This is a genomic window from Pseudodonghicola xiamenensis DSM 18339, from assembly GCF_000429365.1.
Classification (GTDB): Bacteria; Pseudomonadota; Alphaproteobacteria; order Rhodobacterales; family Rhodobacteraceae; genus Pseudodonghicola; species Pseudodonghicola xiamenensis.
Map to the genome: position 1 here is coordinate 1 of NZ_AUBS01000026.1, position 53595 is coordinate 53595.

Annotated in this window: 62 protein-coding genes and 1 tRNA gene (1 of these 63 only partly in view); 35 read left to right on the forward strand and 28 right to left on the reverse strand. The window is 63.6% G+C overall.

What is annotated here, in order from left to right; genetic code table 11:
• The 7 genes from G455_RS0116345 to G455_RS0116375 all read left to right on the forward strand — a co-directional run.
• The coding region (locus G455_RS0116345) for an IS5/IS1182 family transposase (protein ID WP_028094679.1) at positions 1-318 on the forward strand (318 nt) is incomplete at its 5' end.
• 562 nt (positions 319-880) lie between these two features.
• Positions 881-2413 carry an acyl-CoA carboxylase subunit beta gene (locus G455_RS0116350; RefSeq protein WP_028094680.1) on the forward strand — a complete coding sequence of 511 codons (1533 nt, stop codon included), beginning with the start codon at positions 881-883 and terminating at the stop codon, positions 2411-2413.
• 373 nt (positions 2414-2786) lie between these two features.
• Positions 2787-3149, forward strand: a complete 363-nt coding sequence (locus G455_RS0116355) for a DUF6497 family protein (protein ID WP_229861821.1) — start codon at positions 2787-2789, stop codon at positions 3147-3149.
• A gap of 217 nt (positions 3150-3366) precedes the next feature.
• Positions 3367-3507, forward strand: coding sequence for a hypothetical protein (locus G455_RS26715; protein ID WP_169726942.1), 141 nt, complete (start codon positions 3367-3369; stop codon positions 3505-3507).
• Positions 3508-3576: 69 nt separating this feature from the next.
• Positions 3577-3921: a hypothetical protein gene (locus G455_RS0116365; protein WP_028094682.1), complete on the forward strand. Its 345-nt coding sequence runs from the start codon at positions 3577-3579 to the stop codon at positions 3919-3921.
• A gap of 337 nt (positions 3922-4258) precedes the next feature.
• Entirely contained in the window at positions 4259-4459 is a 201-nt protein-coding gene (locus tag G455_RS0116370; protein WP_028094683.1) for a hypothetical protein, read from the forward strand.
• Between the two features lie 134 nt (positions 4460-4593).
• Positions 4594-6639 (forward strand): acetyl-CoA carboxylase biotin carboxylase subunit, encoded by a 2046-nt coding sequence (locus G455_RS0116375; protein ID WP_028094684.1) that lies wholly within the window; start codon positions 4594-4596, stop codon positions 6637-6639.
• 99 nt (positions 6640-6738) lie between these two features.
• Here G455_RS0116375 and G455_RS0116380 read toward each other — a convergent pair whose 3' ends face one another.
• A complete protein-coding gene (locus tag G455_RS0116380; protein ID WP_028094685.1) occupies positions 6739-7194 on the reverse strand; it encodes a DUF4174 domain-containing protein in 456 nt (151 codons plus the stop codon).
• Positions 7195-7371: 177 nt separating this feature from the next.
• Here G455_RS0116380 and G455_RS0116385 point away from each other — a divergent pair, with 177 nt between their 5' ends.
• From G455_RS0116385 to G455_RS0116395, 3 genes are read left to right on the forward strand one after another with little or no spacing between them, the layout of a single operon-like run.
• A complete protein-coding gene (locus G455_RS0116385; protein ID WP_028094686.1) occupies positions 7372-8310 on the forward strand; it encodes a hypothetical protein in 939 nt (312 codons plus the stop codon).
• Positions 8273-10402 (forward strand): methylmalonyl-CoA mutase, encoded by a 2130-nt coding sequence (gene scpA / locus G455_RS0116390; protein WP_028094687.1) that lies wholly within the window; start codon positions 8273-8275, stop codon positions 10400-10402. Before G455_RS0116385 ends, scpA begins: the two co-directional genes overlap by 38 nt.
• Entirely contained in the window at positions 10399-10887 is a 489-nt protein-coding gene (locus G455_RS0116395; RefSeq protein WP_028094688.1) for an MAPEG family protein, read from the forward strand. Before scpA ends, G455_RS0116395 begins: the two co-directional genes overlap by 4 nt.
• Before the next feature lie 176 nt (positions 10888-11063).
• On the opposite strand, the gene G455_RS0116400 is transcribed toward G455_RS0116395, so the two are convergent.
• Positions 11064-11546, reverse strand: coding sequence for a VOC family protein (locus tag G455_RS0116400; protein WP_028094689.1), 483 nt, complete (start codon positions 11544-11546; stop codon positions 11064-11066).
• 167 nt (positions 11547-11713) lie between these two features.
• Here G455_RS0116400 and G455_RS0116405 point away from each other — a divergent pair, with 167 nt between their 5' ends.
• The 5 genes from G455_RS0116405 to G455_RS0116425 are packed head-to-tail and all read left to right on the forward strand — an operon-like array spanning position 11714 to position 14994.
• Complete coding sequence (locus tag G455_RS0116405) at positions 11714-12325, forward strand: VOC family protein (RefSeq protein ID WP_028094690.1); 612 nt, start codon at positions 11714-11716, stop codon at positions 12323-12325.
• Positions 12322-12813, forward strand: coding sequence for a GNAT family N-acetyltransferase (locus G455_RS0116410; protein WP_028094691.1), 492 nt, complete (start codon positions 12322-12324; stop codon positions 12811-12813). Before G455_RS0116405 ends, G455_RS0116410 begins: the two co-directional genes overlap by 4 nt.
• 42 nt (positions 12814-12855) lie before the next feature.
• A complete protein-coding gene (locus G455_RS0116415; protein WP_028094692.1) occupies positions 12856-13551 on the forward strand; it encodes a molecular chaperone DjiA in 696 nt (231 codons plus the stop codon).
• Complete coding sequence (locus G455_RS0116420; RefSeq protein ID WP_028094693.1) at positions 13532-14545, forward strand: endonuclease/exonuclease/phosphatase family protein; 1014 nt, start codon at positions 13532-13534, stop codon at positions 14543-14545. The genes G455_RS0116415 and G455_RS0116420 overlap by 20 nt, the downstream gene beginning before the upstream one ends.
• A gap of 47 nt (positions 14546-14592) precedes the next feature.
• Entirely contained in the window at positions 14593-14994 is a 402-nt protein-coding gene (locus G455_RS0116425) for a hypothetical protein (protein WP_308434083.1), read from the forward strand.
• Between the two features lie 15 nt (positions 14995-15009).
• Here G455_RS0116425 and G455_RS0116430 read toward each other — a convergent pair whose 3' ends face one another.
• Genes G455_RS0116430 through G455_RS0116440 form a run of 3 tightly spaced genes read right to left on the reverse strand, consistent with a single transcriptional unit; the run spans position 15010 to position 18398 of the window.
• Positions 15010-16554: a Ppx/GppA family phosphatase gene (locus tag G455_RS0116430; RefSeq protein WP_028094695.1), complete on the reverse strand. Its 1545-nt coding sequence runs from the start codon at positions 16552-16554 to the stop codon at positions 15010-15012.
• Positions 16555-16603: 49 nt separating this feature from the next.
• Positions 16604-17323, reverse strand: a complete 720-nt coding sequence (locus G455_RS24415) for a P-loop NTPase family protein (protein WP_035366916.1) — start codon at positions 17321-17323, stop codon at positions 16604-16606.
• 1 nt (position 17324) lies between these two features.
• Positions 17325-18398, reverse strand: a complete 1074-nt coding sequence (locus G455_RS0116440) for an AI-2E family transporter (protein WP_028094696.1) — start codon at positions 18396-18398, stop codon at positions 17325-17327.
• Positions 18399-18545: 147 nt separating this feature from the next.
• Here G455_RS0116440 and proS point away from each other — a divergent pair, with 147 nt between their 5' ends.
• Positions 18546-19940, forward strand: a complete 1395-nt coding sequence (gene proS, locus G455_RS0116445) for a proline--tRNA ligase (RefSeq protein ID WP_028094697.1) — start codon at positions 18546-18548, stop codon at positions 19938-19940.
• A gap of 95 nt (positions 19941-20035) precedes the next feature.
• Here proS and G455_RS24420 read toward each other — a convergent pair whose 3' ends face one another.
• On the reverse strand, positions 20036-20383 hold the full coding sequence (locus tag G455_RS24420) for a hypothetical protein (RefSeq protein WP_154664410.1): 348 nt from the start codon (positions 20381-20383) through the stop codon (positions 20036-20038).
• Positions 20384-20660: 277 nt separating this feature from the next.
• Here G455_RS24420 and G455_RS0116455 point away from each other — a divergent pair, with 277 nt between their 5' ends.
• The 4 genes from G455_RS0116455 to G455_RS0116470 all read left to right on the forward strand — a co-directional run bounded on the left by G455_RS0116455 (position 20661) and on the right by G455_RS0116470 (position 23594).
• Entirely contained in the window at positions 20661-21947 is a 1287-nt protein-coding gene (locus G455_RS0116455; RefSeq protein WP_028094698.1) for a lipoprotein-releasing ABC transporter permease subunit, read from the forward strand.
• A complete protein-coding gene (locus G455_RS0116460) occupies positions 21940-22623 on the forward strand; it encodes an ABC transporter ATP-binding protein (RefSeq protein WP_028094699.1) in 684 nt (227 codons plus the stop codon). Before G455_RS0116455 ends, G455_RS0116460 begins: the two co-directional genes overlap by 8 nt.
• Before the next feature lie 99 nt (positions 22624-22722).
• A complete protein-coding gene (locus tag G455_RS0116465) occupies positions 22723-23175 on the forward strand; it encodes a c-type cytochrome (RefSeq protein WP_051312578.1) in 453 nt (150 codons plus the stop codon).
• Positions 23176-23186: 11 nt separating this feature from the next.
• Positions 23187-23594, forward strand: coding sequence for a c-type cytochrome (locus tag G455_RS0116470; protein ID WP_028094701.1), 408 nt, complete (start codon positions 23187-23189; stop codon positions 23592-23594).
• A 392-nt stretch (positions 23595-23986) separates the two neighbouring features.
• Here G455_RS0116470 and G455_RS0116475 read toward each other — a convergent pair whose 3' ends face one another.
• Genes G455_RS0116475 through G455_RS0116485 form a run of 3 tightly spaced genes read right to left on the reverse strand, consistent with a single transcriptional unit; the run spans position 23987 to position 25755 of the window.
• A complete protein-coding gene (locus G455_RS0116475) occupies positions 23987-24679 on the reverse strand; it encodes a hypothetical protein (protein WP_028094702.1) in 693 nt (230 codons plus the stop codon).
• Between the two features lie 4 nt (positions 24680-24683).
• Complete coding sequence (locus G455_RS0116480; RefSeq protein ID WP_028094703.1) at positions 24684-25346, reverse strand: DNA-3-methyladenine glycosylase I; 663 nt, start codon at positions 25344-25346, stop codon at positions 24684-24686.
• 4 nt (positions 25347-25350) lie between these two features.
• Positions 25351-25755, reverse strand: a complete 405-nt coding sequence (locus tag G455_RS0116485) for a PaaI family thioesterase (protein ID WP_028094704.1) — start codon at positions 25753-25755, stop codon at positions 25351-25353.
• 137 nt (positions 25756-25892) lie between these two features.
• Here G455_RS0116485 and G455_RS0116490 point away from each other — a divergent pair, with 137 nt between their 5' ends.
• Together G455_RS0116490 and G455_RS24425 are read left to right on the forward strand one after the other, a co-directional pair.
• Positions 25893-26417: a DUF2478 domain-containing protein gene (locus G455_RS0116490; RefSeq protein ID WP_028094705.1), complete on the forward strand. Its 525-nt coding sequence runs from the start codon at positions 25893-25895 to the stop codon at positions 26415-26417.
• A gap of 84 nt (positions 26418-26501) precedes the next feature.
• Entirely contained in the window at positions 26502-27365 is an 864-nt protein-coding gene (locus G455_RS24425) for an alpha/beta hydrolase (protein ID WP_161629404.1), read from the forward strand.
• A gap of 43 nt (positions 27366-27408) precedes the next feature.
• On the opposite strand, the gene G455_RS24430 is transcribed toward G455_RS24425, so the two are convergent.
• Together G455_RS24430 and G455_RS26450 are read right to left on the reverse strand one after the other, a co-directional pair.
• Positions 27409-29721 (reverse strand): response regulator, encoded by a 2313-nt coding sequence (locus tag G455_RS24430; protein ID WP_051312580.1) that lies wholly within the window; start codon positions 29719-29721, stop codon positions 27409-27411.
• 207 nt (positions 29722-29928) lie between these two features.
• Positions 29929-30012: transfer RNA gene (locus tag G455_RS26450), tRNA-Tyr, on the reverse strand.
• A 113-nt stretch (positions 30013-30125) separates the two neighbouring features.
• On the opposite strand from G455_RS26450, the gene rlmB reads away from it, so the two are divergent.
• The 3 genes from rlmB to G455_RS24435 all read left to right on the forward strand — a co-directional run bounded on the left by rlmB (position 30126) and on the right by G455_RS24435 (position 32197).
• A complete protein-coding gene (rlmB, locus tag G455_RS0116505) occupies positions 30126-30899 on the forward strand; it encodes a 23S rRNA (guanosine(2251)-2'-O)-methyltransferase RlmB (RefSeq protein WP_028094706.1) in 774 nt (257 codons plus the stop codon).
• A 245-nt stretch (positions 30900-31144) separates the two neighbouring features.
• Positions 31145-31594 carry a YHS domain-containing (seleno)protein gene (locus tag G455_RS0116510; protein ID WP_028094707.1) on the forward strand — a complete coding sequence of 150 codons (450 nt, stop codon included), beginning with the start codon at positions 31145-31147 and terminating at the stop codon, positions 31592-31594.
• Positions 31595-31774: 180 nt separating this feature from the next.
• A complete protein-coding gene (locus G455_RS24435; protein ID WP_035366917.1) occupies positions 31775-32197 on the forward strand; it encodes a CoA-binding protein in 423 nt (140 codons plus the stop codon).
• Between the two features lie 19 nt (positions 32198-32216).
• On the opposite strand, the gene G455_RS25705 is transcribed toward G455_RS24435, so the two are convergent.
• Positions 32217-32813, reverse strand: a complete 597-nt coding sequence (locus G455_RS25705) for a TetR/AcrR family transcriptional regulator (RefSeq protein WP_051312581.1) — start codon at positions 32811-32813, stop codon at positions 32217-32219.
• Positions 32814-33062: 249 nt separating this feature from the next.
• On the opposite strand from G455_RS25705, the gene G455_RS0116525 reads away from it, so the two are divergent.
• A complete protein-coding gene (locus tag G455_RS0116525) occupies positions 33063-34046 on the forward strand; it encodes a TauD/TfdA family dioxygenase (RefSeq protein ID WP_028094708.1) in 984 nt (327 codons plus the stop codon).
• A 111-nt stretch (positions 34047-34157) separates the two neighbouring features.
• Here G455_RS0116525 and aqpZ read toward each other — a convergent pair whose 3' ends face one another.
• The 8 genes from aqpZ to hisB all read right to left on the reverse strand — a co-directional run bounded on the left by aqpZ (position 34158) and on the right by hisB (position 40265).
• Positions 34158-34844, reverse strand: a complete 687-nt coding sequence (gene aqpZ, locus G455_RS0116530; RefSeq protein ID WP_028094709.1) for an aquaporin Z — start codon at positions 34842-34844, stop codon at positions 34158-34160.
• Positions 34845-35129: 285 nt separating this feature from the next.
• Positions 35130-35444 carry a phosphoribosyl-ATP diphosphatase gene (locus G455_RS0116535; protein ID WP_028094710.1) on the reverse strand — a complete coding sequence of 105 codons (315 nt, stop codon included), beginning with the start codon at positions 35442-35444 and terminating at the stop codon, positions 35130-35132.
• Entirely contained in the window at positions 35444-36247 is an 804-nt protein-coding gene (gene hisF, locus G455_RS0116540) for an imidazole glycerol phosphate synthase subunit HisF (protein WP_028094711.1), read from the reverse strand. The genes G455_RS0116535 and hisF overlap by 1 nt, the downstream gene beginning before the upstream one ends.
• A gap of 174 nt (positions 36248-36421) precedes the next feature.
• Positions 36422-36859 carry a DUF2867 domain-containing protein gene (locus tag G455_RS0116545; RefSeq protein WP_028094712.1) on the reverse strand — a complete coding sequence of 146 codons (438 nt, stop codon included), beginning with the start codon at positions 36857-36859 and terminating at the stop codon, positions 36422-36424.
• 86 nt (positions 36860-36945) lie between these two features.
• Positions 36946-37233, reverse strand: coding sequence for a hypothetical protein (locus G455_RS24445; protein ID WP_051312582.1), 288 nt, complete (start codon positions 37231-37233; stop codon positions 36946-36948).
• Positions 37234-37290: 57 nt separating this feature from the next.
• Positions 37291-38016 carry a 1-(5-phosphoribosyl)-5-[(5-phosphoribosylamino)methylideneamino]imidazole-4-carboxamide isomerase gene (hisA, locus tag G455_RS0116555; RefSeq protein WP_028094713.1) on the reverse strand — a complete coding sequence of 242 codons (726 nt, stop codon included), beginning with the start codon at positions 38014-38016 and terminating at the stop codon, positions 37291-37293.
• 859 nt (positions 38017-38875) lie between these two features.
• Positions 38876-39514, reverse strand: a complete 639-nt coding sequence (hisH, locus tag G455_RS0116560; RefSeq protein ID WP_028094714.1) for an imidazole glycerol phosphate synthase subunit HisH — start codon at positions 39512-39514, stop codon at positions 38876-38878.
• 163 nt (positions 39515-39677) lie between these two features.
• Positions 39678-40265 (reverse strand): imidazoleglycerol-phosphate dehydratase HisB, encoded by a 588-nt coding sequence (hisB, locus tag G455_RS0116565; RefSeq protein ID WP_028094715.1) that lies wholly within the window; start codon positions 40263-40265, stop codon positions 39678-39680.
• Between the two features lie 114 nt (positions 40266-40379).
• Here hisB and G455_RS0116570 point away from each other — a divergent pair, with 114 nt between their 5' ends.
• Together G455_RS0116570 and G455_RS0116575 are read left to right on the forward strand one after the other, a co-directional pair.
• The gene (locus G455_RS0116570) at positions 40380-41624 is read left to right on the forward strand and encodes a hypothetical protein (protein ID WP_028094716.1); all 1245 of its coding nucleotides are present in this window, start codon (positions 40380-40382) and stop codon (positions 41622-41624) included.
• A 33-nt stretch (positions 41625-41657) separates the two neighbouring features.
• Complete coding sequence (locus G455_RS0116575) at positions 41658-41897, forward strand: Lrp/AsnC family transcriptional regulator (protein ID WP_028094717.1); 240 nt, start codon at positions 41658-41660, stop codon at positions 41895-41897.
• A 170-nt stretch (positions 41898-42067) separates the two neighbouring features.
• On the opposite strand, the gene G455_RS0116580 is transcribed toward G455_RS0116575, so the two are convergent.
• Both G455_RS0116580 and G455_RS0116585 read right to left on the reverse strand, forming a co-directional pair.
• Positions 42068-42478, reverse strand: a complete 411-nt coding sequence (locus G455_RS0116580; RefSeq protein ID WP_028094718.1) for a hypothetical protein — start codon at positions 42476-42478, stop codon at positions 42068-42070.
• A 102-nt stretch (positions 42479-42580) separates the two neighbouring features.
• A complete protein-coding gene (locus G455_RS0116585) occupies positions 42581-43783 on the reverse strand; it encodes a pyridoxal phosphate-dependent aminotransferase (protein WP_028094719.1) in 1203 nt (400 codons plus the stop codon).
• 200 nt (positions 43784-43983) lie between these two features.
• Between G455_RS0116585 and G455_RS0116590 the strand changes: the two genes are divergently transcribed.
• The 3 genes from G455_RS0116590 (at position 43984) to G455_RS0116600 (ending at position 45240) form a co-directional block, all read left to right on the forward strand.
• Positions 43984-44385 carry a helix-turn-helix domain-containing protein gene (locus G455_RS0116590; protein WP_028094720.1) on the forward strand — a complete coding sequence of 134 codons (402 nt, stop codon included), beginning with the start codon at positions 43984-43986 and terminating at the stop codon, positions 44383-44385.
• Entirely contained in the window at positions 44382-44639 is a 258-nt protein-coding gene (locus G455_RS0116595) for an FAD assembly factor SdhE (protein WP_028094721.1), read from the forward strand. Before G455_RS0116590 ends, G455_RS0116595 begins: the two co-directional genes overlap by 4 nt.
• Positions 44640-44742: 103 nt before the next feature.
• Positions 44743-45240, forward strand: coding sequence for a MarR family winged helix-turn-helix transcriptional regulator (locus tag G455_RS0116600; protein WP_154664411.1), 498 nt, complete (start codon positions 44743-44745; stop codon positions 45238-45240).
• A 55-nt stretch (positions 45241-45295) separates the two neighbouring features.
• On the opposite strand, the gene G455_RS0116605 is transcribed toward G455_RS0116600, so the two are convergent.
• From G455_RS0116605 to G455_RS26635, 4 genes are all read right to left on the reverse strand, one after another.
• Complete coding sequence (locus G455_RS0116605) at positions 45296-46075, reverse strand: DUF1194 domain-containing protein (protein WP_084437110.1); 780 nt, start codon at positions 46073-46075, stop codon at positions 45296-45298.
• Positions 46014-46442, reverse strand: a complete 429-nt coding sequence (locus G455_RS0116610; RefSeq protein ID WP_028094724.1) for a VOC family protein — start codon at positions 46440-46442, stop codon at positions 46014-46016. The genes G455_RS0116605 and G455_RS0116610 overlap by 62 nt, the downstream gene beginning before the upstream one ends.
• Positions 46443-46520: 78 nt before the next feature.
• The gene (locus tag G455_RS0116615; RefSeq protein WP_028094725.1) at positions 46521-47915 is read right to left on the reverse strand and encodes a surface lipoprotein assembly modifier; all 1395 of its coding nucleotides are present in this window, start codon (positions 47913-47915) and stop codon (positions 46521-46523) included.
• A gap of 8 nt (positions 47916-47923) precedes the next feature.
• Complete coding sequence (locus G455_RS26635; protein ID WP_161629405.1) at positions 47924-48076, reverse strand: hypothetical protein; 153 nt, start codon at positions 48074-48076, stop codon at positions 47924-47926.
• Between the two features lie 169 nt (positions 48077-48245).
• Here G455_RS26635 and thyX point away from each other — a divergent pair, with 169 nt between their 5' ends.
• A complete protein-coding gene (gene thyX, locus G455_RS0116625) occupies positions 48246-49151 on the forward strand; it encodes an FAD-dependent thymidylate synthase (RefSeq protein ID WP_028094726.1) in 906 nt (301 codons plus the stop codon).
• A 21-nt stretch (positions 49152-49172) separates the two neighbouring features.
• On the forward strand, positions 49173-50225 hold the full coding sequence (locus G455_RS0116630; protein WP_028094727.1) for a type I restriction endonuclease: 1053 nt from the start codon (positions 49173-49175) through the stop codon (positions 50223-50225).
• 268 nt (positions 50226-50493) lie between these two features.
• On the opposite strand, the gene G455_RS0116635 is transcribed toward G455_RS0116630, so the two are convergent.
• Together G455_RS0116635 and G455_RS0116645 are read right to left on the reverse strand one after the other, a co-directional pair.
• Complete coding sequence (locus G455_RS0116635; protein ID WP_028094728.1) at positions 50494-50682, reverse strand: hypothetical protein; 189 nt, start codon at positions 50680-50682, stop codon at positions 50494-50496.
• Between the two features lie 412 nt (positions 50683-51094).
• Complete coding sequence (locus G455_RS0116645) at positions 51095-51781, reverse strand: GntR family transcriptional regulator (protein ID WP_028094729.1); 687 nt, start codon at positions 51779-51781, stop codon at positions 51095-51097.
• A 252-nt stretch (positions 51782-52033) separates the two neighbouring features.
• On the opposite strand from G455_RS0116645, the gene G455_RS0116650 reads away from it, so the two are divergent.
• Both G455_RS0116650 and G455_RS0116655 read left to right on the forward strand, forming a co-directional pair.
• A complete protein-coding gene (locus G455_RS0116650; RefSeq protein ID WP_028094730.1) occupies positions 52034-53008 on the forward strand; it encodes an ABC transporter ATP-binding protein in 975 nt (324 codons plus the stop codon).
• A gap of 66 nt (positions 53009-53074) precedes the next feature.
• A protein-coding gene (locus tag G455_RS0116655; RefSeq protein ID WP_028094731.1) for an ABC transporter substrate-binding protein crosses the window boundary here: on the forward strand, positions 53075-53595 show its start. It continues 751 nt past the right edge of the window; the window shows 521 of its 1272 coding nt (coding positions 1-521); its start codon is at positions 53075-53077; the stop codon falls past the right edge of the window.

A 53595-nucleotide genomic window follows, 5' to 3' on the forward strand; every position in this document is an offset into this window, starting at 1 on the left:
CCAGCTGCGCAGTGGCTACTTGCTGACCGAGGCTATGATGCCGATTGGTTCCGCGAAGCCTTGCAGGACAAGGGGATCAGGGCCTGTATTCCTGGCCGCAAGGCGCGCAGGAGCCCCATCAAATACGACAAGCGTCGCTACAAACGCCGCAACCGCCCCTCTCGTGACATTGCTCCGCAATGCACTGCCGGGCAGCGATACGAGATCATGTTCGGCAGGCTCAAGGACTGGCGACGCGTGGCGACCCGCTACGACAGATGCCCGAAGGTCTTCCTCTCCGCCGTCGCTCTCGCCGCAACTGTGATGTTCTGGTTATGAGTCCTGAGCCTAGGGTTCAGTCGGTCGGGGCTGACGTTTGGCATCGTGCGCCTTCGCTGGGCGAACTGGTGCGGATGCCGCGCTTCGTTTCGGGAGCGCTGGTGAAGAGGGCGCGGAAGCCGAGCATGGAAATTTCTTCGCCGGTCAGTGACGGCCTGCGCCGTGAGTCTCATGAAGACACGGGCGTCTCAGGTCCGGGGCCGGGTCGATGGGCGAAGTATTGGGGCGGTCGCCTGTCTTCAGCGGCGAGAGAAGTGGAGGCAATGGGCGGAAGGCTGTGATCATCAGCGCTGGACTAAAGTTTAACATATTGATATTATTTATTAATTTTGTTTAAAGGAAACTCCCGGTGGGGCCAGGATCGCCGTCTCGGGCTGCAATTGACGCCTCTGACAAGAAAGCTGATGCTTTTACGCTGAGAAAAGCAGAAGGATCGCGAAAATTTGCTGATTTTCATGTTAGCTTTTCGAAATTTTCAAAAATTTGCAAATTTGCGCAATTTCGCTTTGGAGTCAGGTCGGGCGGATATATGGTTCGACGAAATCTTATAGGGGATCGCATCATGAAGGACATTCTTTCCGAGCTGGAAGAGCGTCGCGAAGCCGCCCGCCTGGGCGGTGGACAAAGGCGGATCGACGCGCAGCACGGCCGCGGCAAGCTGACCGCGCGCGAGCGGATCGACCTGCTGCTGGACGAGGGCAGCTTTGAAGAATTCGACATGTTCGTGTCGCATCGTTGCACCGATTTCGACATGCAAGAGCAACGGCCCTACGGCGACGGGGTGGTGACCGGTTGGGGGACCATCAATGGCCGCATGGTCTATGTCTTCAGTCAGGACTTCACCGTCTTTGGCGGCTCGCTCAGCGAAACCCACGCCCAGAAGATTTGCAAGATCATGGATATGGCGGTGCAGAATGGCGCCCCGGTGATCGGCATCAACGATTCCGGCGGTGCCCGGATCCAGGAAGGCGTCGCCTCGCTGGCCGGTTATGCCGATGTGTTCCAGCGCAATATCATGGCCTCGGGTGTGGTGCCGCAGATCTCTGTCATCATGGGCCCCTGCGCCGGCGGCGCGGTCTATAGCCCGGCGATGACCGACTTCATCTTCATGGTGAAAGACACCTCCTATATGTTCGTGACCGGCCCCGATGTGGTGAAGACCGTGACGAACGAGGTGGTCACCGCCGAGGAGCTGGGTGGTGCCTCGACCCACACCAAGAAATCCTCGGTCGCTGACGGCGCCTTCGAGAACGACGTGGAAGCGTTGACGGAAATCCGCCGTCTGGTCGATTTCCTGCCGCTGAACAACCGCGAAAAGCCCCCGGTTCGCCCGTTCTTCGATGAACCGGGCCGGGTGGAGCTGAGCCTCGACACGCTGGTGCCGGAAAATCCGAACACCCCCTACGACATGAAGGAACTGATCCTGAAGGTCGCGGACGAGGCTGATTTCTATGAAATCCAGGCCGATTACGCCAAGAACATCATCACCGGCTTCATCCGCCTGGAAGGCCAGACCGTGGGTGTGGTGGCGAACCAGCCGATGGTGCTGGCCGGCTGTCTGGATATCGATTCCAGCCGCAAGGCGGCGCGGTTCGTGCGTTTCTGCGACTGTTTCGAAATCCCGATCCTGACCTTCGTCGACGTGCCGGGCTTCCTGCCGGGGACCAGTCAGGAATACGGCGGCGTCATCAAGCACGGCGCCAAGCTGCTGTTCGCCTATGGCGAAGCCACCGTGCCGAAGGTTACCGTGATCACCCGCAAGGCCTATGGCGGCGCCTATGACGTTATGGCGTCCAAGCACCTGCGCGGCGATTTCAATTATGCCTGGCCCACCGCCGAGATCGCGGTGATGGGCGCCAAGGGCGCGACCGAGATCCTCTATCGTTCGGAACTGGGCGATGCCGAGAAGATCGCGGCGCGGACCAAGGATTACGAAGACCGCTTCGCTAACCCCTTCGTGGCGGCCGAGCGCGGCTTTATCGACGAGGTGATCCAGCCCCGTTCGACCCGTCGCCGGGTGTCTCGCGCCTTTGCGTCGCTGCGCAATAAGAAGCTCAGCAACCCTTGGAAAAAGCACGATAATATCCCGCTCTAAACGGGTGTATTATCAGGCTTGAACTGCCCTCGCCGGAGGCCGCGACTGTCAGCGTCCGGCGAGGGGTTGAATTTCCGGGACGATCAGAGATGGCCCTGTCGGGGATGCCCTTCCTGCTTTTGATGCACCGTGCCTGTCAGGGCGCTGGAAGGATTTGTCTTCAGGGTCTGGTAAATAGACATTTTATGTCGTGTCGGACGATTTCGCCGTTTGACAATCAGGGGGAAGCTACGTCATGATCCCGCTCAGCGGATACCGGACAGCGCGACGGGGGTTCCGCGTTGCGCACGCAGCCCCGGCAGGAGGAGCTTGCCAGCAATGGCGAGGCCGGGGCTGCGGATTCACGCTGGTCACTCTGACAGGATCTGTTTTGATGTTTGCGGTAGCGTCGCTTGCTGCTGCTGCCCCGGCGGCGGTGCAGGTGGCGGTTCCGTCTGGGCGCCAGATTGCCCTGCAAGAGGTCTTGCTGGATGACACGCCCGGTGCCCTTTGGGCGCGGTTCCGGTTCTTGGCGCCGGATCTGGCCGCGGCGCCGGCGCGGGCGGGCGAGGATCTGGATGTGCTCTGCCGGGAGGTCGCACTGCCCTATCTGAGCAGCCATGATCTGAGCCCGGCACGGGTGGTGGTTTCCCTGGCAGATCGCGCGGTGCCCTTTGGCGAAAGCGATCCTGAGGCGACACAGGTGTTCGAGGCTTACCGGCTCGAAAAGACCGGTTGTGTCTGGGAAGGGTTTTGACAATGTTTCAGGATGTTGCGTTTCAAAGCTTAAGTTCTCTCACCGGCGCGGTTCCGCCGATCTTCCTGGCTGGTGCTGCTGGGCGCGGATGTTCTCTGCCGTGGCTTTGCGGTAGGATGCCGGCAGGTCACGGGACAGTGACCTTCGTCACGTGCCAGAGGCAGCCCGGGCAGCTCTGTCCGGCGGAGGACGTGGCGATCGCAAACAGGAGAACCAGATGTCGAAAAGCATCCAATTCATCGCCCTGGTCGGCTTCGTCGCCAGCGTTGCGGCTTGCAACAAGGCCCCGGAAGAAGATTACGTCCTGGCCCAGCCCGCACCGGTCACGGTCGAGCCGACTTTCAACAGCAAATACTGATACTTGCGCGGGGCCGGCCCTCGGGCCGGTCCCGACCCCGGCCGCGCGTCTCATGCAGGAGGAGCGGCCATGCTGAAGCATCGCGGCTTTCCGGGCCGTCAGCCCGGTACGGATTTCCAATTCACCATTCGTCGTGCCAACCCCAAGGGGGTGACGCCACTGACCCGTCGCGAACGATTCGCGGATCGCAAGCCGGCCGACCGCCGTGCCGATGCCGCGTTCATGCAGGCGCTGTGGGAGCAGTTCGGCGAAGAGCCTTTCGAACGCGGCAACCTGGACGCGGGCCGGCTGAGCTGGCTGTTCGGTCGTGAGGTCGTCGCCGCCGAGGAGCCGTTCGATCCGGCCAGTTATGAGGCGCTTTTGCGGATCGACGCAGAAGTGGCCGGGCAGAGCTTTCCGGAGATCTTCGGATGAGTCTCGGCGGGTTTTCGCAAGCTCAGGGGGCAAACCGGCAGGAACCGGCCCAAAAGGGGCGGGGGGATGCCACGCTCTTGGCGTTGTCCGAAGCTTGCGGCAGCCTGCCGGAGACGGTGTGCCATGGTGCGCCGTTCCATCTGTTCCGAACCCTACCTTTGCACGGGCAGACCCGGGCGTTTTCCCCGGCTCTGTCCGTTTTTTCTCATGCTTTGCCAGGCGCCGTCTCTCGGCGGGTGTTTGCCGAGATCACGGTCTCGCGATCCTCGGTGATTGTTTGGCCCGGCGCTCTGGCGGATAGTCTCGGCCACGAAAACCACAAGACAGGTAGAGCAGCATGCGAAAACTCAAGTTTCTGGTCGTGCCCGGCGCGCTTTTCGCGTTGGCGGGATGTCTCGACAACGATGGCGAACGCGCGCTTGCGGGCGCGGCCGTCGGTGCCGTGGCGGCGGATGCCACGAACAACAACGTTCTCACCGGTGCTGCAATCGGCGCGGCCGGCGGGGCGTTGTGCAACGACGTCGGGCTTTGCAACTGATCTGAATACCGCGCGGGCTGTGAAGCCTGTCGCACAACTATCCGAGGCCATCGGGGCGGGTCGCCGCTCCGGTGGCCTTTGTTTTGTTTCGGGCCGGCCGCATGGCTGTCGGCCCTGCACTGGAAGGGACTGGAATGTTCAATAAAATCCTGATCGCAAACCGGGGCGAGATCGCCTGCCGGGTCATCAAGACCGCCCGCAAGATGGGGATCAAGACGGTCGCCGTCTATTCCGACGCCGACAAGCATGCGCTGCATGTGAAGATGGCGGACGAGGCGGTGCACATCGGTCCGCCGCCGGCGAACCAGTCCTATATCGTGATCGACAAGATCATGGCGGCGATCAGGGAAACTGGCGCCCAGGCGGTGCACCCGGGCTATGGCTTCCTGTCGGAAAACCCGAAATTCGCCCAGGCGCTGGAGGCCGAGGGCGTGGCTTTCGTCGGCCCCCCGGTCAAGGCGATCGAGGCGATGGGCGACAAGATCACCTCGAAGAAGATCGCGCAGGAGGCCGGGGTTTCGACCGTTCCCGGTTACATGGGGCTGATCGAAGACGCTGACGAGGCCGTCAAGATCTCGGGCGAGATCGGCTATCCGGTGATGATCAAGGCCTCTGCGGGCGGCGGCGGCAAGGGCATGCGGATCGCCTGGAACGATCAGGAGGCCCGCGAAGGTTTCGAAAGCTCGAAGAACGAGGCGGCGAACTCCTTCGGCGACGATCGGATCTTCATCGAGAAATTCGTGACGCAACCGCGCCACATCGAAATCCAGGTGCTGTGCGATGCCCATGGCAACGGCATCTATCTGGGGGAACGCGAATGTTCGATCCAGCGCCGTAACCAGAAGGTCGTCGAAGAGGCGCCGAGTCCGTTCCTGGACGAAGCCACCCGCAAGGCGATGGGCGAACAGGCCGTCGCCCTGGCCAAGGCGGTGGGCTATGCCAGCGCCGGCACAGTGGAATTCATCGTCGACGGGTCGAAGAACTTCTACTTCCTGGAAATGAACACCCGCCTGCAGGTTGAGCACCCGGTGACCGAGCTGATCACCGGCATCGACCTGGTCGAACAGATGCTCCGGGTTGCCAACGGCGAACCGCTTTCCATCACTCAGGACGACGTCAAGCTGACCGGCTGGGCGATCGAGAACCGGCTTTATGCCGAGGATCCTTATCGCAACTTCCTGCCTTCGATCGGTCGGCTGTCGCGCTATCGTCCGCCGCTGGAACTGGCTGCGGGTCCGCTGCTGAAGAACGGCAAGTGGCAGGGAGATGCCCCGGAGGGCATGACCGCCGTGCGCAACGATACCGGCGTCTTCGAAGGCGGCGAGATCTCGATGTACTATGACCCGATGATCGCCAAGCTCTGCACCTGGGCACCGACCCGGGCCGAAGCGATCGAGGCGATGCGCGACGCGCTCGACGCCTTCGAGGTGGAAGGGATCGGCCATAACCTGCCGTTCCTGTCGGCGGTGATGGATCACCCGAAATTCGTGGCCGGCGACATGACCACCGCCTTCATTGCCGAGGAATATCCCGAAGGCTTCGAAGGTGTGGCTCTGTCTGAACTGGCGCTGCGCCGGATCGCGGCCAGCGCGGCGGCGATGCACCGGGTGGATGAAATCCGCCGTACCCGTGTGTCGGGGCGGATGGACAACCACGAGCGCCACGTCGGCGAAGACTGGGTCGTCAGCCTGCAGGGTGAGGATTTCCCGGTGACGATCTCTGCCGATCATGAAGGGTCCACCGTGCGCTTCGCCGATGGCTCGTCTCACCGGGTGTCCAGCGATTGGACGCCGGGCGATCAACTGGCCGAGATCACCGTCGACGGCAGCAAGCTGGTGCTGAAGGTCGGGCAGATCACCCAGGGCTTCCGCATCCGCAGCCGTGGCGCCGATCTGAAGGTGCATGTGCGCACGCCCCGTCAGGCCGAGCTGGTCAAGCTGATGCCGGAAAAAGTGGCGCCCGATACCTCGAAACTGTTGCTCTGCCCGATGCCCGGCCTGATCGTGAAGGTCAATGTCGAGGTCGGCGAAGAGGTGGAGGAAGGGCAGGCGCTCTGCACGGTCGAGGCGATGAAGATGGAAAACATCCTGCGCGCCGAACGCAAGGGCGTGGTCGCCAAGATCAACGCCGTCCCGGGCGACAGCCTGGCGGTCGACGAAGTGATCATGGAGTTCGAATAACTCCATGTCGGTCCGGGCGATATATCAATGTCTCCTGCCTCCGGTGCAGTCTTGCATCGGAGGCAAGCAGGCGTGTCGCCCGGGTCTGCGATTTGCGCGCTACTCAGAAGGGGCGGCGCGCCGTTCCTCGACCTCGCGCTGGCGCAGCGGTGTCTTGTCGATCGACCGGGTGATTTCCCGCACGCTTTGCGGCGATGGACGGCGCAGGGCCACGGTGCCGTCCTTGTCGATCAGCACGATCTGGAAGCCGCGCGGGCGCAGCTTTTGCCGCACCGGGCTGCGGGCACCGGGATCGGTATCGGTCAGCACCAGGACATCGCGCTCTGTCAGCCGCGCGGCCTCGGCGCGCAGCATGGCGATCTGGTCGATGTATCGCGGATCATTCGGAGTGTCTGCAAAGACCACCACCGGACGGTTCAGCCACAGGAAACCGGAAAGCGTCATGTCTGTGGCGGGCTGGATCAGCGGCGGCGCGGCATCGGTCGCTCCGGTGTCCTGCGCCATGGCAGAAAGCGGAATTAGTGCTGAAAGAACAAAGGCAAGAATGCGGGTCATGCGGTCTCCTGTCGGGGAGAATATAGACCTGTCTTTGGCGATTGCGACCGGCGAATGCCGGGCGGGCCATAAAAAGTTTTACGTTAATCGCTTCGTCAGGGGTTGGATGTGACAGTGATCCCATTCCCCGCAAGACGGTCGGCTGGGGCGGCCGCCAATCGAAGGACGGACAAGGCGATGGACGTTATTCTGCACATCGGGGCGCATCTCTGCGCGACGACCAGCTTTCAGGATTACATGTGGTGCAATTCCACCCGGCTGAAACGGGACGGAATTCAGGTCTGGGGGCCACGCCGCACCCGCAACGGGCTGTTCTGGGGGGTGTTGCCGGCGTTTTCGGGACGGAGCAGGGCAGAGGCGGTTCAGCGCGGGATCGGTCGGATCCGCATGAACCTGCAGCAATGCGAGGAGGCCGGTGTCGACCGGCTGATCGTCAGCGATGCGGCGATCATGGGGTCGCTGCGGGCCAATCTGCGCATGGGGGAGCTGTATTGCGGGCTGGGGGAACGGCTGGCGCGGTTGTCTCAGGCCTTTGAGGGCTATTCTCTGACGCTCGCGCTGAATGTCCGGGCGCTGGATGCCTATTGGTCGTCGGCGCTGTCGCAGGCGGTGACTCGGGGCGCGGGCCTGCCGACCGAAGGGGCGCTGGCGCGGCTGGCCGATAACCGGCGCGGTTGGCGTGATGTGATCGAGGAGATCTCCTGTGCCATCCCGGGGGCCGATCTGGTCGTGCTGCCCTATGAGGTTTTCGGTGGCCGCCCCGAGGCGCAGCTCGAGGTGCTGACCGGGCTGCCGGCGCCGCGCACCCATGCGCGGGGGTGGCTGAACGCGACACCTCGGCTGGCCGAGTTGCGCGCCTGGCTGCCGGCAGACGAGGCGCAGGCGTTGCCGAAGGGGAATGATATCTGGCACCCCTTCAGCCAGGCGCAGGCCGGGCGGCTCAGGGAAGTTTACGCCGACGACATGATGTGGATGGTCGGCGGGGCCGGCGGGATGGCCCGTCTGGCCGAGGATAGGGATAGAATGCGGGCGACGGGGGAAAACTCGGCGTCCCAGGGGCTGACAAGAGGAAGACGTGATGACGAAGAAATTGGACGACTGGCGGGCGCTGGCTGAGAAAGAGCTGCGCGGTCGCTCGTTGGAAGATCTGGACTGGACCACGCTGGAAGGCATCAAGGTCAAGCCGCTTTACACCGAGGAGGATACCGACAGCCTGCCGCATATGGGGACGCTGCCGGGTTTTGCCCCCTTCACGCGCGGGGTGAAGGCCACCATGTACGCTGGCCGGCCCTGGACCATCCGGCAATATGCGGGCTTTTCCACGGCGGAGGAATCCAACGCCTTTTATCGCCGCAACCTGGCTGCCGGTCAGCAGGGCGTCTCGGTCGCCTTCGACCTGGCCACCCACCGCGGTTACGACAGCGACCACCCGCGCGTCGTGGGTGACGTCGGCAAGGCCGGCGTGGCCATCGACTCGGTCGAGGACATGAAGATCCTGTTCGACGGTATTCCGCTGGACAAGGTCTCGGTGTCGATGACGATGAACGGCGCGGTGATCCCAATCCTGGCAAGTTTCATCGTCACCGGTGAGGAGCAGGGCCATGACAAGGCGCTGCTGGCGGGCACCATTCAGAATGACATTCTGAAGGAGTTCATGGTCCGTAATACCTATATCTATCCGCCCGAACCCTCGATGCGGATCATCTCGGACATCATCGAGTACACCTCGAACGAGATGCCCAAGTTCAACTCGATCTCGATCTCCGGCTACCACATGCAGGAGGCCGGCGCGAACCTGGTGCAGGAGCTGGCCTATACCCTGGCCGACGGGCGCGAATACGTTCGTGCGGCGATGAATGCCGGCATGGATGTCGATAAATTCGCCGGTCGTCTGTCGTTCTTCTTCGCCATCGGCATGAACTTCTTCATGGAAGCCGCCAAGCTGCGCGCCGCGCGGACGCTGTGGCATCGGGTGATGACCGAATTCGGCGCCAAGGCGGAACGCTCCAAGATGCTGCGGACGCACTGCCAGACCTCCGGCGTGTCGCTGCAGGAGCAGGACCCCTATAACAACGTCGTCCGCACCGCATACGAGGCGATGTCTGCCGTGCTTGGCGGCACCCAGTCGCTGCACACCAACGCGCTGGACGAGGCGATCGCGCTGCCGACTGACTTTTCGGCCCGGATCGCGCGGAATACCCAGCTCATCCTGCAGGAAGAGACCGGGGTTACCCATGTGGTCGATCCGCTGGCCGGCTCCTACTATGTCGAGAGCCTGACCGGTGACCTGATCGAAAAGGCCTGGGCGCTGATGCAGGAAGTCGAGGAGATGGGCGGCATGACCAAGGCCGTCGCCTCCGGCATGCCGAAGCTCCGGATCGAGGAATCGGCGGCCAAGCGGCAGGCGATGATCGACCGCGGCGAAGAGGTGATCGTCGGCGTCAACAAGTACCGCAAGGACAAGGAAGAGCCGATCGAAATCCTCGACGTCGACAACGTCAAGGTCCGCGAAAGCCAGATCGCCCGGCTGGAGAGCATCCGCGCCACCCGCGATCAGGCCGCCTGTGATGCGGCGCTGGCTGAACTGGCCCGGCGCGCCGAAGAGGGGGGCAATCTGCTGGAGGCGGCTGTGGAAGCCGCGCGCGCGCGCGCATCTGTTGGGGAAATCAGCATGGCTATGGAAAAGGTGTTCGGCCGTCACCGCGCCGAGGTCAAGACGCTGGCCGGTGTCTATGGTGCCGCCTATGAGGGCGACGAAGGCTTTGCCGCGATCCAGAAGGATGTCGAGCAATTCGCCGAGGACGAAGGCCGTCGCCCGCGGATGCTGGTGGTCAAGATGGGACAGGACGGTCACGACCGCGGCGCCAAGGTAATCGCCACCGCCTTTGCCGATATCGGCTTTGACGTCGATGTGGGCCCGCTGTTCCAGACCCCGGACGAGGCGGCACAGGACGCCATCGACAACGATGTGCATGTCGTTGGCATTTCGTCCCAGGCCGCGGGGCACAAGACGCTGGCGCCGCAACTGGTCGAAGCGCTGAAAGCGAAGGGCGCCGAGGATATCATCGTGATCTGCGGCGGGGTGATCCCGCAGCAGGATTACCAGTACCTCTACGACCACGGCGTCAAGGCGATCTTTGGCCCGGGGACCAACATCCCGCATGCGGCGCAGGACATCCTGAAGCTGATCCGCGAGGCGCGGGGGTGACAGCCAAACGCCGGAGCATTCTGATCGGCATGATCGCCGGGGCCCTCTGGGCGCCGGCGGTGGTGTTCGCTCCGGCGCTGATGGGGCTGCCTTATCTGCCGGCTCCGGTGACGCTGCCCGGTGCCTTTCTGGCGCCGGGACTGGTGCTGGCGCTGGTGATCGGGCGGATCGCCGCCCGGCGGTTTTTCGACGATGCCTTGATCGACGGGGCGGAGGCGGCCCTGGGCTCCGCCGCCGAGATTGACCAGAGGGTGCTGCGCAACACGGCCGAGCAGCTTGTTCTGGCGCTGGCGATCTGGCCTTTCGCCGCGCTAACGCTGGGCGGTGCGGTGGCAATCGCGCTGGGGCTGTCCTTTGCGGCGATGCGGCTTCTGTTCTGGATCGGCTATCGCTGGTCGCCGCCGCTGCGCGCCTTCGGCTTTGCCGCGACCTTCTATCCGACCGTTCTGGCCGGCGTCTGGGCATTGCTGTTCTGGGCAGTTTGAGGCCGATTTAGTTCAGGTCCGTAAGGGGCTGTTTGCCTTTCGGCTGACAGAGCGGGCCGCGCCGTATTCGAGCGGCCTGCCGCCTCAATTCCACGCTGTTTTCTTCGGCGCGAGAGGTCGCCTCAGGCGAGTCTGGCCGGCGAGAAGGTTTCCCCGGCCAGACTGCAGGGCGCAGGTTACGCGCCCGAACGCTGCTGCCAGGCGGAATAGCTCTGTACGCCGAAACCCGCATCGGGTTTCTCGTCGAGCATATGCAGCATCTCGATGGAATGGCCGTCGGGGTCCTTGAAGTAGATCGATAGCGCCGGCATCCAGCCCAGCACCACCGGCTCCGAAACCTCCTGCTCGCCGTTGAAACCAAGTGGGGTGATGCCGCGCGCCGGCAGGCTCTGGCAACTGTCCAGAACCGTCTGTTTGGTGGCGCGAAAGGCAAAATGCAGCTGCATTCCCATGGGCGCGCTACCGACGCCCCAAAGCCCCAGCATTCCAACCTCCTTCGGTCCCGCCCACAAGAATGCCACATCGCGCTCGGGGAGCCGCCGGGCCAGCTTCAGCCCCAGTTTATCTTGATAAAATTCAAGTGCGCGGTCCAGATTTCGCACCGTGAGATGTGTTTCGTAAATACCCAGAATCCCTTCGGCGATCTGTGTTTGTGTCATGTTCCCTCCAAATCTCTCGCAGGATCACCTGATCCCGATTCGCAGCATGGATTCTCAAGTGCACTTGAGGTCAACCGCCGGGATGTTACAAAGCCGCACGAGGGTTTAGCTGACCCGCCACGGGTCGGTCTCGCGGCGAAATTCAAAGATCCGGAATAGGAGCCTCCATGGAGCTTGATCACCTTGCCGTTGCCGGCACCACTCTGGAAGAGGCCGCTGTGGCGGTGGAAGAGGCACTGGGAATAGCCATGTTGCCAGGTGGGCAGCATGATGTTTTCATGACGCATAACAAGCTGTTGGGTTTGGCCGACGGGCTCTATCTCGAAGCGATTGCCGCTGATCCCACACGCCAGGCACCGTCCCGACCGCGCTGGTTCGATCTGGATAACTTCTCGGGTCGCGCCCGTCCCACCAACTGGATTTGCGCCACGGACGATCTGGACGCGCTGCTGGGGGCGCTGCCGGTCGAGGTGGGGGAACCGGTGTCTCTGACGCGGGGAGATCTGCGTTGGCGCAAGGCGGTGCCGGCGGATGGCAAGCTGCCGTTCGACAACCTCTTTCCCTCGCTGATCGAATGGAATTGCGATGTGCATCCCGCATCGGCTCTGCCGGAGTCCGGCTGTGCGCTGAAGCGGATGATCGTCACCCACCCAGAGGCCATGGCGATGCGCGATATCTTGGCACCGCATCTGTCCGATGCCCGCGTTATCTTTGAATCGGGCACCCCGGCGCTCCGCGCTGAGATCGAAACGCCCCACGGCCTGCGGGTGCTGGCATGATTATCCGTCCGGCGACCGCGGCGGATGCCGAAGCCCTTTGCGCGATCAGCAACCCGATCATCCGCGATACGGTGATCACCTTCAGCTCGACCGAAAAGACGCCCGAAAGCGTGGTGGAAGAGATCGCCGCCCGCGCTCCGGCCTATGTTGTGGCCGAACTCGAGGGCAGGGTGCTGGGTTTTGCCAGCTATACCCAGTTCCGCAGTGGCTCCGGCTATGTGCACAGCATGGAACACAGCATCCAGCTCGCTCCGGAGGCGCGCGGTCATGGGGCCGGGCGCGCGCTGATCGCCGCGCTTGAGGAAATCGGTCGGCAGAACGGTGTGCATGTTCTGGTCGCAGGTGTCAGCGCCGACAATCCGATGGGGCTGGGGTTTCACGCTGCCTTGGGGTTCATCGAGGTCGGTCGGATGTCCGAGGTAGGATATAAATTCGGCCGATGGCTCGATCTGGTGCTGATGCAGAAAATTATCCCCCCTGCGTCGTAAGCGCCCCTGACAGCGCCTGTCAGGCGGGCTAGTCTCGTTCCCATGTCCCTCTGGTCCCGCATATCCGATGCGCTTACGGCGCTCCGTCATGGTGAAAGTCTGGCGCAGGTCTTCGACCGTCTGCGCACGCCGCCGCAGCGCAGCGTCGGCTTTGCCATCGCGGTGATTGCGCTGGGGGCGAAGATGGCCAAGGCCGACGGTCACGTGACCCGTGACGAGGTGACCGCCTTTCGCGAGGTGTTCCAGATCGCCCAGAAAGACGAGGCCGGGGCGGCCAAGGTCTTCAATCTGGCACGAACCGATGTGGCGGGCTATCAGGACTATGCCCGTCGCATCGCCAAGATGTTCGAGAACGATCCCGAAACGCTGTGTTACCTGATGGAGGGGCTGTTTCACATCGCCATGGCGGATGGGTTCTATCACCCCGGAGAGAACGAATTCCTGTCCGATGTCGCCGGGATTTTCGGTCTGACGCCGGCACAGTTCCAGGCGATTCGCGCGCGTTACGTCCCTGATGCCGAGCCTGATCCCTATATGCTTCTGGGGGTCGCGGCCGATACGCCGTTGACCGAGGTGCGCCGCGCTTATCGCAAACTGGTGCGCGAGACGCATCCCGACAGGATGATGGCCCGGGGTGTTCCGCCCGAGGCGATCCGGCTGGCCGAGAAACGCATGGCCGAGATCAACCGAGCCTGGGCCGAGATCAGCGGAGAGCACGATGCGGCTCGCCACCTATAATGTCGAATGGTTCGCCAATCTGTTCGACCAGTCTGATCATCTGATCATGGATGACGGCCCCTCCGGCCGCCAAGGGGTGAGCCGAGCCGACCAGATCGAGGCGTTGGGCAAGGTCTTCACCGCGCTCGATGCCGATGCGATCATGGTGATCGAGGCGCCCAACACGGGCCGGCGTCAGGATGGCATGCGCGCACTGGAGCGGTTCGCCAAGGCCTTCGATTTGCGCCAGCGCCGGGCACTGATCGGCTTTGCCAATGAGACCCATCAGGAAATCGCGCTGCTCTACGATCCCGATGTGCTCAGCGTGCGTCACGATCCACAGGGCGAGGAGACCGGCAAAAAGGGCAGCGACGGGGCGCCGCGTTTCGACGGGGTGTTCCGGATCGACCTCGATAATGATGGCACCGAGGATCTGGTTACCTTCTCGAAGCCGCCGCTCGAAATCGCGGCGCGGACCGCGGGGGGCACAGACTTGCGGCTCATCGGGGTGCATCTGAAATCCAAGGCGCCGCATGGGGAACATACGCCCGAAGGGGTGATGCGGGCCTCGATCGCGAACCGGCGCAAGCAGTTGGCGCAGGCGATCTGGGTGCGCCGCCGGGTTGATACCTGTCGCGCCGCGGGCCAGCCGGTGATCCTGCTGGGCGATCTGAATGATGGTCCCGGCCTGGATGAATTCGAGGATCTGTTCGGGCGGTCCTCGGTCGAGATCGTGATGGGCGATGACCTGATCGACCCCAACGCTCAGACCGCGCTGCAGGGGCATGCCCGGGCCTTTCCGACGACGACGCGGTTCTTCCTGCCGGAAAAGGGGCGCTATCTGCATGCTTTGCTGGATTATATCATGGTGTCGCAGGATCTGATGTCGCGCCGACCGGCATGGCGCATCTGGCATCCCTTCGAGGACAAGACCTGTTACCAGATGCCTGAGCTGCGCGAGGCGCTGCTGATCGCCTCGGATCATTTTCCGGTGACGCTGGAGATCGAGATTTGACCCCTACCGTTTATGCCGGTTCCGCCTATATTGGGGGGATGAAACGGATGATCCCCCTTATTCTGGCCGCGAGCCTTGCCGCCTCTGCGAGTTTTGCCGAGGAACCGGCGGAAGAAAGCGGAAAATCCCTGATGAATCGCGGGTTTGAGTTGTTCATGGACGGGCTGCGTCAGGAAATGGCGCCGGCGATGGATGATCTCAAGGACATGGCCGGTCAGGTTGGACCCTCGATGCGGTCGTTCCTGCAGGAGATGGGCCCGGCGCTGGCCGAGATGATGGACAAGGTTAAGGATTGGACCCGGTATTATCCGCCAGAGATGCTGCCGAACGGCGATATCATCATGCGGCGGCGCCCTGAGGCGCCGGGGCAGGAGCCTGCACCCGATACGCCCGCGCCCGATGGTGCCCCCGAAGCGGCGCCGGCGCCGGATGGCAGCACCGATATCTGAGCCGCTGGGTGCCGGTCAGTTCCGGACGATGACCGCGCCTTCTGCGCCAAGCGATTGCGCCAGCGACATCAGCCGCGCCTGCGCCACCTCGCCATAAAGCGGCAGGTTCTCGCGCGGCAGCAAAAGTTCCAGCCGGCCTTTCTTGGGTTGCCAGTTCAGCGTGCCCATGTCGGCATCGGGCTTCATCAGGAACATGGCGCCGAAGCGCATCGCCTTGCCGAGGATCTCGGCCTGTTTCTGCAGCTTTTCGTCGAGCAGCCCGTACATGTCGCCAAAACGGGTATCGTCGCGCTTGTTGCGATAACGGTGTTGCAGCGCCAGCCCAAGGAACACCCTTTCGGAATGCTTCATGCCGCCCATATTGGCCCGGGTGGCCAGGTCGAAGCAGACGTCGGCACGATAGTCGGGGTGGGCGCGCCAGCTGACATCGTGCAGCAGGCAGGCCGCCTTGATCAGCCTGAGCTGCGGTTGCTGCGCCTGCGGAAACAGCGGCAGCACGAAGCGGAACAGCGTCTTGCCGAAGCCGGGCAGGCGGGCATCCTTGGCTTCGGCGAAGTAGCAGGCCTCGATCAGCGGGTCGCGGTCGCGCAGGCGCTGGGGCATCTGTTCGTACAGCAGCCCCTCGCGGATGCCATAGCTGGAAATCGCGATATCCTTGGGCTTGAAGCTGCGCACCAGCCGGCTGAGCACGTCGATGGCATAGGGCACCAGCGCCATCCGGGTCGAGGAAATGCCGGCCTCGCCTCGCAGTGCGTTCAGATCGGCGCCTTCGATGAAGGCGGCGGTCTCGCGGACAGATGCCGAGGTCATGCGGTATTCGTGCAGCACCTTCAGCGGATAGCCGCGCCGGGTCATGTCGATCCGGGCGATCGCCCGCCAGCTGCCGCCGACCAGGAACAGCCGGTCGCGTTGCGGCCCCATCTGGGTGGCCAGGTCCTCGACCACCGTCTTGATATGGGCCTTGCGACCGCGCCGGCCGCCCTTGACGTCCTGCAGCTTCAACGGCCCGAGCGGGGAGGTAACGCGGCGCCCGACGGTGCCGCCGGAAATCTCGGCCAGCTCCATCGAGGAGCCGCCGATATCGCAGATCAGCCCATAGGCGCCGGGCCAGCCCAGCAGCACGCCCTGCGCCGACAGCCGTGCCTCTTCCTCGCCGTCGATGACCCATATCTTCAGCCCGGTCTCGCGCAGCACCTCGGCGCAGAATTCCGGGCCATCCTCGGCATCGCGCACGGCGGCGGTGGCCACGACAGTCAGCGGCGGCAAATCCATTCCGTCCGCCAGATGGCGGAAGCGGCGCAGCGCGTTCAGGGCGCGGATGCGCCCTTCGGGGTTCAGCCGTCCGGTGTCCGACAGGCCGGCGCCAAGCGCACACATGATCTTTTCGTTATAGAAATAGGCAGGTGACCGGGCGGCGCCGTCGAAGACCACCAGCCGGACCGAGTTCGATCCGACATCGACCACTCCGACCCGCGATAACGCGCGCGAACTGGGATCATTGAACAGGGGGCGACCGAACGGCCCCCATTCGGGGTGTTCGATGTCCGGACTTAGGGTCATGGCGTTGCCTGGTTTCTTGTCGTGAGGATGCGGGATCGGGGCATTGGCGTCAATCGCCTTGCCTTTCGCGATGTGGCTGTTCGGGCTCGTCAAGCTCCAGCGTCGGGGTGCCCAGCAACCGGGCCGCCAGCGCCCGGGTCAGGGTGCGTCCTTCGGCCAGGGCGGCGCGGTCCATGCGCTCGACCATTTCGGCGGCGGCAGCGAAGGTGCGGTCGAGACGTTGAACCAGATAGGGGATCACATCGGGTTTCGGCGCAAGCTGGCGGTCGGCGAACAGCTTGGTCAGTACCGCGGCGAGCAAGGCATCGTCCGGCGGGGTCAAGCCGATGTACTGGGCCGATTGCATCCGGCTTTGCAGATCGGGCAGCGACAGCCCCCAGAGCGCCGGATCGCGCCGCCCGGTCAGCAGCAGCGGCCGGCCTTCGCTCAGCATCAGGTTATAAAGGTGAAAGAGCGCCTTTTGCGCTGGCATGTCCTGGGCGATCTCGGGCACGTCCTCGACAGCGACGGGGCCCTGTGCCAGCTCGGGGACGTTCTCGTCCCTCAGGTCGCGGGCCTGGACGATGCGGGCGCCGGCGCGGGTGGCCCAGACGTGGGTCAGATGGGTCTTTCCGGACCCCTCGGGGCCCGACAGCACCAGCCGACCACCAGGCCAGGGCGTGGGGCTTTCGACCATGACCACGGCCAGCGCGTTGGAGGGCGAGACGAAGAAATCCTCGCGACCCAAGGCCTGCCGGATCGGCAGTTCGAAACTGAGCTGTTCGGCCATCTTATTCGGGGTCCTGATCCTGATGTGTCAGACCGCGGTAGAGCAGGCTGTGACGGTATTGCTGTACCGCGAAGCGCGCCAGAACGCCAAGCGCGGCCGAGACCGGAACCGCCACCAGCATGCCGACAAAGCCGAACAGCGTGCCGAAAACCGACAGCGCCAGCAGCAGCCAGACCGGATGCAGCCCGACCGATCCGCCCACCAGCTTTGGGGTCAGGAAATTGCCCTCGGCCACCTGGCCCAACACGAAGATGCCGGCAACCAACCCGATCGACATCCAGTCCCCCCAGAACTGGAACAGCGCCAGGCCGATCGCCAGGGCGCCGCCGATGATCGCACCGAGATAGGGGATGAAGGTGATCAGCCCGGCGATGGCCCCCACCACCAGCCCGAATTGCAGGCCCACCAGCATCAGCGCGATGGCATAATAGGTGCCCAGGATCAGGCAGACCGTGCCCATGCCGCGCACGAAAGAGGACAGCGTCGCGTCGATCTCTCGGGCAAGGCGGCGGATCACCGGGGCATGGTCGCGCGGCAGCAGGCTGTCGACCTCGGCGATCATACGGTCCCAGTCCAGCAGCAGATAGACCGAGACCACCGGCACGATGACCAGAAGCATCACCATGCTCAGCGCCGATTTGGCTGACCCAAGCAGGGTCTGAACCACTTCCAGCGCACGGGATTTCAACGTTTCGCCCAGCGAGGCCAGCGTCTGGTGCGCCTGCGAACCGCTGTCCAGCAACGTCGGGAAATGCGTGTTGATGAAATCGCGCAGGTTCTGGAAGAGCTGCGGCAGGATCTGCACCAGGTCGATCATCTGCCCGACCAGCATCGGCACCACCAGCACGATCAGCACCACGAAGATCACCACTGCGCCGATGGAGATCACCCCCGTCGCGGCCAGCCGCGACAGTCCCATCCGCTCCAGCCGGTCGGCAATCGGGTCGATGGAATAGGCGATGGCACCGCCCAGCACGAAGGGCAACAATACGTCGCCAAGAAACCATAGCACCAGCGCGAATGCTGCCAGGGCAATGCCCCAGTATCTGAGCTGATCCCGAACCGGCAGGGCCATGCGCACTCCTCGTCTGCGTCTCTATTTCCATCGCCCATCGGGCGGGCCGTTGCAACCCTGCGGATCCACGCTGTCACAGCCTTGCCGATTGCCTGACCGCGCGGATTGGCTTAGACCCGGGAAAAAGCTCTATCCTAAGGAACTCCCATGCGCCTGAGCCGCTATTTCCTGCCCGTTCTGAAAGAAAATCCCGCCGAGGCCCAAATCGTCAGCCACCGCTACATGCTGCGGGCCGGCATGATCAAGCAGCAGGCCGCCGGCATCTATTCCTGGCTGCCGCTGGGCTTCAAGGTGCTGCGCAAGCTGGAAAACATCGTCCATGAGGAACAGCAGCGCGCCGGCCATATCCCGTTGCTGATGCCAACGCTGCAATCGGCCGATCTGTGGCGCGAGTCGGGGCGTTATGACGACTACGGCGAAGAGATGCTGCGCATCAAGGATCGCCACGGGCGCGATATGCTCTATGGGCCGACCAACGAGGAAATGATTACCGACATCTTCCGCGCCAACGTGTCGAGCTACAAGGATCTGCCGCTGACGCTTTATCATATCCAGTGGAAGTTCCGCGACGAGATCCGGCCGCGCTTCGGGGTGATGCGCGGGCGCGAGTTCTTCATGAAGGACGGCTATAACTTCGATCTCACCAAGGAAGACGCGCTGCACGCCTATAACCGCCACCTGGTCAGCTACCTGCGCACCTACGAGCGCATGGGCATGCAGGCGATCCCGATGCGGGCGGATTCCGGCCCGATCGGCGGCGACGATACTCATGAATTCCTGGTGCTGGCCGATACTGGCGAGTCGGAAGTCTTCTATGACAGCGCGGTGACCGATATCCGGCTGGGCGCTCGCGACATCAACTATGACGACAAGGCACAATGCCAGGCGATCATGGAAGAGTTTACCGCGCTCTACGCCCGCACGGATGAGACCCATGACGAGGCGCTGTTCAACCAGATCCCGGAAGAGCGCCGCCGCAGTGCCCGCGGCATCGAGGTCGGCCAGATCTTCTATTTCGGCACCAAGTATTCCGAGCCGATGGGTGCCACGGTGCAGGGACCGGACGGCAAGCAGGTTCCCGTGCATATGGGCAGCCACGGCATTGGGGTGAGCCGCTTGGTCGGTGCCATCATCGAGGCCAGCCATGACGACAAGGGTATCATCTGGCCGGAAGGGGTGACGCCCTTCCATTGCGGTATCGTCAACCTCAAGCAGGGCGACGAGGCGGCGGACGCGGCCTGCGACAAGATTTATGCGGCGCTGACCGCCGTGGGTCTGGACCCGCTTTATGACGACACGCAGGAGCGGGCAGGGGGCAAGTTCGCCACCATGGATCTGATCGGTCTGCCCTGGCGGATCACCGTCGGGCCGCGCGGGCTGAAGAACGGCGTGGTCGAGCTGACCAGCCGCCGCAGCGGCGAAAGCGTCGAGCTGAGCCCGGAAGAGGCGGTCAAGAAAGTGGCCGAGATTTACCGCCCTCATCAGGAGGCTTCGCCGCATTGGCAGCCGATGGCGGAACGGTCGTTCCACACCTGGCTCTGATGCTGGCGGGCGGCGGCGATCACCGGGCCCGGAGCTTGAGTATCTGAGGGAAGAGACGCGGAGGCCGGCCCGGCATGGGCCGGCCTCCGGCCTGATCAGGGGCGCGGGCAGAGCATGCCGCAGGCAGCGCCGGGCTGTGGCCGCACTGTCGGGCGCCCGAGGCGGGGCGCCAGATCGCGTAGCCCGACACCGACGAAGCGCATCGAGCACAGGCAGACGTCATCGCGCATCAGGCACAGCCTGCCATTGCGGAAGGCAAGCCCATAGCCATGGGCCGCCAGCGCCTGTTCCAGCGCGGGCCAGCTTGGGCTGTCGGCGATCAGCGGCTGCAGCCAGCCGCGCAGAAGTGCCGCCGATTCACTGTCGATTGCCGGATGGTCGGGATCCGGCAGTGCCGGAACCGGCAGGCCGCCCTGGGGGGCGGGGTGTAGAGTGGAACGCATTGTCTCCTCCATGCCAATCTCCCCTCCTTGTCTTGATCGGACAAGTCTGGGACGGTTTTGGCTGCAAGGAAAATTTTAATTCAAAGTGAGGCGATTGAGAGGGGGAATTGTGGCGAAATCCGGCGTTAGTCAGGCGGTGTATCATTTTTTGTCCACAGATCGGAAACCAGCGGGAAAGCGCCCGCCGGATCGCCGCCAGGGCAGCGCCTGAGGATCCGGCCTTGACCGTCGCGGGCTGCTCAAGCAGGGTCGCGCCGGCATCAGCAGGATGGAGATCATGGCCGGCCATACCGCCCCTTTCGCCCCTTTCGAATGGATGATCGCCTGGCGCTATCTCAGGGCGCGCCGCGCCGAGGGGGGCGTCAGCGTGATGACCTGGATCAGCCTGATCGGCATCACCCTTGCGGTCTTCGCGCTGATCGCGACGCTTGCGGTCCGCTCGGGCTTCCGGTCGGAATTCGTCGGCACCATCCTGGGCGCCAATGCCCATGTCACCATCTATGGGCCGGGGCGGGTAACCGAACAGGGCGCCTTTGATCGCACCATCGCCGATTATCAGGCGATGGCCGGGCGGCTGGCGAGTGTGCCGGGCGTCACCCGGGCGGCGCCGACGGTGCGCGGGCAAGTTATGATTTCCTATCGCGGGCGCAATTCGGGGGTGGAGGTCTATGGCATCACCCCGGCTGATCTGGCCAGCCTGCCGGCAATCGCGGATGGAGAACACGCGCGGGGCGATCTGGCGGATTTCCCGGCCGGCATCGCCATCGGCTCGGGCGTGGCGCAGGAGCTGGGGGTGATGGTGGGCGACCGGATCAAGCTGATCTCGCCCGATGGGGTGCGGACCCCGATGGGCACCAGCCCGCGCGTCAATGTCTATACCGTCACCTATATCTTCAGCGCCGGACGCTGGGATATCGACCGGACGCGGGCCTATCTGCCACTGGCCGAGGCGCAATCATATTTCAACCGCGAAGGCGTGGCGGACGAGATCGAGGTGATGATCGCCGAGCCCGAGCGTGTCGAGGCGATGATCCCGCCCTTGCGTCAGGCGGCGGGCGAGGCGGTTCAGGTCTGGACCTGGCGCGATGCCTCGGGCGGGTTTCTGCGGGCGCTGCAGGTCGAGGACAACGTGATGTTCGTGATCCTGTCGATCCTGGTGCTGATCGCGACGATGAACATCGTCTCCGGGTTGATCATGCTGGTCAAGAACAAGGGCCGCGACATCGGCATCCTGCGCACCATCGGGCTGAGCGAGGGATCGGTGATGCGGGTGTTCTTCATCTGCGGCGCTTTCACCGGGCTGATCGGCACCGCCATGGGGGTGCTGCTGGGCTGCCTCTTTGCCATCTATATCGACCCGATCTTTTCCTTCGTGAACTATGTGGCCGGCGGCGGCGTCTGGGATCCGGCGATCCGCGGCATCTATTCGCTGCCGGCGGAATTGCATCTTTGGGATGTGATGAAGGCGGTGATCCTGTCGCTGGGTCTGTCCTTCATCGTCACGATCTTTCCCGCCCGTCGGGCGGCGCGGATGAACCCGGTGGAGGCGTTGCGCTATGAATGATCCGGTGCTGCGGCTTGACGGGCTGGCCAAGGGGTATCTGCAGGGAACGCCGGGCGCGGTCGAGGTGCTGCGCGGCGTCGATCTGGCGCTGACCGCGGGCGAGACGGTGGCGCTGGTGGCGCCCTCGGGGGCGGGGAAGTCGACCCTTCTGCATATCGCCGGGCTTCTCGACACCCCGGACGTGGGCCGGGTGGAGATCGCGGGGCAGGATATGGCCGGTCGGTCGGACCGGGCGCGCACGGCGGTACGGCGCCGCGATGTCGGCTTTATCTATCAGTTCCATCACCTGCTGCCGGAATTCTCTGCAGCCGAGAATGTGATTCTGCCCCAGTTGGCCAATGGCGCCGGGCGCCGGGCGGCGGCGGCGCGGGCGGCGGATTTGCTGGCACGCGTGGGGTTGAGCGCGCGGGCCGATCACCGGCCGGCCGAGCTGTCGGGCGGCGAGCAGCAGCGGGTGGCCTTCTGCCGGGCGATGGCCAACGGGCCGAAACTGTTGCTGGCCGACGAACCCACTGGCAACCTCGATCCCGAGACCTCGGACCGGGTGTTCGAGGTGTTGATGGCGCTGGTGGCGGAAACCGGGCTCGCCGCGTTGATCGCGACCCATAACATGGAGCTCGCCAGTCGAATGGATCGTGTGGTGCGGCTCGAGGCGGGGCTGGTGCGCCCGGCGTGAGCGCCGTGGCCGCGCTGCGGCGTGGCCTTCGGGGCGGCGCTGGGTTATGGTTCTGTCCGGTAGCAGCGTGAAATCCTTCGGGAAACCAGGAGAGCCCCCATGCGCGTCACTCATCGCATCCTCTCCCTTGCGGGGCGAGTGGCCCCGAGTTCGGTCTCGGGGGTGGTTCTGTGCCTGACTGCCGGTCTGGCACAGGCGCAGGAAGGCGGAGCGGCCGCCCGACGTGGTGCTGATCTGTATGCCGTCCATTGCGCCACCTGCCACGGCAGCGAGGCGACAGGTGAGGGGCCGATGGCAGGGGCGTTGTCGATCCGTCCGAGCGATCTGACGGCGTTGGCGCTGGCGGAGGGGGGCGTGTTCCCGGTGCAGCGGGTGGTGCGGCGAATCGATGGCACCGATCCTCTGGTCGCCCATGGCAGCGCCATGCCGGTCTATGGGCCGTTCTTCGAAGGTGCCGGACGCATGTTGCGCCTGCCCGATGGGGGGCAGATCATGACCACCCAGCCGATCGTGGATCTGCTGGCTTATCTCGAAACTCTTCAAAGCAAGTGACAGGCTTTTCGATGACCATCGACCGTTTTCTGATCGTTCTTCCCGCTCTGGCCGTATTGGCCGCCTGTATTGCCGGGCAGGATCTCATGCCCGGGCCGGAGGAGGGCGCTGCGCTTTTTGCCGACAATTGCACGGTCTGTCATGATTATCGCGGCGAGGGCGGGATGTTGTCCTCCGGGGTGGAGGCGCCGGATCTGACGCGGATCGCCCTGCGCAACGGTGGCGAATTCCCGCGTGCCAGGGTGTTGTCTCAGATCGACGGCTATGGCCGGGGCAAGGCGGCGGATGTGATGCCCGAGTACGGCGCGCTGCTGGAAGGGGAGTTGGTGCCGGTCGAGGTCGACGGTACGATGACGCCGACGCCGCGGCCCCTGGCGGCACTTCTGGCCTATCTGGAAAGCATCCAGGCCAAGGATTGAGCGCAGGTTGTCGGGCGGTCGAGGCGGGGGGCTCTGCCCCCCAGGGCCTGCGGCCCCCCCCCCGGGATATTTGCAGCCAGAAAAAGAGGGTGGAGCGAGCGGCGCCAGGAAAACAGTCCTGTGGACTGTTTCCAGCCGTGAGCGGGCGTAGCCCAGGGGAGGCCATGCGGAAAGTGCCCCTTGGAGGGTTTTCTGTCCGGCCCTGCTTCAGCGACGAATGTGGGGAGGCTCGGGGACAGGTGGGGCAGACGATCCCGCGGGCGCCTTCTGCGTCACTCGACTACAGGCGTGAATCGGCGGAGCCATAAGGGGCCATAATATCTGGTGCGCTCGCCAGGAACGGCGAGAAGGGGCTGCCGGGCCCATCCCATTTTCTCGAGGGGGGCGGAGGATCAGCTGCAGATGCCCGTCAGTTCCACCCCGCGCCAGGGCAATATCACATCGCTCTGGCGGCTTTGCGGCAGTGGCGCCACCGGCATGGCGCCGGCCAGCATCGCATGCAGGCGTTTGGTACGCGGCGCCTGGGGGGCGAGGGCGCGGCAGCAGACGTATTCCTCCATGATCGCGCCCTGTTGTTCGTAGCCGAAGCTGAGGAAATCGGGGGCGCCGGTCAGATCGAAGAGGTAGGGGTCATCGGTGCCACGGTGTTCGGCGGCGGCGCCGAGGGGGCTGTAGCCGGTTTCGGTCCGGTTCTGCCATTGCCAGACATGCGTCATCTCATGGGCGAAGAGCATGGCCTCGCTGAGGTAGAGCAGGCGCGGATAACGCGGCAGGTAATCGGGCAGATACCAGTCACGGGTGAACAGGATATGGTTGAAGAGCGTTACCGCCGCGGGTTTGGCGGTGACGATCTCGCCGGTTTCGGGCGGCATGATGCGTTCGCGGCAGGTCAGCCGTGGCCGCGGCTTGCGCTGGAAGGTGATCGGGGCGAGGGGGGCGCCCTTGACCAGCCGAACGCGGGCGTAATCGGTGGCATCGCCCTGCAGGGTTCGGGCGAAGGCGATCTCTTGCGGGGAGAGGCGGCGACCGCAGCCGGAGACCAGCAGCAGGGCGATCAGCAGGAGGGCGAGGGGCGCACGGAGCATGGGGTCACAGGCTCATCGCCAGGGTGCGGCTGATTTCGGTCAGCGAACGGCTGGACTGGTCCATCCAGCTGTTGAAAGCGGCCTGCACTTGGCGCAGCGCGGTTTTCGAGGTCGCGGGCTTGTCGATCACCCCTTCGGCGATCAGCCGGGCGCTGACATCGCGCGACAGGATGAAACTGTCACGGCCGGCAAAACGCATCGCGTATTGCCCGGTCATGCCGCCAAGCCGGGCGCCTTCGCTGCGCAGCAGGTCGAGAAGCCCGATGTAATCGGTCGAGGGCCAGCCGCCGAGGATCGTGCCGGCGCCGCCCTGGGCACGCAGCCGCAGCAGGAAGGCGGCGTTTTCCCGCACGGTGGCGAGCTTGGCGCCATTGCGCACCACATCGGGGTTGCGCAGGATGGCGTCAAAGCGGTCATCGTCCATGAAGGCGCAGGCGGCAGGGTCGAAGTGGTCGAAGGCGGTCTCGAACCCGTCCCATTTCGCCTCGATCACCTTCCAGTTGAATCCGGCCTGGAAAATGCATTTCGTCATCACCGATAGCCAGCGGTCGTCGGGCAGGCGGGCCAGCGCCTCGGGCGGCAGCGGGCGGGGAAGCTGCGCCTCCAGCGCCTGGGGGCCGCCGTGGCGATCGGCTGCGATGGCGAAGATTTCATCGAAGCTGCGCATGAGCTCAACCGGCAAAGAAGGTGGCCGTGGCGGTGGCGACGGCCTTGCCGCTGGTCTCTTCGGTCATTTCTGCGCGGGCGAAGACCAGGGATTTGCCGGCACGTACCACCTCGGCCCGGCACAGGATCGCTGTGCCGACCCCGGGGCGCAGGAACTGGGTGTGCAGATCGGTGGTGGCAAAGGGCCGCGGTTCGGGGAAATGCGCGATCACCGCCAGCGCCATGGTGGTATCGGCCAGCGCGGCCAGCGCCTGCCCCGAGACGATGCCTCCGACGCGGGACAGATGATCGCCCAAGGGCATGCGGATCAGGGCGTGTTCTGCGTCGATCTCGATCACCTTCAGATCGAGCGCCTGAACCCAGTCGGCGAAGTTTTCGGCAAAGATGGTCTGGGCGATCTGCGGTGTCATGGCGGGCCTTTCCCCTGCGTGCTCGGCCGGAGCCTATCCTCGGGGCGCCGGGCGCGTCGAGGGGATTCGGCGATCCGGCCACGCTGGTGGCCGGGGGAGGAAACTGCTAGCCTTCGCCGATGATGGAGGGGCTGCCGATGTATCTGGCCTATGTTCTCAATCCCGAACGGGGGGCTGCCGATCTGTTGCTGGCGGGGTTCGCCGACCGGCTGCTCGGGGCGGGGGTGCCGCTGGCCGGTGTGGTGCAATACAACAGCGGTGGCGCGGCGGAGGGCTGCGTCTGCGACATGGATCTGCGGCTGTTGCCCGAAGGTGGCGTGATCCGGATTTCTCAATCGCTGGGAGCGGGGTCCAGTGGTTGCCGGCTCGATACCTCGGCCCTGGAAGGGGCGGTGGGCGCGGTGGAACCGCTGCTGGATCGGGCGCCGGCGCTGCTGATGATCAACAAATTCGGCAAGCACGAGGCCGAGGGGCGGGGGTTCCGCCCGCTGATCGGTGAGGCACTGGGGCGTGGCATTCCGGTGCTCTTGGGGGTGAATGACAGCAACCTGCCGGGGTTTCTGGCCTTCGCCGGCGATCTGGCCGAGGAGCTGGAGCATGATCCCGCTGCGCTTGATGCCTGGTTCGCGCGCGTTCACAGCGCCGATGCGACGGCGGCCTGACCTCGGGCCCTGCTTACGACTTTATCCGGGCGGCGACATCGCGTAACGCTCGGCCCGTCGCATCAGGCGGCCGGAGGATCGTTCGTGCGTGTGCCCTATACCCGTCTGAGCCGGGACGAGCTGGATCGGCAATTGTCGCCGAGCCTGTCGGCCAAGGATGCCATCGGTGTTCTGACCCGACATGAGGAAACGACTGCCGATTTGGGCACGGCAGAGGGGCTGCGGTGCTGGCGGGATGTGGCCTATGGCGACGGGGCGCGGCAGGCCTATGATGTGACGGCGCCCGGCGCGGGGACAGGTACGCCCTGTCTGGTCTTCGTGCATGGCGGCTTCTGGCAAGAGGGGTCCAAGGCCGGATCGGGCTTCGCGGCGCGGGCTTTCGCGGCGGCGGGCTGGGCGCATGTGGGGATGGGTTACACGCTTGCCCCAGAGGCGACGCTGGCAGAGATCCTGCAGGAGCTCGGCACAGCACTGCGCCACCTGCGCGCCCATGCTGGCCTCTATGGCATTGATCCGGACAGGATCGTTCTGGCGGGGCATTCGGCGGGGGCGCATCTGGCCGCCTGTGTGCTGGCCGGTCTTGCGGGAGAGGATTTGCCGGCGGCTCTGGCAGGGTATGTGCTGATCAGCGGGGTCTATGATCTGGCGCCGGTGGCAGCCTCTTATGTCAATGACGCGATGAGGATGACCCCGGCGGATGTCGAGGCGTTGTCTCCGCTTCTGTATCTGCCGGCGGCGGACCGGCCGGTGCATCTGATGATCGGCGCTGACGAACCAGAGGCGTTCCGGCGCCAAAGCGATGCGCTGGCCGCGCTTTGGGGGCGGGATCTGACCCGGATCAGCATGGAGCGTTTCCCGGGGCGCGATCATTTCGATATTCTGGACGAACTGGCCCCCGGTGGGTCGATGACCGGGCAGCGTATCGCGCGGATGGTGACCCTCACTTAGGCGGTTCGGCCGGACCGAAGGAGCCGGCCGGGGAGGAGAGGGATCAGACAGCTCCGGTCTGACGCAGCGGGTGGTCATCCGCATCGGCCGTATGCCGGCGCTGGAGCCGCCGCGTGGTGTCTTCCAGGATATTGATAAGGTCCTTTTTCGACACCGGTTTGGTCAGGAAGCCATCCATCCCGGCGGCCTCGCTGCGGGCCCGATCCTCGGGCATCGCATGGGCGGTCAGCGCGACGATGATCGCGGGCGGCAGGCCCTGGGCCCGTTCCAGCGCCCGAATTTCTTCCGAGGCGGACAATCCGCCCCTGACCGGCATCGACACATCCATCAGGATCAGATCGGGGCGTGTTTCCAGGTAGCCGTCGATTGCCTCCTGTCCGTTCGCCCAACTGGTGATCTTGTCGACCCGGCGACCGATCATTTTCTGGATGATCAACTGATTGGTCTTGTTGTCTTCGGCAACGCCGACGCGCAGCGGCAAACGCGGTTCCGGGGTGTGCAGCGCCGGGGCGGTGGTGCTGGTCCGGGCTGTCGGATCGTCATGCAGGATTGCATGGCATAGGCTGCGGAACAGCAGGTCGGTCCGCACCGGCTTGTTCAGGCAGAGCTCCACATCATCCTTTGTCAGCTCCTGACGCAAGACTTCCAGATCGCCCGAGGACAGGATGATGAAGGGCAGCTTTCGGGTTTGCGGCAGATCGCGCAGGGCATGCAGCAGGTCGGCGCCGTTCATGCCGGGCATGTGGTGGTCCGAGATCAGGATGTCGGGCATCGGCATGCGGTTGGCGCGAAAGGCGTCAAGCGCGGCGTGGGCGCTGTCGAAGGCAACGCTTTCCATGCCGAAGCCGTTCAGCCGTGCCGTCAGGATCCGGCGGTTGACCTCCAGATCGTCGACCACCACGGCGCGCTTGCCGCGCAGGGTGTCGGGATCGAAGAACAGGGCCGACACACGCTCCTCTTGATGTTGCGGCGGTTCGGTTTCGCTGAGCGGCAGCACCATGCGGAAACAGGACCCCTGGCCGGGGGTGCTTTCCACCGTGATGTCCCCGCCCATCAGGCGGAGCAGGCGCCGGGTGATCGCCAGGCCCAGCCCGGTGCCTGCGCGCGACCGGGTGTCATCTTCATCCACCTGTTCGAAGTCGCGGAAAATCGCGTCCAGCTTGTCCTCCGGAATGCCGATCCCGGTGTCGCTGACCGAGATTTCGAACCGTTCGCCCGGCAGTTCGATGACATGGATGGTGACATGGCCTTCTTCGGTGAATTTTACCGCGTTGCCGGCGACATTCAGCAGACACTGCCTGAGCCGCGATTCGTCGCCGACCACCCAGGCGGGCAGTTGCTTCTGGAAGTCGACGCAAAGCTCCACCCCCTTGCTGTACCCCGCCGGGAACAGCAGATCGGCAGCATCCTGGACACAATTATGCAGATCGAAAGGGGCCTGCATGATGTTGACCTTGCCGGCCTCGATCTTTGAGAAGTCGAGAATGTCGTTGATGATCGTCAGCAGCGCCGAGGAAGAACCCAGGATGGTCGAGGCATAGCTGCGTTGTTCGTCGTTCAGCTTGGTCTCGTTCAAAAGCTCCGCCATGCCCATGATGCCGTTCATCGGTGTGCGAATCTCATGGCTCATGTTGGCGAGGAACCGCGACTTGACATCTTCGGCGTGGCGCGCAGCGTCGCGGGCGCGGGTCAGATCGCGGTTCATGATTGCCATGCGCCAGCCGGTATAGGTGAGCGCGGAGATCGGAATCAGGCTGGCGAGGGTCAGGATGGTCACCAGCATGATGCTGAAACTGCGAAACGCCGAGGAAATGGTCGTTCGTGCGTCGCTGATGTTGACGAAGACCTCGGCGGCACCGGCAATCTCCCCGTCCAGCACGATCGGCAGAACGCTGCGGGAGTAGCGCGGCGCCGAGGCCTTGCCGGGGGCGCCGTTGATTTCGGTGATTTGGGGCGCGCCGGCCAGAACCGCGTCGACGGCCTTGTTGCCAAGGCCGTCAGGAAAGGACAGGGGTTCGGGTGTCTTGTCCTCTTCCGGAAGGCGGGTTGAGGTCAGTACCAGCCGGCCCAGACGATCGTAGATGCGATAGGCCAGGACATCGCCGAAGGCGTCGGCGTCCCGCTGGACTCGCGGATGGACCGGAGCGCCGCTCCTCTGATCCAGCAACCCCGCGACCACATGTTCATGCAGGATATAGTGCGTATACCAGCTTTGCGCATGCGAGGAGGCGGTCGAACTCAGGGTGGATTCGGTGACGCTGAGGCGGGCGTTCTCGATGAGCCGGCCTGCGATGAAAACGACCATGGCCAGAACCAGAGCCGACCAGATCCAAATTTTCAGCCTGCCTTCGAACATCGGCCTCTCCCTTCGGTGCGTTTGGGGATTGGGCCGTAAAATCGCTAATTTACGGTAAAGGGATCTTACATAAATACTAATATGTATGCTTGGGCTTCATTTGATTCAGAGAGCCCAGCAGAAGACAAGCCGGCACCTCAGCAAACGCGGCATGCAGCTTTATTGTCTTGAATTTTATCGGAAAAACCTTTGTCCAGCGGGAGAGGATGGTGGGCGACCCTGGAATCGAACCAGGCGTGCGTCTCCGCGAGGGAGTTACAGTCCCCTGCCACACCTTGCGGCCTGTCGCCCATCCACGTGCGCTGTTGCGCCCGCTGTGGAGGCGTGATTACTAGCGTGGCCGAAGGGCGTCAACAGGAAAAACCGCAATTTTTCAGCCTTTGCGGAGAGAGCCGGGGAAGACCATGAAAAAACCGAAGTGGGTTATCGAAAAGGAACAGGCGCGCAAGGCCTCGGGGGCGGAAACCGTTTGGCTTTTCGGTCTGCACGCAGTGCGCGACGCGCTGCTGAACCCGCGCCGGGAGAAGCTGAAGCTGATCGTGACGCTGAATGCCCAAGACAAGCTGGCGGATGCGATTGCCGAGGCCGGAATCACCCCCGAGGTGATCGATGCCCGCAAATTCTCAGCGCCGATCGACCCGGGGTCTGTGCATCAGGGCGCGGTGCTTGAGGTCAAGCCGCTGGCCTGGGGCGGATTGGCCGAAAACTGTATTGGCCGTGAGGCGCCGCGGGTGATTCTGCTCGATCGGGTGACCGATCCGCACAACGTCGGCGCCATCCTGCGCAGCGCCGAGGTGCTGGGCGCCTCGGCGGTGATCGGCACGCGACATCATTCGGCGCCCGAGACTGGGGCGCTGGCCAAGACGGCGAGCGGCGCATTGGAGCGCCAGCCCTATCTCAGGGTGCGCAACCTGGCGGAAACCATCGAGGAATTGCAGCGCATGGGTTTTTATGTCCTCGGTCTCGATGGTGAGGCGGAGGAAACCATCGAACAGGCGATGGAGGGGCGGCGCGGCGATGCGGTGGCACTGGTGCTGGGGGCTGAGGGCCCGGGCTTGCGCGAAAAGACCAAGGAGACGGTCGACAAGCTGGTCAAGATCGACGCAGCCGGCGGTTTCGGATCGCTCAATGTGTCCAACGCGGCGGCGATTGCCCTCTATGCCTCTCAAGCCCACTGATTGAGAGGAGAGGGCGCGCGCCACGGGCCGTGAAAATCGGCACTTTCTGTACAGATGACACCCGCGCGGGGCCAGACGCCGTGCGGGTCTCTGCCGGGCGGAGGGTGCCGATCCGGTCGAGAGCTTTTCGGCCGATCTTGGGGGGGGGGGCGGTTTCACAAGCGTGTCATCGGGGTCTTGCACAGATGTCCCCGAACGGCATTTTATGGCACACCTCTCCTGTCCAGAGCTTCAGTCCTGTTATCATGCGTTTTCGCCCGATCTTGTCCGCCTGTCTGTTTCTCCTGCTTTTCGCTGGAGTGGCGCGGGCGGGTGGCAAGGCCCTTTTCTATACGCATGACGGGGTGGCGGTGTCGGGTTATGACGTGGTCGCCTATTTTGTCGAGGGGGAGCCGCTGCGCGGCCGTCCGGAGATCGCGGTGAAATGGCGCGGGGCCATCTGGCGGTTCGTCGACCACGGCAATCGTGAACGGTTCGAGGCCGATCCCCATGCCTATGCGCCGCAATATGGTGGCTATTGCGCCTATGCCATGGCTTCGGGCTCTGTCTCTGGCAGCGATCCGCGCTTTTGGCGGATCGTCGGCGGCAAGCTCTATCTGATTCACGACGCTCGCCGGTTCAATCTTTGGGCGACAGATCCCGCGGGTTTCGTCGCGCGTGGCGATAAGAACTGGCCGGCCGCGCTTTTCCGGTGATGTCATTTCACGAAATCGCGACTGAGTCTTCTTTTTCGCAAGACGATGCCTAAATCACACAGTGACCGCGGACCGGAACTGCCGCAGGTCATTTCACTGTCCCTCGTTCCAAGACTGGCGCCCGAAGCTTCCCCGCTTTGGGCGCTTTTTTCTGCCACGCGATCCGTCTAAGGTGCCCTGATGACAGATTATTCCGATACCCTGCTTGCCGATATACTGCGCCAAACCCGCACCATTGCGCTGGTGGGGGCCTCGACCAACCCCGAACGCCCCAGCTTTCAGGTCGGTCAGTTCCTGACCGAAAAGGGATATAGGGTGATCCCGGTCAACCCCGGTCTTGCCGGTCAGACGCTTTGGGGCCAGCAGGTCGTGGCGCAACTGGCCGATATCGACATGCCGGTCGACATGGTCGATATCTTTCGCCGCTCCGAAGCGGTGCCGCCGGTGGTCGATGAGGCGCTTGCCGCATTTCCCGGTCTCAAGGTGATCTGGATGCAGCTCGGGGTCGAAAACGCTGCGGCCGCCGCAAAGGCCGAGGATCGCGGTGTCACCGTGATCCAGAATCATTGCCCCAAGATCGAATATTCCCGCTTGATCGGCTGATCGGGGCCGACGGGCGCGGTTAGTCGCGGACCAGCAGAAGATCGACACTTTGGCGCAGCCGCAGGCGCAGTTGGTTTCGCGTCTCGCCGGTCAGCATGTAGCCGCAGCTCAGCGTGAAGGAATAGACCGAGATGGCGCGCAGCCGCGCAGCTTCGGGATCGAACCCGCAGGCTTCGAACTGGCGGGTGAAGAACTCCAGGCGTTCGGCATCGACCCGCGTCAGCCCCTCGCGCACCTCGGGATCGCTCTGGCCCCATTGACGCATCGCCACCTCGGTGCCGACGTCATAGGTGCCGAGGGTGACGAATTCGACCACATGCCAGATGCGATCTGGCGCTGCGTTATAGGTGGTCTCGACATGGCGGATCAGCCCGGTGGTTTCGCGCCGGCGCCAGTGGTCGAACAGATGCCCCAGGAAATCGTGCCGATCACGGAAGTGCCAGTAGAAGCTGCCCTTCGTAACCTTCAGAGCCTTGCAGAGCTGGTCGATCCTGAGCCCGCCGGGCCCGGTCTGGCCGAGAAGCGTGAGCCCGGCATCCAGCCAGTCCTGTTGGGACAGGCGATCCTCCTTCAGCCGGCCGGTGCCGAGGGCCTCGGTGTTTTTTGCCTGAGTCATCTGCTGCCGCCTGTCCGGGGTCGTTTGATAAAGATCATGGACTGCATCCTTCCTAACCGGAGCGGCAGGCGGGCGTCACCCCTTAGGGCGGCATTTCGCGCGCATCTTGCGAAAGTGGATTGACCGGAGGGCATCAAGCCCCGAAGTCTATACCGAATGGTATGGAGATTCTCGGCAGAGTCGCCGCGCATCGCGCGGAGGGCGCGCGACCGGCTCCTGCCGCGTTCCGGACGTTCGAAAGGAGACGAGATGAGCATCGTTCTGACCGAGAAGATCACCACGCCGGCGGCCTGGGTGGGCGGGGATTTCGCCAATGACGACAGTTGGATCCATCCGTTGTCCGCCGAGGATATCGCGGCCATTGATGCCGCTCTGGCCGGGCTTGAGGCGAAGGGGCTGCGGTTCCCGCATTTCACCAAGGCAGATTTCCCGCTGGGCGGGCTCGAGGCGCTATTGGCCCAATGTTCGGACGAGTTGGAGAATGGCCGCGGTTTCTGCGTGCTGCGCGGCCTGCCGGTCGAGCGGTACAGCGAAGAGCAGATCAACACGCTTTATTACGCGATCGGCCTGCACATGGGGCAGCCGGTGGGGCAGAACCCGCGCGGCGATCTGATCGGCAAGGTCATGGCGGTGGGCGACGCGAAGAAGAAGGAAACCCGCGTCTACGAGACCAACCTCTATCTGCCTTATCACTCGGATCCGTCGGACATGGTGGGGCTGCTGTCGATCCGCAAGGCGAAGCAGGGCGGGCTGAGCAGCCTGATCAGCGTCGCCGCAATCTATAACGAGATCCTGGAAAACCACCGCGAATACCTGGGGCTCTATTACCGGCCCTGGTATTTCTCGCATCTGTGCGAAGACATGCCGAGCCTGTCGCCGATCTTCAGCTTCAACAAGGGCAAGCTGAGCTGCCGCTATCTGCGGCAATATCTGGAACTGGGGCATGAGATCATGCAGGCGCCGCTGTCGAAGGTCGAGATCGAGGCCCTCGATCTCTTCGACGAGATCATCATGTCGAACCGGCTGCGGCTGGATATGATGCTGGAGCCGGGCGATCTGCAATTCGCCAACAATTACGCGGTGCTGCATTCGCGCAATTCGTTCGAGGATTCCGACGATCCCGAACAGATGCGGAAGCTGCTGCGGCTCTGGGTGAAGATGCCCAACGCGCGCGAACTGGCGCCGGAGTTCCCGGGGCGCAATGGCTTCCCGATCCCCGAGGGCGCCTATTGATCGGGCGCCGTTGTCCGGTCGGCCTTCCTGACCGGAAGAGTTGAGCCGGGCCTTGGCCCTGCCTCTCATAAGGAAGGCCCCGCCTGCTTCGGCGGGGCCATGCCAGGGCGATTACTTTTCTTCGCCGAAGATCGTCCAGATCAGGGCCCCCAGGACGGCCCCGGCGATCGGCGCCACCCAGAACAGCCAGAGCTGTCCCAACGCCCAGTCGCCCACAAAGAGCGCCTGACTGGTCGAGCGCGCGGGGTTGACCGAGGTGTTGGTCACTGGAATCGAGATCAGGTGGATCAGGGTCAGCGCCAGACCGATGGCGATCGGAGCGAAGCCGGTGGGCGCCCGGCCGTGGGTCGAGCCTAGGATGATCAGGATGAAGAAGCCGGTCAGCACAGTCTCGATCAGCGCCGCCGATATCAGGGAATAGCTGCCCGGCGAATGCTCACCATAGCCATTGGCGGCAAAACCGCCCAGCTCGGCGCCCGCCTTGCCCGAGGCGATGATATAGAGCAGCGCCGCAGCGGTGATGGCACCCAGCACCTGCACGATGACATAGGGCAACAGCTTCGCCACCGGGAAACGCCCGGCTACGGCAAGTCCGATCGAAACAGCCGGATTGAAATGCCCCCCCGAGATGCCACCGACCGCATAGGCCATAGTCAGAACGGTCAGTCCAAAGGCCAGTGCCACGCCGGCAAAACCGATGCCCAGTTCGGGGAAGGTGGCGGCGAAAACGGCGCTACCACAGCCCCCGAACACCAGCCAGAACGTGCCGAAGAACTCGGCCGTAAGTTGCTTTTGCATTTCATACCTTTCACTCATTAACAAACGTGGTGGAAAACAGAGTTAACGCTTTTTGAAAACAGGGGATTTCATCCGACGGCGCCGCCTTGCCGGCCTGCGGCAATTTTCAGCCGATCCCGATGAACGGACGCAGGTCGCGGACCCGGCCACAGCCGCGATGCGCCGGGGCAGACAGCCTTCGGCGCCCCGATCGGGCATGCAGATTGGTGGGGGGAGGAGATCACTTCGGTGGCGAGACCCGCGCGCCCCGATCCCCGGGGCGCGGTCCAGCCCGAAGGGCAGGGCTCAGCTCTTGCGGGCGGCCTTTTCGGCGATGCCGCTCATACCCTGACGACGGGCGAGCTCATCTAGCACCGCCTGAAACGGGACATCGCGCGCCTGCAGCATGACCAGCATGTGATAGAGCGTATCGGCGGCCTCGGAGGCCAGTCGCTCCTTGTCGCCCCGGACCGCTTCGATAATCGCCTCGACGGCCTCCTCACCGAATTTCTCGGCGCATTTCTCCGGGCCCTTGGCGAGCAGCTTGGCGGTCCAGCTCGACTCGGGATCAGCCGAGGCGCGTTCGGCCACGGTCTGGGCCAGTTGATCGAGAATGTGCATCAGGAGAACTCCAGCCGCATGGGGATACCGGCGGCGGCCATGTAGTCCTTGGCCTCGCGGATGGTGTAATCCCCGAAATGGAAGATCGAGGCGGCGAGAACCGCGCTGGCGTGGCCTTCGGTGACGCCCTCGACCAGATGTTGCAGATTGCCGACGCCTCCGCTTGCGATCACCGGCACCTCGACCGCATCGGCGATGGCGCGGGTGAGGGGCAGGTTGAAGCCCGCGCGGGTGCCGTCTCGGTCCATCGAGGTCAGCAGGATTTCGCCCGCGCCCTTGGCCACCACGGTGCGGGCGAATTCCACCGCGTCGATCGGATTGCCATCGGCATCGAGCGCCGCCTTGCGCCCGCCATGGGTGAAGATGCCCCAGCGGGTGCCGATGCCGTTTTCATCCGTTTCGATGGTCTTGGCGTCGATGGCGCAGACGATGCACTGGCTGCCGAAGTGATCGGCGGCCTCGGCCACCACATCGGGGTCGGCGACGGCGGCGGAGTTGAAACTGACCTTGTCGGCCCCGGCAAGGAGCAGTTTGCGCACGTCGTCCCGGGTGCGGACCCCGCCGCCCACGGTCAGCGGGATATAGCATTGCTCTGCCGTGCGCTGCACCAGATCGTACATGGTGCCGCGGTTTTCGTGAGTGGCGTGGATGTCGAGAAAGCAAAGCTCGTCCGCGCCGGCGGCGTCATAGGCCTTGGCGGCCTCGACCGGATCGCCGGCATCGACCAGATCGACGAAGTTGACACCCTTGACCACGCGACCGTCGGCCACGTCGAGGCAGGGGATGATGCGGGTTTTCAGCATGGGGCCGCTCCTTTGTCGCTTTCATAGCGCCGGGGGGGCAGAGGGGAAAGGGGGGATGGGGGTCGAAGGGAGGCGAGGGTGGGGCCTGTGGCGGGCGACAGAGACGCGCCCTGCCGGGCGCGGCCTCCGGCGGGGATATTTTCGGCCAGAAAAAGGGCGCGGCGGAGGGTGAGTTCAGCCGGCGGCGGCGATGCGCTTGACGGCGCTTTGCAGGATCAGCTTGTGAAACGGCATCACCAGAGCCAGATAGACCCGGCCGAGCGCATTGTTGCGATGTACCCAGGTGGCGATATGCACGATGCCGTCCTGCTTGAGCACGGTGATGCGGAAATCCAGATGGCGGTCGTCCATGCCGATCAGAACCTCCTCTTCGGTCTCATACTCCACGGGAAAGCCCAACTGGCCGTTGCTGCTGGCGGTCTTCAGGCCGAGTGGGCGGACCAGCGCATCGCGCAGCCTGAGCAGCGATTGCGCCCAGTTGGGAGAACGCAGTGCCAGTTCCAGTGCCTGGCGCGCGCTGAGCGGGGTGGCGATGCTGTAGGTGTCGAGAAAGTCGCCAGGGGCGACGCGCGGCCAGATATGGGCATGTCGGGGCAGGCTGGTGGTGGTCATCTACCATCTCCTTGGGCCATGGGGTGGCTTGAGCTGAGCATGGGAAGGATGATCGGAGAAGGCGGCAGATCGTCTCGGGTGCGGGATCAGCCGCGCGGGCGCCGCAGGCGGCGCAGCATAGTTGTGAGACCCCAGAGCAGCCCGGCGGTGAAGGAGAGGGGGGCGAGGAAGAACAGCCCCCAGGCCGAGATCATGCCGAGGCTATAGGCGGTGTCGCCGAGATCGTGGCCAAGGATGATGCAGGGATGGCTGCTGCCCTCGTCGATCCGGCAGCCCATCGGGCCGGCGAGGATCAGGGTGAGGCCGAGGGTGCCCAGCCAGACCAGGATCGGTGCGAGGGTGGCGCAGGCCAGAAGGCGGGAGAGCAGGCGCATGACACCGAGGGGGCAGGGCGAGGGGCCGGCCTGGCGCGCCCCTCGGCGTTGGAAGGATCAGCCCTTGAGAGTGGCCAGCGCCTCTTTCAGGTCGATGGCACCGTCATAGAGCGCGCGACCGGAGATTGCACCGTTGAGCTGGGCACCGCAGTCGCGCAGAGCAACCAGATCGGCGATCGAGCTGACGCCGCCCGAGGCGATCACCGGGATCGACACCGCGCGGGCCAGCGCCGCCGTGGCGTCGATATTCGGGCCCTGCATGGCGCCATCGCGGTTGATGTCGGTATAGATGATGGCGGCGACGCCCGCGTCCTCGAAGGAGCGTGCCAGATCGGTGGCGTCGACATTGGTTTCCTCGGCCCAGCCCTTGGTCGCGACCATGCCGCCCCGGGCGTCGATGCCCACCGCGACCTTGCCGGGGAAGGCTCGGGCGGCCTCGCGCACCAGATCGGGGTTTTCCACCGCCACCGTGCCGAGGATGACGCGCGCCAGCCCCTTGGAAATCCAGGCCTCGATCGTCGCCATGTCGCGGATGCCGCCGCCGAGCTGGGCGGGAGTGCCGGGGCAGGCGGCCAGGATCGCCTCGACCGCGGCGGCATTCACCGGCTCACCGGCGAAGGCCCCGTTCAGGTCCACCAGATGCAGCCAGTCGCAGCCCGCCTCGACAAAGGCGCGGGCCTGGGCGGCGGGATCGTCGTTGAAGACGGTGGCTTTCTCCATCTCGCCGCGCAGCAGGCGAACGGCCTGACCGTCCTTGAGGTCGATGGCGGGGTAGAGGATCATGGCTTCGGCCTTTCGCTGAGGGGTTGGCGCGGTATTGCACCGGGGCGGGGGGAAATGCAACGCGCGCCGCGTTGGTTGGACCGCGCTGCCTTGACCTTGTGCCCCTTGCAGCCTGTCTCCAGGCTTTGGTGGGCAGGCAGGGGCGTAGGTCTTGGAGAAACTCCTGTTTTTTATTCCGACGAAGACGAGACGCCTTATCGGTCTTGGTTTGTCAAGGATTCCGCCTCCGTCTTCTTGGCGCTGAACCCGTTCCTGTGCATGCGCGGGGTGAGCCTGCAAAAAATGGCGATTGGATGTTGGATGCGGTTGCGGAGAAGGCGAAACGCTGCGGGCCAGCCTGCGGGGCGTCCTGGGTCAAGATTGCCGAGATTTGCGGGTTCCCGTCGATCCGCCATGTGAACCGCGCCCTGAGGTTGACCGGGTCGAAGAGGATCAGCGAAGAGTTCGCCAGCCCCGAGGATACCGCGAAGATGCGGCGCATCTGCGCCGAGCGGAGCATCTATCTGCCGGATGAGGGGGAGGCCGTCGCCGTTGATGGAGCTGGCGCTGGGGCGGTTCCTGCAGGCGTTGGGCCATGGGGAGGTGCTTGCGGCAGGTCACTTCGGGCACGGGCCTCGGCTACGGCCGGTGGCGGAGCTGCTCAACCGGGACAAAGAGCAAGAGTTTGTCGAGTTTTGCGCCACCGACAGATCGCTCAATTGCACGATCGACACCGATTACCACTATTACCTGATTTGCCAGACCGAGGCGGGATTGACGCGGGCGCGGCCAGAGGATTTCTTCGAGGGCTTCTATGCGGAGAAGGAGACCAACGATTTCTGGGGCGTCGGGCGCTTCGGCGAGGGGGAGGCGGCCCCGGTCAGGGCCGCCAGCGCAGGAAGTTGCCGATCAGGGTCAGGCCGGTCTTCTGGCTTTTCTCCGGGTGGAACTGCATCCCCAGCATGGTGCCCCGGCCGATGATGGCGGTGACCTCGCCGCCGTAGTCCACATGCGCGAGACGCTCGGTCGGATCGGTGACGCAGAAGTGGTAGGAGTGGACGAAATAGGCGTGATCGCCGGTCTTGATCCCCTCGAGCACCGGGTGGGGGTTGTCGATCACCAGATCGTTCCAGCCCATGTGCGGCACCTTGAGCGCGGGGTCTGAGGGGGTGATCTTCACCACCTCGCCGCCGATCCAGTCGAGCCCCCTGGTGTCCTCGTATTCGCGGCCCCAGGTCGCCATCAGCTGCATGCCGACGCAGATGCCCAGGAAGGGGCGGCCGCGATGCTCCACCGCTTCGACCATGGCGTCGAACAGGCCGGATTGGCCGCGCAGGGCAGCGGCGCAGGCGGGAAAGGCGCCGTCGCCGGGCAACACGACGCGATCTGCGCGGGCGACGACATCGGCATCGGCGGTGACCACCACGGTGCCGCCGCCGACCTCATGCGCCATGCGCTGAAAGGCCTTTTCGGCGGAATGGAGGTTGCCGCTTTCGTAGTCGATGATGGCGGTCAGCATGTAAGCCTCCGAATGTCAGCTGCGCATCTTCGGGGTGGGATGCGGCTCTGGGTTAATTCAATCTTCCGGGGCGCTTTGCGTCCCGGATTGCGCCCGGCTCGGTCCCCCAGGGCTGGCGCGATCCTATGGTGTGCCTATTACCAAACCCGGGCAATAGTGGCGCTCACAGTGCCCCTTTGGTCGAGGGGATCGCATCGGCCTTGCGCGGGTCGGTCTCGACCGCCATCCGCAGCGCGCGGGCGACGGCCTTGAAGGCGGCTTCGGCGATATGGTGGCTGTTGAAACCATGGAGCTGATCGACGTGCAGGGTGATGCCGCCATGGGTGCTGAGCGCCTGGAAGAATTCGCGCACCAGTTCGGTGTCGAAGGTGCCGATCTTGGGCGTCGGCAGGGTGACGTTCCAGACCAGATAGGGCCGGCCCGAGAGATCGAGCGCCGCGCGCACCTGAGTATCGTCCATCGGCAGATGGCATTCGCCATAGCGCCGGATGCCCTTCTTGTCGCCAAGCGCCTGCGCCAGCGCCTGACCCAGCGCGATGCCCACATCCTCGACCGTGTGGTGATCGTCGATGTGATAATCGCCCTTGGCGCGCACCGTCATGTCGATCAGCGAATGGCGCGACAACTGGTCCAGCATGTGGTCGAAGAAGCCCACGCCGGTCTGGTTGTCATAGCTGCCGCTTCCATCGAGGTTGATCTCGACGGTGATGTCGGTCTCTGCCGTCTTGCGGGCGATCCGGGCCTGTCGCATGGGAGTAATCCTTTGATAGCGCGCCCCTTATAGGCGGATGGGCGCTCAAGGCCAAGATGGCGTGGCGCGGTGATTGCACTTTCGCCCGGCGCGCGTGGGCGGCATGATGCGGCGATGAAATATGTGATCGACATCGACGAACTGCTGGCCGACGGGGTGATCGCCGCCGATCAGGGCCGGGAGATCGCGCGCCGGGCGCGCGAGGGGATGATCGCCTCGGCGATCAATTTCCTTCTGTTCTGCGGCATTCTCGCGGTGATCGCGGGGATGGCCGCCTATGTCTCTGACGCGGGCCAGCTTTCGGTGCTGGGCGGCGGTGTGACGGTGGTGGCGGGCCTGGCTCTGTTCTGGGGGCGGGAGAATACCCGGCTTCTGGCAAATGCCACGGCGGTGATCGGGGCGGTGATGCTGGTGGGGGGCGGTGCGGTCTGGCTGGTGGGCGACAACGGTGGTGAGCTGCGCGCGGCGGTCGCCGGGGGGGCGGTGGCGCTGGCGGGCTATGCGCTCTGGCGCTGGGGGGCCACGCGGCTGCGGCTGCTGGCGGGATGGCTCTGTGTCCTCGGGCTGGTGGTGCATCTGGGCGGGCTCTTGCTGGCATCGGACAGCGGGGTGCCGCAATGGCTGCTTTATCACTATGCCGGGGGGATGCTGATCCTTTGCGGCGTGGCGCTGGATATCCGGGTGGTGAGCGCGCTGGCCATTCTGCCACTTGGGGCTGCCCTGTCGGCCCGCAGCTTTGCCGAAAGCAGCGCCGGGGCTATGGCGATCCATGAAAGCGCGTTGACCATCGTGCAGATGGCGAGCCTGGTCGGGCTTTGCCTGTGGGCGATGCGCCATTGCGGTGGTCGGGTAGGGCGACACGCCGGGGGGCTGGGCAGCCTCGCCTTCGTCTGGATGAATGTCGCCTTCTGGGTCGGCTCGGTCTGGGGCGATGTGGTGGGGGCGACGCTCTGGGGGCCGCAATGGCCGGATTTCGCGGCGCAATCCTACTCTCTCGCGCCGGATAGCCCGCGGCAGAGCTTTCGCGATGCCCAGGCGGTTTTCGAGGCGGGGGCCTTGCACCTTTCCGCCGGGCTGTTCGCGGCTGTCTGGGCGCTGGTCCTGAGCGCTGCCGGGCTCTGGTCTGCAATGGGCGCCCGGCGGATGGTGTTCAACACCGTCCTGACCTTCGCGACATTGCATTTATACAGCCAGTATTTTATGCGGATTGATACTACGCCGGGGACTGTTGTCATCGCCGGGCTGATCGCCATCGCGATCGCCTATGTTGCCTGGCAGCTGAACGGCAGGCTGGCGGCGCGGCAAAGGCGGGCGGGAGAGATGGGCGGCCAGGGGATTGAACCCCGGCGCGGGCCGTGATTGTCTGAGCCGCGAATAAGTTCGAGGCCCGTCATGTCCACCTGCGTCTTCATCCAGCTACGCTGCAAACCCGGAACCACCTATCGGGTGGCCGAAAAGATCGCGCTGCGCGAGATTCACTCCGAGCTCTATTCGACCAGCGGCGAATACGATCTGCTGATGAAGGTCTATATCCCCGAGAGCGAGGATGTCGGCAAATACATCAACGATCATCTTCTGGATATCGAGGGAATCGAACGGTCGATGACCACGATGACCTATAAGGTCTTCTGACCGCCGGGGGATTTTCCGACGGTCAGCGATTGCCATCTGTCGCGGAAGGGGGCTGTCTGCCCCCTCTTGCCCCTGTGGGGCAATTCACCCCCGAGGATATTTTCCGCCAGAAAAAGCCCATCTCAAGTCCTGAAAAGACGGAAGAGAGCCGGGGCCGGTGCGGGGCAGGCTCAGTCCGCCTTCGACTTTATCAGCCGGTCGGCCTTTTTGCGCACCAGCACGGCGCGCAGGTCGTGCATCGCCAGAAGCAGCGTTTCGGTCACCGCATCGAGCTGCTCCGGCGTGGCGCGGGACTGGGCCCATTGGGCTGTCAGATTCAGATGATCCACCGTGCGCAGGATATCGTCGATCTCGCGCTGGGCGAGAAGATTGGCGCGCTCGTCCATCCAGGTGTGGATGTGATCGAGATCCCGTTCGGAGAGGGTGCGGTCGCCATTGGGGCGAATTTCGCCATTGCGCAGATTGAGCGTGGCGATCTGATCCATTTCGATCCGCCGGTCGCGGGTGGCGGTGTCGACCCGGAAGACGAGGGCGCCGTTTTCACGGGTGCGGAAATAATACTCAGGCAGATCGCCGGTCATGTCGCGCAGTCCTTTCTGGCAGTCCTTTCTGGCAGGCCTTTCGGGCGGGGGCCTTCAGAGGAGGGCGGAGGGCGGCGGTGGGCCGCCCTCCGGGGGTCTAGCTCAGCTCAGGCTGGCGCAGAAATCGGCGATGCGGGCGCAGGCCTCTTTCAGATTGTCATCCGAGGTTGCGTAGCTGATGCGGAAGTTCGGGCTGAGCCCGAAGGCGGCACCGAACACCACCGCGACGCCCTTTTCTTCCAGCAGCGCCTTTGAGAAGGCTTCGTCATTCTCGATCTTGATGCCGGAGGGGGTGGTCTTGCCGATCAGCCCGGAGATCGAGGGGTAGACGTAGAAAGCGCCTTCGGGCGTCGGGCAGGTGATGCCCTCGATCGCGTTCATTGCGGTGACGACCAGATCGCGGCGGCGTTTGAAGATGGCGTTATTGGGCGCCAGGAACTCCTGGGTGCCGTTCAGCGCCTCGATCGCCGCCCATTGGCTGATGGTGCAGGGGTTCGAGGTCGATTGCGACTGGATCTTGCGCATGGCCGCGATCAGATGCTCCGGGCCACCGGCATAGCCGATCCGCCAGCCGGTCATCGCATAGGCCTTGGAGACACCGTTGCAGGTGAGCGTGCGGTCGTAGAGCGCCGGTTCGATCTGCGCCGGAGAGACGAATTCGAAATCGTCGTAGACCAGATGTTCATACATATCGTCCGACATGATCCAGACATGCGGATGCTTCAACAGCACATCGGTCAGCGCCTTCAGCTCGTCCTTGCTGTAGGCGGCGCCGGTCGGGTTCGAGGGCGAGTTGAAGATGAACCATTTGGTTTTCGGCGTGATCGCCGCCTCGAGCTGATCGGGGGTCAGCTTGAAGGCGTTTTCCAGCGTGGTCTCGATCGCGACGGGGGTGCCGCCGGCCAAGAGCACCATGTCGGGGTAGCTGACCCAATAGGGGGCGGGGATCAACACTTCGTCGCCGGGGTTCAGCGTGGCCATCAGCGCATTATAGAGGATTTGCTTGCCGCCGGTGCCGACGCTGATTTGCTTGGGGGTGTAGCTCAGGCCGTTCTCGCGTTCGAATTTGGCGCAGATCGCCTGTTTCAGCTCAATGGCTCCGTCGGGTGCGGTGTATTTCGTCTTGCCGGCCTGAATGGCGGCAATGGCAGCGGCCTTGATGTTGTCGGGCGTATCGAAATCCGGTTCACCCGCGCCCAGGCCGATCACATCGCGACCGGCGGCCTTGAGCTCTGCCGCGAGGGTAGTGACCGCAACGGTGGGCGACGGTTTGACACGGGAGAGGGTCGTGGACAGGAAACTCATGAGAGGGCCTCGGTTTGTATGTTTCGCGTGTCTGTCATAGGGTGAGGCAGGAAGGCGATCAACCCGCGCCGCTCTGATCCGGGTGGCAAGCGGGGTTGCACTGAGGGTCGGGCGCACTGGCGCCGGGGCGGGTAGTGGGCCGGGTCTGGTAGAGGGCCAGGCAACCGACGGAACCGGAATGCGATCAGAGGGAGATGCAGATGAGCGATGTGGAGAACGACTGGTTCGGGCCGGAGGCGGCCACATTCGGTGACCGGGTGGCGGGCGCGCGCGAGGCGGCCGGGATGACCCAGGCGCAGCTTGCCCGGCGGCTGGGGGTCAAGCGCAGTACGGTGTGCGCCTGGGAAGAGGATGTATCCGAACCGCGTGCCAACAAGCTGTCGATGATGGCCGGGCTTCTGAATGTGTCGATCATGTGGTTGCTGACCGGCGAAGGCGATGGCATGACGGCGCCGGCGGATGAATTGGCCGAGGATGGCCAGGAACTGAAGCCCTTGGTGGCTGAAATGCGCGCGTTGCAAAGCGATATGCGCGTCATGGCCGAACGGGCGGGGCGGCTGGAGAAACGGCTGCGCGCCCTGATGGAACGGGAACAGGCATGAGCGAAACACGGGAAATCCGCATCAAGCGGCTGAAGATGCGGTCGATGCGGCGCGGCATCAAGGAAATGGATCTGATTCTTCAGGCCTTCGCCGCGCGCCGGCTGGAGGCGATGACGCCGGGGGAGCTGGATCTCTATGAGGCGCTGCTGGATGAGAATGACCAGGATCTCTACCAATGGGTTACCGGTCAGGCCCTTCCGCCGGCGGCGCTGGCCGGGTTGATCCAGGAAATTTCCCTGACTTTCCAACCCTGACGGCGGTTTTCGGCGGGGGACTTTCATGGTGTGATGAGATTTAACCGAATTTTCGGGATTTCACCTCACCCTCGTCTTCAAGCAGTTAGATGTGGAGAGACGGATGAGTATGGAGATGAAGGTGAGCCTTGCCTCGCGCAAGGGCTTCATGACGGGGTATCTGGAATCGCTGGCGCTGGTCGAGCGGCTGCACAGGCTGCTGCTGGATGTCATCAAGGATGAATTCGAACGGGTCGGGGTCCTTGAGATCAACGCCGTTCAGGGCCTGTTGCTGTTCAATATCGGCGACAACGAGGTGACCGCGGGCGAATTGAAAAGCCGCGGCTACTATCAGGGCAGCAACGTCAGCTATAACCTGAAGAAACTGGTCGACATGGGCTATATGCACCATCAGCGCTGCGAGGTCGACCGCAGGTCGGTGCGGGTGCGACTGACCCAGGAAGGGCGCGAGATTCGCGATGTGGTGGCACAGCTCTTTACGCGTCACGCCGAGGGGCTGGAGCAGAAAGGCGTGATCACCGCCGCGGGGATCGAGGATATTACCGGCGCGCTGAAGCGGATGGAGCGCTATTGGTCGGATCAGATCCGCTATATCTACTGATGGGCGGATGAGGGGCGGAACCGACGCGGCGGCCGGGTCCCGCAGTGTCGGTTGATCAGCTTGGGTGTTGCCGCTGCTCAGGCGCGCTCAGCAGGCCGACGGCGCGCGGGCGCAATTCGCGCAAAAGCTTGCGACGCATGGCGCGTTCGTAATCGGCAAAACCCCGGGCGACTTCGAGGAAGGCGCCGGGGCCACGGATCACCCTGTCGCGATAGAAATTTTCCACGTCGGCCTGATCCGGGCCGTCGAGCGGCGCGACGACCAGGCCATTGACCACGATTTCGTCGAAGGGAAAGGCGGCATAGGCCTCTTCCGGACCGAACCCCTCATTGTTGATGCCATCGCCGGCCAAGTCCAGGGTGCGAAACAGGCAGTCGGGGCCGCGGGCCAGAAGCCCGGCGCCATATCCCAGGGCATAGCCCATTGCGGTGGGGAATTCGGTTTCGCTGCGTTGCGATCCGCGGATCGTCTCGGCCAGATCGAGCAAGTCGCCGCGGGTGGCGATCAGCCGCCAGTCGGACAGCAGGGTGTGCTTGTCGCGACCGCTCCACTCATAGGCTGCGATGGCGACCGGAAGCGAAGAGGCGAAAATCGCCGCCTCCACGTCCGGGGACAAAAGGGCATTGGCCAGGCCCTGACGTTGCAGCGAATCCTCGCGGTTGTCTACCGAGCTTGAGACATCCATGGCCAGAACCAGCGCCTGCCGGCAATCGGCGGCGTTCGTGCTGCCGGCGCCCAGGGTCAGGACGCCGGCGAAAACAAGGGCGCTCAGCTTACCAATGGCCGGTGTTCTCCATGCTGGACCAGGGTTCGGCAGGCTCCAGCGCACCGCCATTCTGCAGCAGCTCGATCGAGATGTTATCGGGTGAACGGACAAAGGCCATATGGCCATCGCGCGGCGGCCGGTTGATGGTGATGCCGGCGTCCATCAGGGTCTGGCAGGTGGCATAGATATCATCGACGCCATAGGCGAGGTGACCGAAGTGCCGGCTGTCGCTCGGCAGCCCCTCGTCGCCGTCCCAGTTGTAGGTCAGTTCGATCGGGCATTCCTCCTGTCCCGGAGGTGCCATGAAGATCAGCGAGAACCGCCCGCTTTCGCTGTCGACCTGACGGAGCTTCTTCAGCCCCAGCAATTCATAGAAGGCCATGGATTTTTCCAGATCCTTCACGCGCACCATCGTGTGCAGGTATTTCAGCGCCATCGGGCTGCTCCGTTCTTGATTGAGTGGTTGACCTCGGTGCAGCTTAACGTCTTGCGCTCCGGTGTCGAGCGCGGGAGGTCAGAAGGCGGATTGAATACCGAAGTTGATGCCCAGACGATCGGCATCGTAAAGCGCGATGTTGCTATAGGTGCGCGAGGCACTGATCTGCATGGTCGGGTTGAAGCCGTAATAATCGACCTTGCGGAAGATCATGGTGAAATCTGCCTGCACCCGATCGTCGTTGTGCCCGTCCCGGCTGTGTGGCGAGACGTCGTAAGAGCGGTTGCGCGCCCAGAGACCGAACTGCACCGTCGCCCCCATCACCGGCCTGGCCAGGGTGAGCTGGGCCCGGAGGCCGATTTCGTCGAATTCGTCCGGCGCGTAGGAGGAAGATGCCCGGGCCAGCGTCGCGTTGGTCCAGAGCGTCGCGCCGCTCAGCACCCGCGTGGTATAGGACAGGTCGGCCCTGAGGATATCGCTGTCGCTGGTGGTGACGCCGTCCTGATGTTCGCCCGCAATCCTGAGACCGACCTTGTCGCCCGAGGCGAGGCGATAGCTCTGCCCGCCGCCGATCCGGTAAAGCCGCAGATATTCTTCTCCGCCGTACCAGACCTGTCCCAGGTCGGTGAACAGCCGGTACTCTCCGCGATCGTCCCAGTTCAGGCCGCGATAGCTGTAGCCCAGCGAATAGCTGGCATAATCGAAATCGCTGCCGGTGGCATCCGGGGCGATCGCCTTGGCCTTGCTCGACAGGGTATAATGGCGGACATCGGCGGAAAAGACGATGTCATGCGCCCGGGTCTCGGTTTCGGCAAAGCGGTATCGGGTATTGAGCCCCAGCGCATATTCCATCCCCGACAGCGCCCGCGAGGTGCCCTTGAGCGCGAATTCGACCGGAATGTCGTCGATGGAAAAGTATCGTGCCGACGATCCGTTGTTGATGTTCGAATCCGGTGTCACCGAAAATGACAATTGCGCCGCCCAGGGATTGCGCAGCCGGACATAGCGGAAATCCTGCACCGCCTTGCGGCTGAGCGCCTCGTTCGGGGCGTGTTGGACGGCGCGGCGCAGCCACCATTGCGCCTGGGTACGCTGGCCATTCGATGATAGCGCCTGCGCCATGACCACGGAACTGGCGTATTTCGATCCGTCGTCCTCGGACAATCGCCAGGCCTGCCGGGCCGATTGCTTGGCCTGATCATATTGCCCCAGGTCACGCGCGGCACGGGCGTGGATCAACAGCGCGGCCCGGTCCTGCGGGTCGCGGTGGATCAGCGCATCGGAGAACTGCAGCGCCTTGGCGCTTTCACCGGCACGCAGGGCCATCCAGGCGGCTGCGCGCATCTGATCAGGGGTTAGTTCGATGTCCTCTGCCTGTGCCATCGTCACGGGCAGCCCCAGCCCCATCACCAGGGCCAGCGCTCGGGGCAGGGGGCCGGGACGCAGTCGGATGCGGGGGCGCCGGCGGATCATCGGGCGCCTCAGTCGCGGTAGACGACGAAGCCGCTGGTGTCGCGCACCGTCTCTGCCGCCGGGTCGACGGAGGTCTCCAGCACCACCACGCCGACCACCTGATTGGCCTTGTCGCCAGAGACGATGGCGTAATACTTGCCCTGTTCGAAGGTCTGCAACATGTTTTCGATCAGGCTTCTGGGAAATGGGCGAAAAGTCAATCTTGAACAGGCGAAGGGGTAGGGAAGTCTGGTGAGGATGGCGGAAATGCCATACCCGATCTAGCGGTTTTACCGGCGCCGTCAGCCAAGATATAGTGGCCCCCGACTCATATTGTGAAAGGACCCCGCCATGCCGCTGTCGCCCGAGCATCAGGCTGAGATCGACGAATTGCGCGCCCGGCCGCAGTCTACCCTGCGCAGCACCGCAGCGGGGATGGAGGGCCATCTCTATACCGCCTATCCGGTGCTTGACCACGGCTTCGTGCGGGTCATCGACTATATGGGCGATGACGCGGCGATCTGCCAGGCGGCCCGCGTCTCCTATGGTCGCGGCACCAAGTCGGTATCGAATGACGAAGGGCTGATCCGCTATCTGATGAGGCACTGGCATTCGACCCCCTTCGAGATGTGCGAGATCAAGCTGCACGTCAAGCTACCGGTCTTCGTGGCGCGCCAGTGGATCCGCCATCGCACCGCCAATGTGAACGAATATTCGGCGCGCTATTCGATCCTGGACCGCGAATTCTATATTCCCGCGCCGGAACATGTGGCGGCGCAATCGACGGTGAACAACCAGGGCCGCGGCGAGCTGCTGGAAGGGGGCGAGGCCGCCCGTGTCCTCGAAATCCTGAAGGCCGACAGCGCGCGCGCCTATGACAATTACGAGGCGATGATTTCCCAAGACGGCCAGCAGGGACTGGCGCGCGAACTCGCCCGGATGAACCTGCCTGCCAATATCTATACCCAATGGTATTGGAAAGTCGATCTGCACAACCTGTTCCATTTCCTGCGCCTGCGCGCCGACGCTCACGCCCAATACGAAATCCGCGTCTATGCCGAGGAGATCTGCAAGCTGGTCGCCGATTGGGTGCCGTTTGCCTACAAGGCCTTCGAGGATTACCGCATGGGTGGCGCGACGCTCTCCGCCACAGCCCTTGATTGCATTCGCCGGATGGTGAAGGGTGAAGAGGTGACGCAGGAAACCTCGGGCATGTCCAAAGGGGAATGGCGGGAGTTCATGCAAGTGGTGGGGTGATTTTCCCCACATGGGGGAGAAATGTCATCACTTGAGAATGTACTTCAGACTCTAGCGGTCAGACTTCAAAATCATTCGGAAACAATAGCGACAGAGGAGGCTGCAAAAACCTCTGTCGTGCTCCCGTTTCTGCAAGCGCTGGGATATGATGTGTTTAATCCCAGCGAGGTCGTGCCAGAGTTCACAGCAGATACCGTTGGCAAGAAGGGGGAAAAGGTTGATTACGCCGTCAAGCTGGATGGTGAAATCAAGGTGTTGATCGAATGCAAGGGGCTGAACACTGCGCTCGACCGAAAACACCTCTCACAGCTATATAGATACTTCAGTGTCACCAAGGCGAAGTTTGCCATTTTGACAAATGGTCGGGTGTACGAATTTTATTCGGATCTAGAGGAGCCGAATAAACTGGACGTGAAGCCCTTTTTTTCCTTTGACTTGATGGATCAGCGCGCAAGTTCGCTGGCAGAGTTGAAGAAATTTCAAAAGTCAGCTTTCGACGAAAGCAAGATTTTGGCGACGGCGGAACGCCTGAAATACACTTCTGCGATCAAGACATTCCTGTCGCAGCAAATGGAGCAACCCGGGGAGGCCTTGGTCAAACTTGTGGCTTCAGAGGTCTATGACGGACGGGTTACATCGCACGTGCGGGAAATGGTTCAGGAGGGAATTCAGGTCGCATTCAGGGATGTGATCAGGGATGCAGTGCAGGCACGCCTTTCGTCGGCTCTGGAGCGAGATGCCGAGCACGAAACGGTCGAGGAGGCACCATCAGTCGAGGAGGCGATCGAGACAACGCGGGATGAGATTGAGGGGATGTTGACGATCCGCGCTATCGTTCGGGATGTGATTGACGCACATCGCATAGATTTGCGGGATGCCAAATCCTATTGTGCTGTCCTTGTCGATGACAACAACCGTAAGCCTCTGGCCCGGCTTCATTTTAATCGTAAGCAGTGGTATCTGGGGCTATTCGATCAAGATCATGAGGAGCGGGTCGCTATTGCTGATCTGAACGACATGTTCCGATATGCGGGCCGCCTTCGAGTGACCGCAGAAAAGTACAAAGATAGCTGAGAAAGCACGCCGCAGGCGCACCCACCCTCCAGGTCGGGCCTTTGGGCTTGAATACCGGGGCATGCCCTGAACAGGTCAAGCCGGACATAGGGTGCCAAGCGGGGACAGAGACAACCACTGCCGGCCCTGCGACTGCGACCCCTCGCGCTGTGTGCGGTCGATGGTGTCTGACAGGCGCGGCTGAGATCGTCAGGCAGGCTGCACCCATGGCTGGCTTGCGTGACGGGCAGGTCGTCGAGCCGTGGGGGGCTTCGGCCGGGCAGGCTGGTCAGTCCGGCAGTTTGGTCGGGCCGATGGTCAGCGCGCGACCGTTGCGAACGGCCCAATGCAGCCGTTGTTCCAGCGTGGCGCGGTGGTGATCATTGTCGTGGTCCATGATCTCCTCACCTTCCTGCACGCCCGTGGCAAGGTTGATCGTGCGGACGAATATCCTGGTCTCTCTATGGTCGCGAGTCATTCTGACGCCTTTTAGCGGGGATCAGAACCCCGCTTCCCTGTAGATTTTGCGCATCGCCTCTGTCCGGACGATGTCCTGTTTGTCGCGGTCGTGATCCGCATGCAGTGTTTTCGTGACCTGTCTGTTGTAGCTGTGGTTTGTGATTATGGTCACCACGCCTCTCAACTGATAGGCGATCTCCCGCTATTCAAGGGGAATTTGGGCGCGATGCCGCAAAAACGGCCTGTCGGGCAGGGCGTGCACAGGCGCGGTCGCAGGCTGCCGTGAGCCTGTGCGCATTGCGTCAATTTTCAGCATATTCGCCAGCAGAACGGGCCGCGACCCTTCGCTTGTCCGGGGTATGGCCGGGGTGTGTCGGGGCCAGGTGGCGCGTGGGCACCCCGGGGAACCGGCGGGCCGGTCGTGCGGGCGCTTACCGGTTCAACGCCTCTCGCAACGAGGTCGGGGGCTGTGACACGTTCCGCAGGTCCAGGGAGGCCACCAGATCCAGCAGGTGGCTTTTCATCAGCTGTTCGGCCAGGGCGCCGTTACGGCTGGCGAAGGCATCGAGCAAGGCGTGATGCGCCTGGGTTTCACACAGTGCAGCGCGCCGGCGCCAGTAGAGCGCGATGATCAGGGACGATCGGGAAATCAGTTCCGAAATGAAGGCTTCCACCGTCGTCTGATCGGCGATGCGGGCGATCTCGACATGGAACTGGCCGGAGAGAAACAGTGCTCGGCCATATTCTCCGGCATCCAGTGCAGCATGTTCGTCCCGGATGTTCGCGCGCAGCAGGTCGAGCTCTTCGTCGGTCATCCGCTCGGCGGCAGAACGCGCGGTGCGCGGTTCCAGCAGGGAGCGGGCCTCGAAGACCTCGCGCGCCTCGCGGACCGAAGGCTGGGCGACAAAGGCGCCCCGGTTGCGCTTCAGCTCGACGAGGTGGCGATGCGACAGCGCCAGCAGGGCGGCGCGAACGATGGTCCGGCTGATCCCATATGCCTCTGCCAAGTCGTCTTCGCCCAACTTGGTCCCAGGCGGCAGACGGTGCTCGTGAACAGCGCGTTCGAGATCCGCGGCAACGGTCTCGCTGGTCCAGAGCTTGGGGTCGGTCATAGTCATCCTTGGAGGCACCGGCTTGGCAATCTTCTTCCCCCGTTTTCGCGATTCGGGAGGGAATGGACAAGAGCGACACTGCATTCGGATTTGTTGCAGATATTGTATACAATTCTGTTCCGTTTTTTGTGCGCAATAATGTCGACTTTGCACATTTTTCGTTCAAATCGCGTTTCGGGAGAGACTGCGCACAGAAAAGCCTGCCGTTCGGTGCCTTCCTGCATCCAGTCTGTCGATGAACAGCGGAACGAGGGGCCGATGCGCACAGGATATGATCTGGAACTGGTTCACCTGACCAAGCGGTATGGCGACACCGTTGCCGTGCGCGACCTGAACCATGTGTTCTCACCGGGCAGCTATGTCTGTTTTCTGGGGCCTTCGGGGTGCGGGAAATCCTCGACCCTGCGGATGATCGCCGGACATGAGGACGTGAGCGAGGGCTCTATCCTGCTGGACGGGCAGGATGTATCGCGATTGGCGCCGGCACAGCGTGGCACTGCGATGATGTTCCAGAACTATGCTTTGTTCCCGCATCTCTCGGTGCGTGACAACGTCGCTTTCTCGCTGCGGATGAAGGGCGTCGACAAGAGCACGCGGCACGGCAAGGCCAATGAGCTTCTCGAGCTGGTGGATATGACCCATCTGGCGGACCGGCTGCCAGCGCAGCTTTCAGGCGGTCAGCAACAGCGTGTGGCCCTGGCCCGGGCCTTGGTGACCGAACCCAAGGTTCTGCTGCTGGATGAGCCGCTGTCGGCGCTCGATCCCTTCCTGCGGATCCGCATGCGGTCGGAGTTGAAGAAGCTTCAGCGCGAATTGGGCATCACCTTCATTCACGTCACCCATGGCCAGGACGAGGCGCTGGCGCTGGCCGACGAGATCGTGGTGATGAACAACGCGGTGATCGAACAGGCCGGCCCCGCGCGCGAGGTCTGGGCGCGCCCCAAGACTGAATTCGTAGCGCGCTTTATCGGTGGGCATAACGTCATCGCGCTGGCGGATGGCAAGGCGACGGTGCGGGCCGATGCCATCCGGATCGCGGGCGAGGGGCTGCCGGCTACGGTTGTCGCGGTCGAATATCAGGGCGCCGCAGTTGCCGTCACCACCAGGACGGAGGCAGGGGACGAGGTGCTGGCCCTGCTGCCCGAGGAACAATTCTTCGCAGCGCCGATGACCCCAGGCGAGGCCGTTCGGCTGAGCTGGGACGAGAGCGGGCTCCATCGTCTCCGCTCCTGAACAGACAAGACGTAACGCCAAGATGCGAAAACCACGGTCAGATGACTGAACAGAGAGGTACAAGACATGGCTAAACCCAAGGTTGGATATTCCCGACGTTCGCTGCTCAGGGCCGGGGGGGCAGCCGTTGCCGCCGCTGCCTTTCCGGCGCCGATGCTCTGGGCGCAGGAGACCAAGGACATCACCCTGCGCCAGTTCGGCACTGGCGTTTCGAACTTGAACGACGTGGCCAAGAAGGTGAAGGAAGACCTCGGCTTCAAACTTGAGATGACGGCGCTCGATTCGGACAGCGTGACCCAGCGCGCCGCGACCCAGCCCGATAGTTTCGATATCGCCGATATCGAATATTGGATCTGCAAGAAGGTCTGGCCCACCGGCAACCTGCAGGCGATGGATACCTCGAAGATTGCCAACTACGACAAGATCGTCGGCATCTTCAAATCCGGCAAGCTGACCCCGGACAGCGAGATCGCGCAGGGTACCGCGCCCAGCACGGTCGGCTTTGTCGACGGTCCGGACGGCAGGACCTTCGCCAAGGAAGAAACCGGCTGGATGACGCTGATCCCGACGATCTACAACGCCGATAC

Coding starts and splice junctions, on each gene's coding strand:
- G455_RS0116385 (WP_028094686.1), top strand. CDS start 7,372: ATGGACGTTATTCTGCACATCGGGGCGCATCTCTGCGCGACGACCAGC.
- G455_RS0116375 (WP_028094684.1), top strand. CDS start 4,594: ATGTTCAATAAAATCCTGATCGCAAACCGGGGCGAGATCGCCTGCCGG.
- G455_RS0116415 (WP_028094692.1), top strand. CDS start 12,856: ATGTCCCTCTGGTCCCGCATATCCGATGCGCTTACGGCGCTCCGTCAT.
- G455_RS0116635 (WP_028094728.1), bottom strand. CDS start 50,682: ATGACTCGCGACCATAGAGAGACCAGGATATTCGTCCGCACGATCAAC.
- G455_RS0116355 (WP_229861821.1), top strand. CDS start 2,787: ATGTTTGCGGTAGCGTCGCTTGCTGCTGCTGCCCCGGCGGCGGTGCAG.
- G455_RS0116645 (WP_028094729.1), bottom strand. CDS start 51,781: ATGACTATGACCGACCCCAAGCTCTGGACCAGCGAGACCGTTGCCGCG.
- G455_RS0116595 (WP_028094721.1), top strand. CDS start 44,382: ATGAGCGAAACACGGGAAATCCGCATCAAGCGGCTGAAGATGCGGTCG.
- G455_RS0116510 (WP_028094707.1), top strand. CDS start 31,145: ATGCGTTTTCGCCCGATCTTGTCCGCCTGTCTGTTTCTCCTGCTTTTC.
- aqpZ (WP_028094709.1), bottom strand. CDS start 34,844: ATGCAAAAGCAACTTACGGCCGAGTTCTTCGGCACGTTCTGGCTGGTG.
- G455_RS0116380 (WP_028094685.1), bottom strand. CDS start 7,194: ATGACCCGCATTCTTGCCTTTGTTCTTTCAGCACTAATTCCGCTTTCT.
- G455_RS0116455 (WP_028094698.1), top strand. CDS start 20,661: ATGGCCGGCCATACCGCCCCTTTCGCCCCTTTCGAATGGATGATCGCC.
- G455_RS26635 (WP_161629405.1), bottom strand. CDS start 48,076: ATGTTGCAGACCTTCGAACAGGGCAAGTATTACGCCATCGTCTCTGGC.
- G455_RS0116420 (WP_028094693.1), top strand. CDS start 13,532: ATGCGGCTCGCCACCTATAATGTCGAATGGTTCGCCAATCTGTTCGAC.
- G455_RS0116650 (WP_028094730.1), top strand. CDS start 52,034: ATGCGCACAGGATATGATCTGGAACTGGTTCACCTGACCAAGCGGTAT.
- G455_RS0116615 (WP_028094725.1), bottom strand. CDS start 47,915: ATGATCCGCCGGCGCCCCCGCATCCGACTGCGTCCCGGCCCCCTGCCC.
- scpA (WP_028094687.1), top strand. CDS start 8,273: ATGACGAAGAAATTGGACGACTGGCGGGCGCTGGCTGAGAAAGAGCTG.
- G455_RS0116405 (WP_028094690.1), top strand. CDS start 11,714: ATGGAGCTTGATCACCTTGCCGTTGCCGGCACCACTCTGGAAGAGGCC.
- G455_RS0116610 (WP_028094724.1), bottom strand. CDS start 46,442: ATGGCGCTGAAATACCTGCACACGATGGTGCGCGTGAAGGATCTGGAA.
- G455_RS0116580 (WP_028094718.1), bottom strand. CDS start 42,478: ATGACCGGCGATCTGCCTGAGTATTATTTCCGCACCCGTGAAAACGGC.
- proS (WP_028094697.1), top strand. CDS start 18,546: ATGCGCCTGAGCCGCTATTTCCTGCCCGTTCTGAAAGAAAATCCCGCC.
- G455_RS0116365 (WP_028094682.1), top strand. CDS start 3,577: ATGCTGAAGCATCGCGGCTTTCCGGGCCGTCAGCCCGGTACGGATTTC.
- G455_RS0116535 (WP_028094710.1), bottom strand. CDS start 35,444: ATGCACATTCTCGATCAACTGGCCCAGACCGTGGCCGAACGCGCCTCG.
- hisB (WP_028094715.1), bottom strand. CDS start 40,265: ATGCGACAGGCCCGGATCGCCCGCAAGACGGCAGAGACCGACATCACC.
- G455_RS0116605 (WP_084437110.1), bottom strand. CDS start 46,075: ATGGCGGTGCGCTGGAGCCTGCCGAACCCTGGTCCAGCATGGAGAACA.
- rlmB (WP_028094706.1), top strand. CDS start 30,126: ATGAAAAAACCGAAGTGGGTTATCGAAAAGGAACAGGCGCGCAAGGCC.
- G455_RS0116465 (WP_051312578.1), top strand. CDS start 22,723: ATGCGCGTCACTCATCGCATCCTCTCCCTTGCGGGGCGAGTGGCCCCG.
- G455_RS24415 (WP_035366916.1), bottom strand. CDS start 17,323: ATGGCCGAACAGCTCAGTTTCGAACTGCCGATCCGGCAGGCCTTGGGT.
- G455_RS0116440 (WP_028094696.1), bottom strand. CDS start 18,398: ATGGCCCTGCCGGTTCGGGATCAGCTCAGATACTGGGGCATTGCCCTG.
- G455_RS0116430 (WP_028094695.1), bottom strand. CDS start 16,554: ATGACCCTAAGTCCGGACATCGAACACCCCGAATGGGGGCCGTTCGGT.
- G455_RS0116425 (WP_308434083.1), top strand. CDS start 14,593: ATGATCCCCCTTATTCTGGCCGCGAGCCTTGCCGCCTCTGCGAGTTTT.
- G455_RS0116460 (WP_028094699.1), top strand. CDS start 21,940: ATGAATGATCCGGTGCTGCGGCTTGACGGGCTGGCCAAGGGGTATCTG.
- G455_RS0116485 (WP_028094704.1), bottom strand. CDS start 25,755: ATGACACCGCAGATCGCCCAGACCATCTTTGCCGAAAACTTCGCCGAC.
- G455_RS0116470 (WP_028094701.1), top strand. CDS start 23,187: ATGACCATCGACCGTTTTCTGATCGTTCTTCCCGCTCTGGCCGTATTG.
- G455_RS24430 (WP_051312580.1), bottom strand. CDS start 29,721: ATGTTCGAAGGCAGGCTGAAAATTTGGATCTGGTCGGCTCTGGTTCTG.
- G455_RS24445 (WP_051312582.1), bottom strand. CDS start 37,233: ATGCGCCTGCTCTCCCGCCTTCTGGCCTGCGCCACCCTCGCACCGATC.
- hisH (WP_028094714.1), bottom strand. CDS start 39,514: ATGCTGACCGCCATCATCGACTACGAAAGCGGCAACCTCCATTCCGCC.
- G455_RS0116545 (WP_028094712.1), bottom strand. CDS start 36,859: ATGACCACCACCAGCCTGCCCCGACATGCCCATATCTGGCCGCGCGTC.
- G455_RS26715 (WP_169726942.1), top strand. CDS start 3,367: ATGTCGAAAAGCATCCAATTCATCGCCCTGGTCGGCTTCGTCGCCAGC.
- G455_RS0116370 (WP_028094683.1), top strand. CDS start 4,259: ATGCGAAAACTCAAGTTTCTGGTCGTGCCCGGCGCGCTTTTCGCGTTG.
- G455_RS0116400 (WP_028094689.1), bottom strand. CDS start 11,546: ATGACACAAACACAGATCGCCGAAGGGATTCTGGGTATTTACGAAACA.
- G455_RS0116570 (WP_028094716.1), top strand. CDS start 40,380: ATGAAATATGTGATCGACATCGACGAACTGCTGGCCGACGGGGTGATC.
- G455_RS0116410 (WP_028094691.1), top strand. CDS start 12,322: ATGATTATCCGTCCGGCGACCGCGGCGGATGCCGAAGCCCTTTGCGCG.
- G455_RS0116475 (WP_028094702.1), bottom strand. CDS start 24,679: ATGCTCCGTGCGCCCCTCGCCCTCCTGCTGATCGCCCTGCTGCTGGTC.
- G455_RS0116585 (WP_028094719.1), bottom strand. CDS start 43,783: ATGAGTTTCCTGTCCACGACCCTCTCCCGTGTCAAACCGTCGCCCACC.
- G455_RS0116525 (WP_028094708.1), top strand. CDS start 33,063: ATGAGCATCGTTCTGACCGAGAAGATCACCACGCCGGCGGCCTGGGTG.
- hisF (WP_028094711.1), bottom strand. CDS start 36,247: ATGCTGAAAACCCGCATCATCCCCTGCCTCGACGTGGCCGACGGTCGC.
- G455_RS0116600 (WP_154664411.1), top strand. CDS start 44,743: ATGAGTATGGAGATGAAGGTGAGCCTTGCCTCGCGCAAGGGCTTCATG.
- G455_RS24435 (WP_035366917.1), top strand. CDS start 31,775: ATGACAGATTATTCCGATACCCTGCTTGCCGATATACTGCGCCAAACC.
- hisA (WP_028094713.1), bottom strand. CDS start 38,016: ATGATCCTCTACCCCGCCATCGACCTCAAGGACGGTCAGGCCGTTCGC.
- G455_RS0116480 (WP_028094703.1), bottom strand. CDS start 25,346: ATGCGCAGCTTCGATGAAATCTTCGCCATCGCAGCCGATCGCCACGGC.
- G455_RS0116350 (WP_028094680.1), top strand. CDS start 881: ATGAAGGACATTCTTTCCGAGCTGGAAGAGCGTCGCGAAGCCGCCCGC.
- G455_RS0116490 (WP_028094705.1), top strand. CDS start 25,893: ATGTATCTGGCCTATGTTCTCAATCCCGAACGGGGGGCTGCCGATCTG.
- G455_RS24420 (WP_154664410.1), bottom strand. CDS start 20,383: ATGCGTTCCACTCTACACCCCGCCCCCCAGGGCGGCCTGCCGGTTCCG.
- G455_RS25705 (WP_051312581.1), bottom strand. CDS start 32,813: ATGACTCAGGCAAAAAACACCGAGGCCCTCGGCACCGGCCGGCTGAAG.
- G455_RS0116630 (WP_028094727.1), top strand. CDS start 49,173: ATGTCATCACTTGAGAATGTACTTCAGACTCTAGCGGTCAGACTTCAA.
- G455_RS0116575 (WP_028094717.1), top strand. CDS start 41,658: ATGTCCACCTGCGTCTTCATCCAGCTACGCTGCAAACCCGGAACCACC.
- G455_RS0116590 (WP_028094720.1), top strand. CDS start 43,984: ATGAGCGATGTGGAGAACGACTGGTTCGGGCCGGAGGCGGCCACATTC.
- thyX (WP_028094726.1), top strand. CDS start 48,246: ATGCCGCTGTCGCCCGAGCATCAGGCTGAGATCGACGAATTGCGCGCC.